The organism is Burkholderia sp. AU45251, from assembly GCF_030482905.1.
Taxonomy (GTDB): Bacteria; Pseudomonadota; Gammaproteobacteria; order Burkholderiales; family Burkholderiaceae; genus Burkholderia; species Burkholderia aenigmatica.
Genome location: NZ_JAUJQH010000039.1, coordinates 1 through 42,724 on the forward strand (window position 1 = coordinate 1; position 42,724 = coordinate 42,724).

The following is a 42,724-nucleotide window of genomic DNA, read 5'->3' on the forward strand; positions in this document are numbered from 1 at the left end:
GCCACACCAGAGCATTGACGAGCCATTCTGAAACGACAACGGGAGCTTCATCGCTCCCGTTTTACTTCGTCCCTCGAACATCATTTATGTTGCTCATTGCCCCATCGATTTACGTGCTCACGCTCACTCGGTCAGCACGGCGGCGGTGGGGATGTAGCTGTACCGCTCGGAACGGCTTTCATGGGGGGCATCCGCGAAGATGGACGGGGCCACGCGGCGGATCTGGTCATCGGACAGCGGGGAGTCGCTGCGCAATGCGGGGGAATGGGAAGCGAAGCGGGATGCGAGTTGCATGGTCTTTCTCCTGAACAAAAAGGCTGTTGAAGAAAACCGCACACCGGATTCCAAGATTCGAAGCCCAGCCTTTCGGCTGTTCGGTGCGGTCGGCGCGAGGAACCCGGTTGGCCCTGTTGCCACCGTCTTTCCTGAGTTCATCGCCCGCGACGAAAGGGAGCGCGCGGACGGGGGCCGTCAAGGAAACAAGCGCAGGGTGGGGCGGCCCGCAGGCGCAGCCGAGGACACGGCCCTGCGCGCCTTGACGGCACACGGCCGCGGGCTACAGTCGCGGACAAGGTGATGAAGTCAGGGAAGAGGACTGGACATGGCAACGGCCATCCCACAAGCCGACCGCACGGCAAGCGAAGCGCGCAGGCTCGAAGCTGGAAGCCGGGCCGGAGGCGTCAGCCGAACGGAGTGAGGGAACGATCGAAGCCCGAAGGGGGCGAGACGCCGCAGGCGGCTCGATGCGCTAGCACGAGAGCGCGACCGGCCATCTCCCAGGTGGCCGGGGACGCCCACATGACTTCAATGAAATCCCCGTGGACAGCTACCCACCCAGCCATCGGCAAAATGGCAATGGCATGGACATACGAGCCCTACAAGACGATGAACTGATGGCCCAGGCCCGAGACTGGCGGCAACGGGCACTGCGCGGCGAGAAGGACGCACGCGGCCTCGCGCACGAACTGGAATGCGAAGTGCGCCGGCGCTTCCCCAGGAACAATGCGCCCCATGCACTGCCGCCGATCCAATTGCTCGGCGCCGTGCCGCAAACACCCCAGCGGCGCTGGAAGCCCTGGTAAGCACCGGCTCAAAGGCAGCCCGCCCGCATGACTGCGCCACGGCCGATCGGCGCTGATCCCGAAATCCCCCCGAAATAGCGCGAATTTCGAGTGGCCCGGTCACGGGCCAATGCCTACCGTGGAATCTCCACCTTCTGGAGAACCACCATGAGCGATCCCATGCAACCCGGAACGCCTGCGCCTGGAGCAGAAGGGCCTGGCATCTTTCTGCCGACCCTCATCTGGACCACCGACCGCAAGACGGTAGGCAACGAGATGCAGCGCCTGCTGGGACGGCGCGCACAGCTCAACGTCCTGCTGTCCGCCTCCGAAGAAACGGACGACGGCACCACCTGGTACGCAATGGCCCAGGCCACGCTGAACCAGCTGGACTGCGATATCGAACGTCTCTTCGAGTGGCTGGGCGACTACGAACCCGACACACCCACGCCCGAAGTGCCATCGTAATGTCCGGCATGAAGGGAGCGATCCGGCACCAGCCGGTTCGCTGCGCGAGAGGGGCGCCAAGCCTGCGCGGCGGGGATAGCCCGCAGGGCTTTCCCCTGGAGGCAAGCGCAGCGCGTAGCGCCCCGCCAGGGGCGCGAAGGCATCAGGCCGGGTCGTCGGGGCGCAGGCTGGCTTCCGACACCGGCATCCACGGCGATGACGAGTCCAGCAGGTAGCGCGCACCGCGCGCGTACAGGCCCGAAAGTCCGCTGGGACGATAAAACCCGGTGACGCGGCACCGGAACTGTGCGCCAAACCCGTTGGTATAGATCACCGCGTCGCCGAGCGCAAAGCGCAAGGGCTGGCCGTTCTCCGGTGGGAACGGCTTGAACGCATCATGCTCTGCCGTGATTTCGAGGATGTAGTCGTGGTGGCTGCTCATGGCCTTGACCTCCTGAAATGATTGAGAACGCTCAGGAGCGCCTTGCGGCGCCCCAGAACCAGGTCAGACAACGACACGCCCCGCCAGCCGCGCATCGCGCGCATAGGCGCTCAGCCGCTTCTCGGCACGAAAGTGCAGATCCCGCTCTACCGGCAAGCCCAGCCGCCCGCGCACGGTCGCCAGTTCGGAAAGACTGACCCAGCCGATTTCCGGCATCCCTAGGCCCAGGTCGCAAAGACCGAAGGCGTGATCGTGGTCATCGGGATCAATCTCGGTCAGCAGCCAGGTCGCGCCGGCATCCGGCGTGAACAGCTTGACCACTGGGGCCGGATCGAAGTCCGGGTTCTCCAAGGATTCGCGGCCGTTGGCCAGCAGCACGATGCGCTGCTCGTCCGTGATGAATGCGTGGTTCATGGTGAACTCCTGTAAGGTTACCGGGCGGAATTGCCCAGCCCTTGCAGGGCACGGCGCAGCGCAAGCAGTCAAAGATCGAAGACGGCCGCCAGGCCGCAAGCGCCGAAGGTGCGCAGTCATTGACGGCGAGCACGCCGTGGCACGATGAAGGGAACAGCAAGCCGCCACACCTCACCACGCAGCCACCCCGGTATTGACAAGCGTAGCGCGCAGGTCCGAAGCGTCAGTCCAGATCAGAGCGTCCGGGCTTGAAGCCGGATGACTGCGATTCGGCACGAAGCTCGGGGCGCAGCCCATGAGCCCGACGAAGGAACGTCGGGATGCAGGCCAAGTTGTCAGCAGGCAGTTGAAAAGTGGTGCTGGCCTTCAGGCGCTGTCAATTTTCTTGATCTTCCGGATACGCCGCCTGGGGAATCGGCACCCAGCCATCGCGGGTGATGCCTGCCCCGATGCGTATGTTCTGGCTTTCAGTTGCCGCCCAGTGCCCACCCCGGTGCAATACGGCGCGAATCACCGACTTCCGCGGATGATCCTCATCCGCCTTGGCAGAACTGCATATGGCATTCCAATGGTGCTTGTCCGGCATACTGTTCAACCGTGGGCCGAGCAGTTGATCCAAGACTTCGGTCGAAACGTTGTGTCGCCCGCCGTGATGGGGCACTTGGAAATACCGAATACCTGGCAGCGCGAGTCCCACGAAAGGTGCGTAGTCGATCACCTCCTGCAGTGCTTCACGCCCGGCATCGCCAGTAAGCATGACGCGATGACCGTTCAAGACAGCCGACTGCACCACACTCATTTCATTCTCACGACTGGTCGGCTCAGGCGGGAAATATTCCTCGCCCCACAGGGACTTGATGTAGGCGGTCGCGGCCTTCACTGCCCGGAATATGCTGCTCAGCGCGCTATCAAAAGCACTTTCTTCGACAGCTTCCGGTGTCTTCGCGGAGTCCACGATCAGGTCCAAGTAGCGCCCCAGGGTAGGTGCCATGACCGCGAACGGACCGATGCTCTGCCCCTGAAGGGGGGCATGGATTGGAATTCCCTTCTCCACCGCAATATCCTCAAGAATTGCCGTGGCATCGTAGATTGAGCGCAACTTCCGTCGCAGGGCTTCAACCGATTCATAGGTCTCAAAGCGATCGATCAACTGGTCCGCGTATATCCACGGCCGGTTGATCCAAAGATTCCTGACCGTGCATTGCTCCAGGACTTTTCGTAGTCCGTTGGCGTGATCGCGATCTGGGTGCGTGAGGATCACATGGTCGATGACTGTTGTTCCATAGTACGTCTTCAGATGCTCGACTATCTGATCACCCGTATCCAGATACCCACCGTCAACAACGTGCACGCCCTCGGTGCCATTCACCGAGTAGCGCAGCGTGATCGCGTCCCCGCTTTTCGCTGTTTCGACGCCAAGAAAGTCGATCTCGAAGTAGTCAGCCATACATCCCTCTTGTTTTATGCCAACAAAGTGCCGGTGGCTTTGCACCTACCAGCGATCCACCGCACACGTGAGTCCTGTCGGAGTCCATACCAACGACACGGCCGGAAGGCCGCCAGCATCCTCGGCGATGCCGCGCAATGTATTTCGGTCGATACCCGAATGTGCGCCGCCTTTCGGGTGGCTGTGCCACGTTCCTATAAAGGCGAGATACCCCAAAGAGGCCGCGTTTGCGGCGCGCAAATTTTGAACAAGCCCGTTGGTTCCGAGGACGAAGCGGGCGGCCTCTCGAACACTGTCAGGCGGTGCCTCAACAAGGCCTGCAATGGTGATGGTTCGATTTTCAAACGAGATGCGGCCGATCAAGGCGCCGCCTGTTTCCAGAGCACCCCAGCGCAGCGCATCAGCATGGATTGCTTGCGCAACTGGGGACAGGACCCGAATGTTCCAGCCACCATCGTCTGCGACTTCAAGCGCAGTGGTCGGGCCAAGGCTGGCGCGGGTCCATGCCATTCCAAGGCCTTCGGCATCTGAGATTCCGGCGCAAAGCGTCGCTTCCTTCGGAAGCCCATCAACGAGCCATCGTTCCAGTTGCAGGCCGGCCAGTGACGTCGACCGCGAAACAACGGCGTCAGACATAGGCATCGTCAGCGAATGACAGTTGTCACCCACGAAAATCCGAGTCGGCTCAGACGTCTCGCCGGCAATCGACGCACGCAGTTCCGGTGCAAACCGGCAGCACTCGAACAAGAACGCCGTGAGGTCGTCAACTCGGCCGGCACGGCCAGCTCCTTCGAGCAATACCGCCACACAGCGCCCCTGACCATACATCGCGATCCGTGCCAATCGGGCTGGGGATTGATCCAACGCTGCCGATTGTGTTTCTGCAGCCAGCACCTGAAGTGACGCCGTCGCATCCACGATGAGGGCCGCATCCTGCGGAACGGTTGCCGCAAACTGTTCCGGATCGACCAAAAGAGTCACTGCGTCGGTGTCGAACGCTCGCGATTGAAGATGCGACAGCGATTCAAAGGCTGTCTTCATCAGCGCCGACTTCCGAGGCGGAACCAGAACTGATGCCCGCTCAATGAGTGCATGCCGCGCGGCGTTGTGAGGCGACATGGGTTCGTTGTCGACGAAAGTCATCGAACCAAAGCCCGCTCGCCCCAGTTGCATCGCGACTTTCGATCCCACGCTTCCGCAGCCGAGCACGACCAGCGGCTGTGATGTGGCTGCGTATGGAATGCCGGACGTCCTTGCCAGCAGTTCAGGAGACAACGCATGCGCGTGAAAGGCCGGGTGAACCGTGGCGTTACGCTCCAGGAGCGATTGAGCGTTGAGTTCATAGCGCACCACATAGGGCAATACCTCGACACTCCTCCCTGGCGAGCCCACAAGCGACGCTGGCCTTTGCACAGCCAGAATCACAATCGCGTACAAACCATGCACCCAGCCATGCGAGTCCTGTCGCATATCCAGGATTGAGCGTCCGAAATAACCGTCCACTTCCTGGGCCAAAGCGTCGCGATCAATACCAAGCTCCGCTGCTCGATCGAGCAGCGTCGCGAGATCGACAACTGTCTCTGGTTGATAGCGTCCGATCACATGCGGGAGGCCGTCGGTCATCGGAGCGCGCGCGATGAAGGCCGCGGCATGGCCGTTCCCCCATTTGCCCAGCTTGTCGTTGTGAACATCCTGATAAAACACAGGATCGACTTGTGCGGTCAGTTCGGCGTTGATGATGGCGTACAGACCGCCATCGATCGTCACGTAGCCTGCGGGAACCACCAGAATCGTGCCGTCAGCGGGAGCGGCGGCCGCGACCTTCTCGGCACTGAATACAACGGTCGAAGGACAGCTGTCTCGGCGCGTTGGTTCCCACCCCTGCTCCAGGTCCAGGAGTGTTCCGGCCGCGGCCTTGTGCAGCCAGTCGATCAACTGATCGACAACGGCGTCCAGGCCAAACCGATGCAGCAGCTCGTTCAACGACCCTTCGAATAGGCACGGCGAGACTAACTCGCCTTGGCGATGGGGGTTGATGTGCGGCAAGTTGAGCGGGAAGTCCGCACGTAAGAAGGGCTCGGGTGCAGACAGGGGCCAGTCACTACCGAATACCAGCACGCACGTCTCGACGGTGCGCACTCCGGTCTCAGAGATACCATTGCGCCGAGACCTGTTCGGCAGTTGGACCGCAACATCGACTTCAATCTCCGTCGATGCACCAGTTGTCCTTGGCTCGCCAACGCGGATAAGGCCTCGATGCCGCTGAAGTTGATGCAGTGCGTCTGCGATGGTGCCCGTCATGATGCTCCGTGCGGCATGGGGGTGCGCGCAGAGGTCACCACGGCAGCGGCCTTCGATCCGGACTCCTTCTTCGAGGGAGGTTGCACACCCTGAGCGGTTACGGTGAAAACGAGCGGTTCCACGGACTTTTCGCTGGGGTACTCGCCTGTGCAGTAGAACTCGCCTTTTGCTTCGTCCACGATCGTCACGTACTCACGCTTCGCACGGATGCAGGGCGGATCGCTGTCATCATCTGCAATCGGCTTGCAGCTGGCGACGATGACGGCGCCGTCACGGGTCTGCGAAAGCGCCTTGCGAGCATCAGCATCGAGCTTGGCTTTTTCACGGTAGTCGGACCAGCTGTCATAGGACAGCGAATGCCAGGAACAATGATGAGGCGCCTGCATGATGTCGTACTCAAGCACATCTGCTTCAGCCTTGTGGCGTTGCCACTGGCGGTTCCAGATGAACACCTCAGCATCGCCACCAGTAAGGAATTTCGCACCATCCGGCGTCTGCGCGTCAGCCGCCAACGTGATGTTCAGAATAACGCTGGACTGGTTCTTGACCAGGCACTCTTCCTCTTCCTCGTCATCCTGGGCGTCCAGTGGAGCCAAAAGAAACGCAGAAAAGAATGCGGAACTCTTGCCATTGATCGTTGAAAAGCGCGTGTCCACCTTCCGCACAATCGAAGTGAGATCATCGGTTTTTCCGTCGATGTCCTCGCCCATGATCTGAATGCGGTCACCGTTCCCGACGGCGAAATTCTTGTCACGGTTCAGTTGCACGCGCCGACGCGCCTCCGTGTTGAATGCCTTGGCGTCGTCGCTCAAGGTGTGCGTCTTGCTGGCGCGTCGAAACACGATCGGGGACGACCACATCTCGCGGATCACGATTTTCTTGTCCTTGTCGTCCTTCTTGTCGTCCGGGTACTTGTCGAGTGGCCCTAGGTAGAAGTGTCGCTTCAACCCTCGGCAATGGTCTTGATCCGGGTGGCTCAGCAGGAACGCATCGACATACGGCCTGCCGTTCTCATCCTTCTTCAGTCGTTCGCGCAAATCCTTGGCGACATCGCGCGCCTCCCCGTCAGGGTCGTCGGCGTCTTGCCTGATGTTTACGTCGATCAGCAGAGTCGTCGCGTCGAGATCGCCGAACTTGATGAGGGTCATGTCCCCGTTGTCGACGGGAAAAAACGTGATGGTTGTAGGCACTGGGGTCTCCGGGTAGACGACCGAAGGATGATCGCGTATAGTTAATGTACGACGATTTTTTATATCCGTCTACTTTTTAGGCGTGACTGATGCAAAAACCTTCCGTTCCTGCCGCCGAACCTGCTGAGCCTAAGGGGCTAAGTTGGGGGCTGGAGAGCAGACTTCAATTCATCGATTTCCGTCTGCGCTGGGAGCGGCGCATCAACCGGATGGATCTCACCGAGCACTTTGGTATTTCGGTCCCGCAGGCATCGCTGGACATTTCCAAGTACATGGAGTTGGCGCCGAGCAACCTGACTTACGACCGCAGCTCCAAGACCTACACGGCAGCGCAGAGTTTTCACCCGCTTTACCAACGAAGCTCGGCGCAACGCTATCTAGCAGAACTGCTAGCGACAAAGATGGGAATTGTCGAGCCGACGGCCAGCTTCATCGGCTCCGCGCCGGAGACAGATTGGGCCCCGTCCCCTTGGCGCACGATCAATGAGCAGACCGTCGAAGCAGTGGTGCGCGCAATCCGCCAGCAGGAATCCATTCTGGTGAGCTACCAGTCCATGACGTCGTTGGATGAATCGGTTCGCTTGCTGTCTCCCCACGCCCTTGGCAATGACGGTTTTCGCTGGCACATGCGCGCGTTTTGCCACAAGCGCCAGCGCTTCAGCGATTTCGTCCTTGCTCGAATCCTGCGCATCGATGGCTTCGAGGCGACCCAAGTGGACTCCAACCAAGATTCGCATTGGCAAACTGTATTGACGCTGGTACTTGCACCGCATCCCGATTTGCCTGCAGCCAAGAAACGAGTCTTAGAGTTGGACTACGGCATGGAAGATGGAGAGGTCAAACTTCCATGCCGCCAAGCGTTTCTGTACTACACGCTGAGACGTTTGGGTTTGCATACCAAGGAAGCACCAGACCCCCTCGCACAGCAGATCACGCTAAAAAACCGCGATGAAATCCAACCCTATATCGACGCCTTGGCGGCACAGGCCTGACTTCACATGACAACAATTTTTGAACTGGTCAAAGACCCCTACGAGCGCAAGGCACGTGTTATCCCTGGCCTTCTTGTGGCCTTACCCGTGCTGGTGCCGCTGTTGTGCGTCTACGGGGCTCGGCACCCTGTGCTTACAGGTGTGATCGGCCTGCTGGGCGGCTGCGGCGCTATCTATGCACTCGCGAGCGTAGCGCGCGGACGTGGTAAAAAACTTGAAGAGATGCTGGTCTCAAAATGGGGTGGCATGCCCACGACCATCGCACTACGCCACCGCGACAAGTTCCTTGATGGTGTCAGCAAGCAGCGTTATCACACGGCGATCACTGCCAAGTTGGGTATCGCCATGCCAACGGCAGAAGAAGAATCAGCAAACCCAGACAAGGCAGACGACATCTACATCGGTGCCACTAAGCGGCTTCGCGAACTCACGCGTTCCAACAAGCAGCTCTTGCTGAAAGAGAACATCGCCTATGGATTTCATCGCAACATGCTGGCGATGAAGCCTGTCGGTATCCTGTCGTGCCTCATGGGCGTCGTCTACGGATTGTTGATTGCAAAGATTTTGCAGGTAGCACCTCTCCAATTTGACTTGGTGCACCTTGCCGATCCAGGGCTTGCCGCAGGCTTGACATTGCTCATTTCGCTGGCGCTACTTGCCGCATGGCTACTGTATTTCGATCAGGACGCAGTAAGGCGGATGGGATTCGTCTATGCGGAACGTTTGTTTGAATGTTTGCCGTCGTTGCCTTCTTCCTCCTCACGGAAGAAAGCCGTAAAACCGACTACAGACTGAGGTTCTGCCCAATCTCCAAACAGGCGTATAGCTCCGCAGGTGTGTCTACCGCTTCCACGTCTTGGGACGAATCGTTCCGCGAGACTCCAGCAAGAGCCGCGTGCTTTCCAGTTCCTTTTGCAGCACATCGGTATCCGGCAGAACCATCCGGTAGTTCGCCGCCATGACCTTGGTGGGTAAGCCCTCCAGCGCATACCGCGCCAGGGCGAGCCCCTTGTCGGCACAAAGAATCAGCCCCACCGGCGGGTTCTCCTCGGGATAGGCCCAGTGTTCCTTGGCATAGTTGCAGTACATGTGCATCTGGCCCACGTCCGCATGCGTCAGACTCCCCAGCTTCAGGTCGATGATGACCAGGCAGCGTAACTTGCGATGGAACAGCAGCAAGTCCACCCGATACCAGGTCTGGTCGATGCGCAAGCGCCGCTGCCGTCCAATGAAGGTGAACCCTTCACCCAATTCGAGCAGGAAGTCTTCCAGCCGCCGGATCAAGGCGGCCTCCAGATCGGACTCCGAATACTCGTCCTTGAGGTCGAGGAACTCCAGCACATAGGGGTCTTTGATGGCATCGCCGGGCGCGACGGCATCTTCGGGCTTGGCCACCGCGCCCTTGGCCAGCATCGCCGCCTTGTTTTTCGACAGCGCCGTGCGCTCGTAGAACTGGCTGCCGATCTGCCGATCCAACTGGCGCACGCTCCAGCCGCCGCGCAAGGCCTCGGCTTCATAGAACTGGCGCGCATGCTCGTCCTTGACCGACAACAGCCGCACATAGGCCGACCACGGCAGCGTGAAGACCTGCGCCAGCTCGTCCAGCCGCCAAGGCCGCACTGGCTCCGGGGAAGATTCGCCAGACACTGTCTGGCGAATTGGCCGGGTCAGAAAAAACGACCGCATCTGCTGCAGGTTCTGACGGCTGAAGCCACGGCCGAACTGCTGGGTGAGGTCGCTTGCCAGCCGCTCGATCAACTGCTCGCCATAACCCGCGCGCCGCTTGCCCTGTTGCTCGGCCTCCACGATGCGGCGGCCAATCTCCCAGTAGCTGGCCGTCATCAGCGCATTGACGCTGCGCGCTGCCGTCTGGCGCGCGGCATCGAGCAGATCCACGATGCCGCCGTGGATGCCGGCGTAGCCGGCAGGCACGGCGGCGGGTGCGACTCCCGCCATCGCAGGCGCCTTCTTGGTCATGCAGCCACCTCCGCAGGCCGCTGCGCCTCGGTGATCGTCTTGCGCCGGTTCGCCACCAGCTCGGCCGCCTTGCGCACCGGATCGTCCTCGGTGTGGACGTAGCGCATGAACATCGCCACGGTCTTGTGCGCCGTCAGCGCCATGCCGACCTTGACCGGGATGCCCGAGTTGGCAATGTCGGTCGCGGAGCGGTGGCGGATGCCATGCGTGCCGACGTGCGTGGCGCCCGCCGCCTTGAGGGCGCGGCTCCAGCCGCCGTAATACTCGCCCGTGGTCAGGTGCTTGCCGGGATGGCTTGGAGACGGCAGCACATAGGGAGTGCCTTCCTGCCGTGGCGCCGTCGAGAGCAGTCGATAGGCTTCCTCGCTCATGGGCTTGGACATGCCGCCCGTCTTGCTGTCCGGCCAGACCACGCGGCGGTTGTCCAGGTCCACCCAATCCCATCGGAGCGTCACGATTTCGGAGCGGCGGCCGGCGAACTCGAATTGAAGGCGGATCGCCAGCGGGATGACGTAGTTCTCCAGACCCTCGGCTTCGATGTGCTCCAGTCGCCGAAACAGCTTGCCCATGTCCTCGTCGCTGATGAGGTGGGTGGCCTTGCCGTTGGGGTACATCGGGACGTGGCGGCAGGGGTTGGTGCCGTCAGGCCGGTGGCCCCACACCTCGGCCAGGTTGAACATCTTGCGCATCACGCTGAAAGCACGGTTGGCCTCGGCCGGCTTGTGCGCCATCTTCTTCATCGCCGTGGCCACGTCCGGGCGCTTCACGTCCTGGACCTTCAAACGGCCCAGCATCGGAACGATGCAGCGGTCGATGACGGCCTGATACCCGCGCTGGGTGCTGGGCTTGTTGCGCTGCTTGGAGTAATCCTCCATGAACTTGGTACACAGCTCCTTGACCGTGGGGGCTGAACGGGCGGCGGCCTTGGCCGCGCTGGGGTCGCCGCCCCGGCGCACCTCGGCCAGCCATTCCTGGGCCAGCGAGCGGGCCTGCTCGACGGTCAGTTCCCCGTACAGGCCCAGGGCGGGCTTGCGCCGCTCGCCAGCGTTCGTGCGGTACTGGAGCATGAACACCTTGCGGCCCGCTGGTGTAACCTTGCACAGGAAGCCGGGCACCAGCGTGTCCCGGAGTTCGACGGCCTGCGCCTGGGGTTGTGCCGCATCGACTGCGGACTTGGTGAGCTTGAGTTTTGCCACGATGACTCCTCGGAAAGACCCGATTCCCAAGAGCCATGTAGGGGCCATCAGAGGGGAAGCCGGGTCAGGTTTCGGAAAGCACCGGCATATGTTGGACTCGCCTAAGTTATTGATAAACCTGCTGTATCGGGCTTCGGCGTAGTCCAGCAAAGTTCGGTGCTGGAGTCATGGTGAAATGAAAAAGGGCCTGCGATGCAGGCCCTTTTCGTTCAGCGGGACGACCGGTGTGCGGCGTTCAGAACGACGCGACCATCGAGCCCTTGAACTGCTTCTTGATGAATTCCTTCACTTCCGGCGACTGGTACGCCTTGACCAGCTTCTTCACCCACGGCTGGTCCTTGTCCTTCGCGCGCACGGCGATCACGTTCGCGTACGGGCTCGTCAGCGATTCGAGCGCGATTGCGTCCTTGGTCGGCTGCAGGTTCGCGGCGAGCGCGTAGTTCGTGTTGACCACGGCCGCGTCGACGTCCGACAGCACGCGCGGCAGTTGCGCGGCGTCGAGTTCGGAGATCTTCAGCTTCTTCGGGTTGTCGGCGATGTCGAGCACCGTCGCGTTGTTACCGCCCGTACCGGCGCCCGCCTTCAGCTTGATCAGGCCCTGCGTCTGCAGCAGCAGCAGCGCACGGTTCTCGTTCGACGGATCGTTCGGCACCGCGATCTTCGCGCCTTGCGGCAGGTCCTTCAGCGCCTTGAACTTCTTCGAGTACACGCCCATCGGCGAGATGTAGGTCAGGCCCGCGGTGACCAGCTTGTAGCCGCGCTGCTTCACCTGGCTGTCGAGGTAGGGCTGGTGCTGGAAGCTGTTCGCGTCGAGGTCGCCCGCGTCGAGCGCCGCGTTCGGCTGCACATAGTCGTTGAACTCGACGACCTTCACGTTCAGGCCTTCCTTCTCCTTCGCAACCTTCTGCACGAGCTGCCACACTTCCGAATCCGGGCCGGCGACCGTGCCGACCTTGATCACCTTGTCTTCGGCGTGCGCGCCTGCCGACAGCGTCAGCGCTGCGCCGGTGGCCAGCACGGAAAATACCTTCAGGAGACTGCGACGCTTCATCTGTTTCTCGCTTTCTTGCTTGACTGAAATGGGGCGCGATACGGGTATGCCCCGACTCGCTGGAAGGGGCAAATGGTGTCACAGGATCGGCGGGAAGTGAAATACATCCCGCTCATATGGGTATGCACCGCAGCGGTGCTGGCGGAGGTTACGCGACTCGGCCGTTAGTTGCGTTCATGCGAATCGCGCGTCAGCCTGGGGGCGTCACACCACCGCCGCCTGACCGGCCACCTTCGTATCGAATGCAGGTTCGCCCACCTGCCCGCCAACCCGGAATGCGCCGACCGCGTCGCGCAGCCGCGCGGCCTGTTCCTGCAGCGACGCGGCGGCGGCGGCGGCCTCCTCGACGAGCGCCGCGTTCTGCTGCGTCACCTGGTCCATCTGCGTGACCGCGCGCCCGACCTGCGTGATGCCGCTCGCCTGCTCCTCGGACGCAGCCGCGATCTCGCCCATGATGTCGGTCACGCGCGCGACGGCCTGCAGGATCTCGCCCATCGTCGTGCCGGCCTGGCCGACCAGCGTCGACCCGTTGCGCACGCGCTCGACCGAGTCGACGATCAGCTCGCGGATCTCCTTCGACGCCGTCGCGCTGCGCTGCGCGAGCGAGCGCACTTCGCCCGCGACCACCGCGAAGCCGCGGCCCTGCTCGCCCGCGCGGGCGGCTTCAACTGCAGCGTTCAGCGCGAGGATGTTGGTCTGGAACGCGATGCCTTCGATCACGCCGATGATGTCGGCGATCTTGCGCGAGCTGTCGTCGATCTGGCCCATTGTGCCGATCACGCGGTTCACGACGTCGCTCCCCGTGCGCGCGATCTCCGATGCGCTGTTCGCCAGCCCGCTCGCCTGCCGCGCGTTGTCGGCGTTCTGCTTCACCGTCGCGGTCAGCTGCTCCATGCTCGCGGCGGTTTCTTCCAGCGACGCGGCCTGCTCCTCGGTGCGCTGCGACAGGTCGTCGTTGCCGGCCGAGATCTGGCGGCTCGCCGACGCGATCGATCCAGCCGACTGGCGAATCCCGCCGATCGTCGCCTGCAGCCGTGCCTGCATGTCGTGCATCGTGGCCATCATGCTCGTGCGGTCGCCCGCACGCACCGGCACCGGCTGCGTCAGGTCGCCCTGCGCGATGCGTGCCGCGAGCGCGGCCGCTTCGTCCGGCTCGCCGCCGAGGCTGCTGCGCACGTTGCGGATGATCACCAGCATCGCCGCGCTGATCACGAAGCCGATCACGAACACGACCGCGAGGTGGCCGAGCAGCGTCCGGTAGTAGATGGTGTCGATGTCCTTCAGGAAGACGCCGCTCGAGATGTTCCAGTCCCACGGCGCGAAGCGCGTGACGTAGCTGATCTTCGGCACGGCGGTCTCGCTGTGCGGCAGGCGCCCGCGGTACTCGGCGAAGCCACTGCCGGTTTCCTTCGCCGCGTTCAGGATCGTGACGAACAGCGGCTTGCCGTCCGGGTCGAGATAATCGCCGACCTGCGTGCCGACCAGCTTCGGCAGCGTCGGATGCATCAGCACGACCGGCTTCGAGTCCATCACGAACACGTAGCCCGAATCGCCGTAGCGCATCGCGGCGAGGCTCGCGAGCGCGTCGCGCTTCGCGTCGGCCTCAGGCAGCGTGCCGCTCTGCGCGAGTGCGTGATACGCCTTCACGATGCCGGCCGCCGAGTCGACGAGATTCGCGATGCCTGCCTTGCGTTCGGCCAGCATCGTCGCGCGCGTCTCGTACGCGCTCCATGCGCCGACGCCCAGGAGACCGATCCATACCAGCGCAAGCGCGAGCCACAGCTTGCGGTTCAAACTCATTCTGCTCATCTGCGTGCCTTTGTCGATGTCGATGCGCACGCTGCGCGCGAACGGCCTGCCGCGCGCAAACGCTTGCCCTTTTATTTACGGCATCGAGGCTTACAACTTGAATACGCGCAGGCGCCGCGAACCGACGATCGGCACGCCCCTACACCCCGACCGCCGGCGCGACAGCCCGCATCCGCTGTGCTAAAAAGACCGGCTAGCCGGCACACGAAGAGCCGGCACCATTCCGGGGGCCATCCATGTACGTCATCGATATTCACTACACCGCATCGCTCGAACGCATCGACGATGCGCTCGAACGCCATCGCGCCTTTCTGCAGCCGCAGTTCGACAAGGGCATCTTCATCGCGGCCGGGCCGAAGGTGCCGCGCGAAGGCGGCGTGATCCTCGCGGCCCGCATCGATCGCGACGAGCTGGACGCGATCCTGAACACGGATCCGTTCGTCACCGAAGGGATCGCCACGTATCGCGTGACGGAATTCCGGATCACGCGCGCCGCATCCGGCTTCAACGTGCCCGCGCTGCCGTAACGCGACGCCTGCGCGATGCGCGCGCAGGCCGACACGCCGCCTGACGGGCGGCGCATGCAAACAACGAGGAAAGAGGAAAAGCGTGACGGCGCGTGGCGGCCGTCACGTGATCGCCGGGCCGGGCGCCCGGCGGCTGCCGGTCAGTCGACCAGCAGCTTCAGGTCGTGGACCCACGGGCCGGGGCCCTGGCCGTCGCGCACGAACAGGCGCAGCTTGCCGTCGCGGTCGAACACGTAGCTCGCGGCGGTGTGATCCATCGTGTAGCTGCCGGGCGTCTTGCCGGGCACCTTCGCGTAGTACACGCGGAAATCCTTCGTGACCTTCTTCAGCGCCGCTTCGTCGGCCGGCCGCAGGCCGATGAACGACGGATCGAACGCGGGCACGTACTGGCCGAGCAGCGCCGGCGTGTCACGCTCCGGGTCGACGGTGACGAACAGCACCTGCACGCGCTTCGCGGCATCCGGCCCCAGCTGCTTCAACGCTTCGGACAGCTCGGCCATCGTCGTCGGACACACGTCCGGGCAGTGCGTGTAGCCGAAGAACATCACGACCGCCTTGCCCTTGAAGTCGGCAAGCGTACGCACCTTGCCGGCCGTATCGGGCAGCGAGAAGTCGCTGCCGAACTGCGTGTTGCCGGTGATGTCGAGATTCTGGAATTTCGGCGCGTTGTCGCATCCGGCGAGCAGCAGCGCTGCCGTGAATGCACACGCGAGCATCCAGCCTTGGCGCGCGCGGCGCCCGAACCGTGATTGGAGCATTGCGTTCAAACCGTGCGGTTACACGCCGAGCAGCGGGCGTGCATAGTGATCGACGAGCAGCGCGGCGAACAGCAGCGACAGGTAGACGATCGAGTAGCGGAAGGCCTTGCGGGCGAGTTCATCCGAATAATCGCGATGGATCTTCCACGCATACGCGAGGAACACCGCGCCGAGCAGCACCGCGCTCGTCAGGTAGACGGCCCCGCTCATCCCGGAGATGAACGGCATCAGCGTGACCGCGAACAGGATCACCGTGTACAGCAGGATGTGCAGCCGCGTGAACTTCTCGCCGTGCGTGACGGGCAGCATCGGCAGCCCCGCATTCTCGTAATCCTTGCGGCGATAGAGTGCGAGCACCCAGAAATGCGGCGGCGTCCACACGAAGATGATCAGCACGAGGATCCACGCGTCGCCCGGCACCGCGCCGGTGACCGCGGCCCAGCCGAGCGCCGGCGGCATCGCACCCGACGCGCCGCCGATCACGATGTTCTGCGGCGTCATCGGCTTGAGCAGCAGCGTGTAGATCACTGCGTAGCCGACGAAGGTGGCGATCGTCAGCCACATCGTCAGCGGGTTCGTGAACGTATAGAGCGTCCATGCGCCGACGCTGCCGAGCACGGCCGAGAAAATCAGGATCTGCGGCGTCGTGATCTCGCCGCGCGCGGACGGGCGCCACGCGGTACGACGCATCATCGCGTCGATCTTCTGTTCGACGAGGCAGTTGATTGCGAACGCGGCGCCGGCCAGCAGCCAGATGCCGACCGTGCCGCCGATCAGCACATGCCACGGCACCATGCCCGGCGTCGCGAGGAACATGCCGATCACCGCGCAGAACACCGCGAGCTGCGTGACACGCGGCTTCGTCAGCGCCATGTACTGCGAAAACCGGCTACCGGGCGATTGGGAAAGGGTGCTTTGCATGGGGGCGGTCACGCCGGGGCGGCGTCGCGCGCAGGCTGCGCGACACGGCCGGGGCGGCTTGAAAGGATGCGAAAGTTTAACATGACGACGAGCAGCAGCAGGATCGCGGCCCCGCCGTTGTGCGCGACGGCGACCGGCAGCGGCCACTGCAGCACGATGTTGGTCAGGCCCGTCACGAACTGCAGCAGGACGACCAGCAGCACGCCGTTCGCGGGCCGCCGCAGCGACTCGAAACGGCGCATCTTCAGCGCGAACGCGACCAGGTACGCGACCACGACGAACGCGAACGTGCGGTGCGTCCAGTGGATCGCGACCAGCGCGTCCTGCGTGATCGCCTCGCCGTCCTTCGTCATCCCGAGCGCGCGCCACAGGTGGAAGCCGTGCTGGAAGTCCATCGGCGGGATCCACTGGCCGTTGCAGGTCGGGAAGTCGGTGCACGCGAGCACCGCGTAGTTGGTGCTCACCCAGCCGCCGAGCGCGATCTGCACGACCAGCAGCACGAGCGCCGCGAGCGCGGCCGCGCGATAGCGGCCGGCTTCGGGGTCATACGACGGCAGCGGCGTCTGCCGCGCCGCGAGCCAGCCGAGCGTGCCGAGCAGCGTGAGGCCGAGCAGCAGGTGGATCGTGACGATCACCGGCTGCAGCTTCATCGTGACCGTCCACGCGCCGAACGCGCCCTGCACGAGGATCAGCAGCAGCAGGCTCGTCGGCCACCACGGCGACACGTGCAGCGGGCGGCGGCGCAGCCGCGCGGTCCACGCGATCACGACCTGCGCGATGATCAGCACGCCGATCGCCATCGCGAAATAGCGGTGGATCATCTCGATCCACGCCTTCGACATGCTGACGGGGCCCGTCGGCATCGCCTGGTGCGCGGCCGTGATCGCGGCGTGTGCGATGAACGGCGACGACGTGCCGTAGCAGCCGGGCCAGTCCGGGCAGCCGAGCCCCGAATCGGTCAGCCGCGTGAAGCCGCCGAACATCACCAGGTCGAGCGTCAGGAAGGTGGTGATCCACACCAGCTTGCGAAACTTGTTGTCGTCGGCCTTCACCCACACGTACGACAGCGGCAGCAGCGCGATGCAGAAGCCGATCAGGCCGAGTTGCAGTAGATACGACATCGGTTCATTGCCTCTCGTATTGCCTTAGCCGATGCTCGACCACTTCAGCAGCTTCGTCACGTCCGACTTGATCTTGCTGGGGTTCGGATCCTTCGGGAAGCGCATCATCAGGTTGCCGTTCGGGTCGACCATGTAGATGTGGTCGCTGTCCTTCGTGCCCGCGTCGGCCGGCAGCCACGCGGCTACCGCGGCCGGGTCGGCGATGAGCCGGCGCGTGTCCGGGTACGCATCCAGCACCTTCTGCGGCATTGCGCCCGCATCGCTGCGCAGCCACACCATCGTGAGCCGGTGCCGCTCGCCCGCCTGCGTGACGCGGATCTGGCGCATGAAATAGAGCTTCTCCGCGCATGCCTTGTCGCACGCACTGCTGTCGGTCATCACGAACAGCCACACGCCGCGCAGCGACGACAGCGGCACGGTCTTGCCGGTTTCGTCGGTCACCTGCAGATCGGCGGGGATCGGGCGCTGCGGCTCGATCAGCGTGCCGTAGTTGGTCGAGCCGCCCTTCGGCTTGATCACGTAATAGGTGAAGTACGACGCGATCATCGGTGCGGCGCACACGAGACCCAGCAGCACGAGCATCCAGCGGCCGCGCTTGCGGGCCGCCGGCGAGATCGGCGCAGCGGCCGGACCCTGACGGGAAGATTGCATGGACAAATCAGACCTCTCGAAACGAACCCGCGGCGTCCTCGCCGCGTCCGGGCATCGCATTCACGCGTCGGACGACTTCTTCGCCGCGCGTCGCGCCGCGTACAAGCCGAAACCGAGCGCGGCCGCCGCCATGCCCCACCACTGAAACATGTAACCGTAATTGCGCTCGACGCCGGTCGTCGCCGCCGGCCAGTCGCGCACGAGCTTGTCGCCGTCGTCGCTCGTCTGCTGGATCACGAACGGCTGCAGCGGCAGCCCCGTTTCCTTCGCATACGCGGCGACGTCCAGGTTCTGCCGGATCTTCTGGTGCGCCGCCGACCCGCCTTCGCCGAGCTCGAACGCACGCGACGCGTCGGCGCGCGCGATGCCCACGACCTCGACGTCGCCCGCGGGCGTCGCGAACGGCTCGATCGCCGTGCGATCGGAGATATTGCGCGGCAGCCAGCCGCGGTTCACGAGCACGACGCCGCCGCCCGTGAGTTTAAACGGCATCACGACGTAAAAACCCGGCTGGTCGTTATACGGCCGATTGTCGAGGAACACGGCCTGCTCGGGCAGGAAACGGCCCGTCGCCCGCACGCGATGGAACTCGATCGACGCGAGCGGCATCGGCTGCGCGCCGACTTCGACGGGCGCCGCCTGCTCGTAGCGCTCGATGCTCGCCTGCAGCGCTTCCTTCTGGTGCGCGCGGTCGCGCTGCCAGAAACCGAGACGGATCGTGATCGCGACGACGACGAGAATCAGCAGCGCAGGCAGCCAGCGGATCTTCATCATGCGGCCCGCCCGGCACCTGCCCGAAAGCGAAGTGCGATAATTATCCTCTTCCTTTCGAATTGCCGTCGTCCGGTTCGTGTCATGCACATACTCGTTCCCATCGCCTTCGTCCTCATCATTGCCAGCATGGGCTCGGCGCTCTACTTCATGATGCACGACCGCGGCCACACGAAACGCATGGTCTGGTCGCTCGCCACCCGCGTCGGGCTGTCGGTGTCGCTGTTCCTGCTCATCCTGATCGCGAACGGGATGGGCTGGATCCATTCGACCGGCCTGCCGATCGGGCGTTGATCCGTTTGCCGCTGCGGCCGCTGTGACATTTCGCCGCACGGTCGCGCCACCAAGCAAAAGCGCCGCCTGACTGAGTCGCGGCGGCGCCAGGGTGGTGAAGGCCGGCAGCCGGGCTGCCCGGCCGACCCCAATGAAAACGGCCCGCGCATTGCTGCGCGGGCCGTTGTTCCATTTACAGCCAGTAGACGACGACGTACAGGCCGAGCCAGACGACGTCGACGAAGTGCCAGTACCACGCGGCGCCTTCGAATGCGAAGTGGTGATCGGGCTTGAAGTGGCCGCGGATCATCCGCACCAGCACCACCGCGAGCATCGTGCCGCCGAGGAACACGTGGAAACCGTGGAAGCCCGTCAGCAGGAAGAACGTCGAACCGTACACACCCGAGTTCAGCGTCAGGTTCAGTTCGTTGTACGCGTGGTAGTACTCGAAGCCCTGCAGGAACAGGAAGCAGATACCGAACGCGAGCGTCGCGGCCAGCCAGGCGATCGCCTTCTTGCGATGATCGTCACGCAGCGCGTGGTGCGAGATCGTCAGCGTCACGCCCGACGACAGCAGGAATGCCGTGTTCAGCGTCGGGATCGGCCACGGGCCCATCGTCTTGAAGTGACCGGCGAGCGCGGCGGGGCCTTCGTTCGGCCACACGGCGGAGAAATCCGGCCAGATCAGCTTGTAGTCGAGGCTGCCGAGCTGGTGCAGCGCGATTTCACGTGCATAGAACAGCGCGCCGAAGAACGCGCCGAAGAACATGACTTCCGAGAAGATGAACCAGCTCATGCTCCAGCGGTACGACTTGTCGACGTTCTTGCCGTAGTGACCGCCTTCGGATTCGGCGATCGCGTCGCCGAACCAGTGATACAGCGTAAAGAGCAACCAAAGCAGGCCGAGCAGCGCCGTAAACGGCGCCCAGTCGTGACCGTTGATCCACAGCGCTGTCGATCCGAGCATGACCAGCAGGCCGATGGCCGCGCTGATCGGATGCTGCGACGGATGCGGCACGAAATAGTACGGGGTCTGGTTTTGACCGCTCATGCTTGATTCTCCACTTCAGTCCAATTTGTGTACCGGAAACCGCTCCGGCTTTATTTCTTGCGCGGCGTGACCACCACCGCTCCTTCCTGCACGCGGCGCCGTGGCGCCGCGCACTGCATTCTTTCGTGGCCGCGGGCTTCAGCCCACGACGGCACGCACGATCAGGATCAGCACGCCGATGAACACACCGGCTGCCAACAACGCGACGATCAGCACGTGCAGCGGATTCAGCTGCGTCGCGTCGGCCTCCAGGTCGCGCCGCTTGCGCACCCCGAAGAACGACCACAGCACCGCTTTCAGCGCCTGACCGAACGACCCACCCCGCTTGACCTCCGTCATCGCCCCGCCTCCGTCGTCATGCGTCCGGCTTCGCCGCGCCCTGCGCCGCGGTCTTGCCCGGCGCCGGCGCCGGCGTGGCCGGCGTATTCAGCTCGAAGAACGTGTACGACAGCGTGATCGTCTTCACATCCTTCGGCAGTTTCGGATCGATCACGAACACCACCGGCATCTTGCGCGACTCGTTCGCGGCCAGCGTCTGCTGCGTAAAGCAAAAGCACTCGATCTTCTTGAAGAACTCCGTCGCCTGTTTCGGCGCGTAGCTCGGAATCGCCTGGGCAACGACCGGCCTGCCCTGCCCGTTCGTCACGTCGTACACGATCGTCGTCAGTTCGCCCGGATGCACGTCGAGACTGTTGTGCTCCGGCTTGAATCCGAGCGGGCCGCGCGCGTTCGCATCGAACTCGACCGACACCGTGCGGCTGTAATCGACCTGCGAGTTCTTCACCTCGCGCTCGCTGACATCGCGCTGCACCAGGTTGTTGATGCCGGTGATCTGGCAGATCGCCCGGTACATCGGGATCAGCGCGAAGCCGAAACCGAACATCAGCCCGGCCACGACGAAGAGCTTCACCAGCATCGAACGATTGAACGCGCGATCGACGGCGCCCTCTTCCGGCTTCGACATACGACAACTTCCTCGCTACTGCGTCCGTTACTGCATCAGTGTGTGGACAGCCACCACTGCTTGATCACGACACCCATAAAAAAGACGGCGGCGATGACGAGCAGGATGAGGCCGAGCCGCTTGTTGCCCGCGCGAATCTGCTCGGGCGTTCGTCTTTCTTGTGGATTCCGGTTCATCTGACACTTCGGTTCGGCGCCCGCCGCGCCTGCCTGCAACGGCAGGCAGCGGCGGAGCGCACGGTGAAACTTATTCGACGTGCGGCGGTTGCTCGAACGTGTGGAAGGGAGCCGGGCTCGGCACCGTCCACTCGAGGCCCGTCGCGCCATCCCACGGCTTGTCCGACGCCTTTTCCAGCTCGCCGCCGCCACGGTAGGCCGGCAGCGCGACTGCGAACAGGAAGTACACCTGTGCGAGGCCGAAGCCGAATGCACCGATCGTCGCCACCTGGTTGAAGTCCGTGAACTGCGCCGGGTAGTCCGCATAGCGACGCGGCATGCCTGCGAGACCGACGAAGTGCATCGGGAAGAACGTCAGGTTGAAGAAGATCATCGACGCCCAGAAGTGGATCTTGCCGCGCGTCTCGTTGTACATCCAGCCCGTCCACTTCGGCGCCCAGTAGTACCAGCCCGAGAACAGCGCGAACAATGAGCCGGCCACCAGCACGTAGTGGAAGTGCGCCACCACGAAGTAGGTACCGTGATACTGGATGTCGAGCGGCGCCATCGCGAGCATCAGGCCCGTCAGACCGCCGAACGTGAACACGAACAGGAAGCCGATCGCGAACAGCATCGGGGTTTCGAACGTCATCGAGCCGCGCCACATCGTCGCGAGCCAGTTGAACACCTTCACGCCCGTCGGCACCGCGATCAGCATCGTCGCGTACATGAAGAACAGCTGGCCGGTGACCGGCATGCCCGTTGCGAACATGTGGTGCGCCCAGACCATGAACGACAGGATCGCGATCGAAGCCGTCGCGTACACCATCGAGCTATAGCCGAACAGCGTCTTGCGTGCGAACGCCGGGATCACCTGCGACACGATCCCGAACGCCGGCAGAATCATGATGTACACCTCGGGGTGGCCGAAGAACCAGAAGATGTGCTGGTACATCACCGGATCGCCGCCGCCTGCCGCGTTGAAGAACGACGTGCCGAAGTGGCGGTCGAACAGCACCATCGTGATCGCGCCTGCCAGAACCGGCATCACCGCGATCAGCAGGTAGGCCGTGATCAGCCACGTCCATGCGAACATCGGCATCTTCATCAGCGTCATGCCCGGTGCGCGCATGTTCAGGATCGTCACGACGATGTTGATCCCGCCCATGATCGACGACGCGCCCATGATGTGCACCGCGAAGATCGCGAAGTCCATGCCCGGGCCCATCTGCGTCGACAGCGGCGCGTAGAGCGTCCAGCCGGCAGCCGTCGCGCCACCCGGCGCGAAGAACGAACCGACCAGCAGCACGGCCGCGACCGGCAGCAGCCAGAAGCTGAAGTTGTTCATCCGCGCGAACGCCATGTCGGACGCGCCGATCTGCAGCGGAATCATCCAGTTCGCGAAGCCGACGAACGCCGGCATGATCGCGCCGAACACCATGATCAGGCCGTGCATCGTCGTGAGTTCGTTGAAGAACTCCGGACGCATGATCTGGAGGCCCGGCTCGAACAGCTCGGCCCGGATGGCGAGCGCCATCACGCCGCCCGACAGGAACATGATGAACGAGAACAACAGGTACAGCGTACCGATGTCCTTGTGGTTGGTGGCGAACAGCCAGCGCCGCCAGCCGTGCGGCATTTCGTGCGCGTGGTCGTCGTGCGCGTGGTCCGCGGCTACGTCGTGCCCGATGCTAGACATGAGAATCTCCTAATGCGAATACGTCGACTAACTCAGCGACACGTCAAGCCGCCGGGCCGATCTCGACACGCCGGGCTTCCTTCGCGTCCGCCCCGCCCGTGATCGTTTCCGGCTTTTTGAGAATAATGTGGTCTTCCGCCACGCCTGCTGCCTTCAGCGCGTCGCGCACGGCTTGTGCGCGATGCTTCGCCAGTTCGGCGTTCGCGTCGGCCGAGCCCGACTTGTCGGTAAAGCCCGACAGCGCGAGCTTCGCGTCCGGATGTGCCTTCGCATAGTCGGCCGCGGTGGCGATCGCCGCTTTCGCGTCGGCCGGCAGCACGCTCTTGCCCGTCTCGAAGTAGATCGTCGACAGGGCGGCCGAAGCCGCTGCGGCCGGCTGCTCTGCGCCCGACGCGGCTTGCGCCGGCGCCGAAGCTGCTTCGGCCGGTGCGGCTGCCGCTGCGCCCGCCGCGTCTTCCGGCATCTTGCCGTTACGCGCGTCGGCCACTTGCTTCGGCTGCAGCAGGTCGTTCTTGTGGTTGCCCCACGAATTGCGTTCGTACGTGATGACCGATGCAATGTCGAGATCCGACAGCGACGCCCACGACGGCATCGCGCCCTTGCCGTGCAGCACGCGCTCGACGTGGCCGGCGATCGGGCCGTTCACGATCGCGCTGCCGTCCATCGCCGGGAATGCGCCGAGACCCTTGCCGTTCACCTGGTGGCAGGCTGCGCAGTTCGCCTTGTAGACGTCCTCGCCGTGCGCGACGAGTTCAGCCATCGTGTAGACCTTGTTCGGATCGACTGCGGCGCTGGCCAGCTTGGCCTTCTGCGCGGTGACCCACTTCGCGTAGTCGTCTTCCGACAGGACTTCGACGACGACCGGCATGTACGCGTGTTCCTTGCCGCACAGCTCGGTACAGAAACCGCGGAACGTACCGACCTTGTCGGCCTTGAACCACGTGTCGCGCACGAAGCCGGGGATCGCATCCTGCTTCACGCCGAACGCGGGCACGTACCACGAGTGGACGACGTCGTTCGCGGTCGTGATGATGCGGATCTTCTTGTTGACCGGCACGACGAGCGGGTTGTCGACTTCCTGCAGGTAGGTGTCGGTGATCGGCTTCTTGCCCATCACTTCGTCACGCGGGGTGCTGAGCGTCGACAGGAAGCCGATGCCCTCGCCCGGGCCCTTCACGTAGTCGTAGCCCCACTTCCACTGGTAGCCGGTGACCTTGATCGTGAGATCGGCGTTCGTCGTGTCCTTCATTGCGACGACGGCCTTCGTCGCCGGCAGCGCCATCAGCACGACGATGACGAACGGCACGATCGTCCAGATGATCTCGACGGTCGTGCTTTCATGGAAATTGGCGGCCTTGTGGCCCTTGGATTTGCGGTGCGCGAAGATCGAATAGAACATCACGCCGAACACGCCGACGAAGATCACCGTACACAGGATCAGCATCATCGTGTGGAGATCGTAGAGCTCCTCGGCGATCTTCGTGACAGGCGGCTGAAAGTTGATCTCGTTGACGCGGGGGCCGCCCGGGCTATCACCGACCGCCAGGGCGGCACCGGCAAAGAGCAATCCGCTGCATGCCAGCACGCCCGTGAGGGCTCGCTTGATTGTTTTCATAGCATCCTTACCCAAAATTTCCATTCAAACCCTCCCCCGTCGCAAGCCGCCGGCCATATCCGCCGGTGCCCGCGCCTCGTCAGCCGCAGCGCCTGAGCGACACGCGCAGTTCGTCGGCGAACTGCGCGCGCTTGTACTGCGCGAGATGCTGCCCGATTACGACGGTCTGCCCGCGCGATACCAGCCGAATCGGATCGCGTGGCGTCGCACCCGGCTCGACCCGCACCCAGCGCGGGTTGAATTCGATCTGCGTGAGCCGCTCCGCATCCATCCGCTCGATCACGAGCCGGTGCGGATACAGCCTGATGCGTTCGTAATCGACCGCATGGCGAGCATAAATCGCAAATGCGACACCCACAGCCAGCAACTCGATTCCGGTGAAGGGCATGACGAGCCAAGCCCCCCGCCACATCAGCAATGTCGCGATCACCAGCGAGAAGCCCGCGAGCGACGCGTAAAACAGCACGAACTGGCGCGGCGACGCCGAACAATTGCGTTTCATGAGCCAGTCTTCGAGGACCGGCTCGCCGTTCGTCGTCTCCGCCAAAACCCTCGCTGCTTCCATCGCCGCCTCACGCGAATGGCATGCGATGCATGCCTGCATCGGACTCGTCGCCCCGTATTGCGGGGACCCCGGGACGACAAGCTGACGCATTATAGGCGGGTTCAATGGCATCCACAAGCAAGCGACTATCGGCCCGCGAGCCAAGCGCGACAAGCTTTTCGGCCATTTTAGGCGCCAATTCGACCCCGCTTTGCGCTGCTAATTTCAGACATAACAAAACCCCTCTTTACCGCTTTACCGATTCTTCGGACGCCCCTTTCCGATGTCTTCGATGCGCACGATCCCGTGCCCTTCGGCGGTCGTGCGCGGCACGGCCTTCCAGGCGTGGCCGTAGATCACTTCGAACGTCAGCGGAATCGTGCCGTCCGCGCGCCGGCGGGCCTCCAGCGCGTCGCCGAGCGCCGCGCGAAAGCGCCGCGTCGCGCGCTGCGGCGCCTCGCGGTCGAACGGATAGGCGCCCCAGCCGCGCACGTCGGCCAGCAGGGAATCGGAGGTTTTGTAGGTGACGGTCAGCACTTCCTGATCCATCACGGGAATCTCGAAGCCGCTCTCGACGAGCATGTCGCCGAGGTCGTGCATGTCGACGAAATCGATCACACGCGCGGCGGGCGGCGCCATGCCGAGCGCCGCTTCGGCGTCCGCGCAGGCCGCGCGCAGTTCGCGCAGGGTATCGGGGCCGAGCGTGCTGAACATCAGCAGCCCGTTGACGCGCAGCACGCGCTGCCATTCGGGCAGCACTGCGTCCGGGCGCGAATGCCAGTGGAGGGCGAGATTCGACCAGATCAGGTCGAACGCGCCGCCAGGGAACGGCAGCGCGGCGAAATCGGCCTGCGCGACGCGCGGGCCGCGCTGGCCCAGTGCTCGGCCGAGCGAGGCCGGCAGCCAGCGGCGCCAGCTCGTCTGCTCGACCTCGCGCTGCCCCGCTCGCGCGAGCATCGCGCCCGACAGGTCGACGCCGAATACGGGCGCCTCCGGAAAGCGCGCGCGCAGCGCCGGCAGGTCGTCGCCCGGGCCGCAGCCCGCGTCCAGCACGGCTGCGGGGCTCACCTTGATGTATTCGAGACGCTCGTTCATGCGCTGCGCGATCTCGCGCGGCAGGAACGCGACCGCATCGAACGTGGCGGCACGGCGGTCGAAAATCCGCCGCAGGCGCCTTGCGTCATTGGCCGGACGGCCGGTTGAAGTCGAAGCTGGGGACATGTCGGGCACACTGGCGAAGAGCCCGAAGTATACTCGCTCGCCCCGCAGGCTTCATTGAGGCGGGGTGTCAGGAGTGTTGCGATGATCCGCAGTTCCGCCCGACGTACGATGCGCGTCGCTTTGTCGCAGGTTTGCACGCTGGCAGCGCGCGTCGCCGCGGTCGCGCTACCCAATCGCTGCGCACTGTGCGGCAATTTGTCACACGCCGTGATTTGCGGCGCTTGCGACGCCGCGTACTGGAATGAAGCGCGGCTGCGCTGCGACGTCTGCGCGCTGCCGCTGGGCATCGGGCACGCTCGTTCGCCCCCGCCCCGCGGCGCTCGCGCCGCCGGCCGTGCAGCCGCGTACCGTTGCGACGCGTGCCGTGCGGCACCGCCGCCGTTCGATGCAACGCTCGCACTGGCGGATTACCGCGCGCCGCTCGACGGGCTCGCGCGCGGCCTGAAGTTTCACCGGCAACTCGCGCTCGGCGCCGAATTCGCGGCGCGGCTCGCCCGGTTGACCGACGATACGCCCGGCGCCGGCGGCTTCGACCTGGTGGCGCCGGTGCCGCTGTCGCACCGGCGGCTCGTCGCGCGCGGCTACAACCAGGCGTGGGCGATCGCGCGTCCGCTCGCGCGGCGGCTCGGCGTGCGCGCGGATGCGGCGCTGCTCGCGCGCGTCGCCGACACCGCGCCGCAGTCGCGGCTCGACCGGCACGCACGGCGCGACAACGTGATGGCGGCATTCGCGGTGGCGGGTGGCGTCGCCGGCCGCCACGTCGCGCTCGTCGACGACGTGATGACCTCCGGCGCGACGCTCGCGGCCGCCGCGCAGGCGCTCAAGGCGGCGGGCGCCGCACGCGTGACGAATCTGGTTGCGCTGCGCACCGCCAGGGACTAATTAGATAGAGAGGCCAGCCGCCCGGATACGGCGGCGGCCGTCATGAACCGGCCGGCCGGGAACGCGCACGCGTCGCGCTGCCCCGGCCGGCCCAGCCAAACCGATACATGTTCAACGTCGTCCTCGTCGCTCCCGAAATTCCGCCGAACACCGGCAACGTGATCCGCCTGTGCGCCAACACGGGCGCGCGCCTGCACCTGATCGAGCCGCTCGGCTTCCCGCTCGACGACGCGCGCATGCGCCGCGCGGGCCTCGACTATCACGAGTACGCGCAGATGCGCGTGCACCGCGACTGGGACGCGTTCGTCACGGCAGAAACGCCCGACCCCACGCGAATGTTCGCGTTCACGACGCGCGGCTCGGGCCGTTTCCACGATCATGCATTCCTGCCCGGCGACTGGTTCGTGTTCGGCTCGGAAACACGCGGCCTGCCCGCGGAGCTGCTCGAGCGCTTCCCGAACGAACAGCGCGTGCGCCTGCCGATGCGGCCGGACAACCGCAGCCTGAACCTGTCGAACACGGTCGCGGTGGTCGTGTTCGAGGCGTGGCGCCAGGCCGGCTTCGAAGGCGGCGCATGACGCCGGCGCGGCGCATCCCGCCCCGCGGGACGCGTCACGTCCGCGCGAGCCGCGCGCGATACAGGTCATAAATGTCGGGGGAAAAGCACGCGAACACCACGCGTGCGAGGTTTGGCGCCTGCGGCAGCATTTCGGCGACGGTGCCCACCGCGATCTCGACGGCTTCTTCAGCCGGATAGCGATAGATGCCGCAGCTGATCGCCGGGAACGCGATCGACGTTGCCGCGACCTCCTCGGCCAGCTCGATCGCGCGCCGGTAGCACGACGCGAGCAGCTCGGCCTCGCCACGCCCGCCGCCATGCCACACGGGCCCGACCGCGTGGATCACATAGCGCGCCGGCAGCCCGTGGCCGCGCGTGAGCTTGGCATCGCCCGTCTCGCAGCCGCCGAGCGTGCGGCATTCGGCGAGCAGGCCGGGGCCGGCCGCGCGGTGGATCGCGCCGTCGACGCCGCCTCCGCCGAGCAGCGAGCCGTTCGCGGCGTTGACGATCGCGTCGACATCGAGTGTCGTGATGTCGACGACCTGCGCATCGAGCGTGGTGGAATGGATCTGCAGCATGACAACCTCCCGGAACGCCGGAGACTGTTCAAGCGTAGCGCGCTTTGACGCCGCGCGCCCGACGCAAACACGGCGCCAGACGGCGCCGTGCCACGTTACTCGGCGCGCGCGTCGCGCCGCAGCAGGCCGCTGACGGCGTCGCGCGGCGCGATGCCGTCGAACAGCACGCCGCACACGGCTTCGGTGATCGGCATTTCGATCGATTGCGCGCGCGCGATGGCCAGCACGGCCTGCGCGCAGCGCACGCCTTCGGCCACGTGGCCAAGCGCGCCGAGGATATCGTTCAGCGTGCGGCCGGCCGCCAGTTGCAGGCCGACCGTGCGGTTGCGCGACAGGTCGCCCGTGGCGGTGAGGATCAGGTCGCCGAGGCCCGTGAGGCCCGTGAAGGTCTCCGCGCGGCCGCCGAGCGCGACGCCGAGCCGCGACATTTCGGCAAGCCCGCGCGTAATCAGCGCGGCGCGTGCGTTCAGCCCGAGACCGAGGCCGTCGGCGATGCCGGTCGCGATCGCGAGCACGTTCTTCACCGCGCCGCCAACCTCGACGCCGACCACGTCGTCGCCCGTATAGATCCGCATCGCGCCGTGATGGAACGCAGCGAGCGTGCGCTCGCGGCATTCGGCGGACGTGCTTGCCACCGTCAGCGCGACGGGCAGCGACTGCCCGACCTCGCGCGCGAAGCTCGGCCCCGACAGCACGCCGTTGCTGTGCTGTTCGGGCAGCTCGGCCGCTATCACCTGATGCGGCAGCAGATGCGTGTCGGCCTCGAAGCCCTTGCAAACCCAGACGACGTGCGCGGGCACGCAGCCTGCGTCGCGCATCGCGTGACACAGCGTGCGCAGCCCGGCCACGGGCGCGGCGATCACGCACAGTGCGTCGTCCGCGGCGCCATGCGCGAGCGCGGCGCCGAGATCGGCGTCGTAGCGCAATGCGTCAGGCAGCGCGATGCCGTCCAGATAGCGGGAATTTTCGTGCCGGGCCTGCAGCCCGGCGATGAGCGCGGCGTCGCGCGCCCACAGAAGCGTATCGTGCCGCGCGGCCAGATGGCCCGCGAGCGCGGTGCCCCAGGCACCGGCGCCGAGAACGGCTACTTTCATACCCAGCACCGGTCCTCCGAATGAAACGTCAGTTCAGCGTCGTGCCGTTCGGTGCACCTGCTGCGGCACCGGCCTGCTGCTGAAGCTGCGCGAGGCGTTGTTCGTACAGCGCCTGGAAGTTGATTTCCGCCAGGTGGATCGGCGGGAAGCCCGCGCGCGTGATCGCGTCGGCGATGTTGGAACGCAGGTACGGGAACAGGATCGTCGGGCATGCGATGCCGACGAGCGGGTCGAGCTGTTCGTCCGGAATGTTGCGGATGTCGAAAATGCCGGCCTGCTTCGCTTCGATCAGGAACGCGACCTTGTCCTTCACCTTCGCGGTGACGGTGCCCGACACGACGACTTCGAACACGCTTTCCGCGAGGCGGTCGGCCTTGACGTCGACTTCGACTTCAACCGACGGCATGTCCTGCTCGAGGAAGATCGCCGGCGAATTCGGCTGCTCGAGCGACATATCCTTCAGGTAGACGCGCTGGATGTTGAAGAACGGTTGGTTTTCGACGTCGGACATGGTGTTTCCCTAAAAGTGGTGACGGGGCGGCCCGGCTTCTCGCCGGCCGCCTCGGATAATCCTGCGCGCTCAAGCCGCAGCGCGGCCGGCGGCCATTCTGCCCTAATCAGGCCGCTTGCAGAAGCGGGACGAGCCCGCCTTCGCGGTCGAGCTTTGACAGATCGTCGTAACCGCCGACGTGCGTGTCGCCGATATAGATCTGCGGCACCGTGCGGCGCCCCGTGCGCGTCATCATTTCGTCGCGGCGGGCCGGATCGCGGTCGATCAGGACCTTCTCGATCTGCTCGACACCGCGCAGCTTCAGCAGGCGCTCGGCCTGGATGCAATACGGACACACCTGCGTGCTGTACATCAAAACCTTGTTCACTTCGCCACTCCTTGTTTGACGACCGGCATCCCGGCCTGCTGCCAGGCGGCCACGCCGCCCTCGAGCACGTGCACCTCGGCGTAGCCCGCCGCCTCGACCTCGCGCGCCGCCTTCTGCGACTGCTGGCCGTTCTGGCAGACGAGCAGCACCGGCGTGCTCTTGTTCTTCGCGACCTGCGCGATCTTCGTGCCGATCTCGCCCGCCGCGACCTGACGTGCCGACGGCAGGTGGCCGGCAGCGAAATCGGACGCGGCGCGCACGTCGATCACGACCGCGTTGCGGCGGTTGATGAGTTGCGTCGCCTCTGCGGCCGACAGGCCGCCACGGCCGCGGCGCAGCACGGGCCAGGCCAGCAGGCCGCCGGATACCACCAGGATCGCGATAAGGGCCAGGTTGGTGTAATCGGTAAAGAACGTCACGGAATTCCGCCGGAAAAAGAGAAATCGGATGAGGACAATCCCGCCATTATAAAATAACCGTCTTGCGCGATGGCGGGCCCGGGTCGGGTCCTGCTCGATGCGCCACAGCTTCCTTCACTACCGACCGCAAGATCCATGTACAAACTCGTTCTCATCCGCCACGGCGAATCGACGTGGAACAAGGAAAACCGCTTCACCGGCTGGGTCGACGTCGACCTGACCGAACAGGGTCGCAACGAGGCCTACCAGGCCGGCGAATTGCTCAAGGAGGCCGGCTACACGTTCGACATCGCGTACACGTCCGTCCTCAAGCGCGCGATCCGCACGCTGTGGCACGTGCAGGACAAGATGGACCTCATGTACCTGCCGGTCGTCCACTCGTGGCGCCTGAACGAGCGCCACTACGGCGCGCTGTCGGGCCTGAACAAGGCGGAAACGGCCGCGAAGTTCGGCGACGACCAGGTGCTCGTGTGGCGCCGCAGCTACGACACGCCGCCGCCCGCGCTCGAGCCGACCGACGAACGCGCGCCGTTCAACGACCCGCGCTATGCGAAGGTGCCGCGCGAGCAACTGCCGCTCACCGAATGCCTGAAGGATACGGTCGCGCGCGTGCTGCCGCTGTGGAACGAGTCGATCGCGCCGGCAGTCCGCGCCGGCAAGCAGGTGCTGATCGCCGCGCACGGCAACTCGCTGCGCGCGCTGATCAAGTACCTCGACGGCATCTCGGACAGCGACATCGTCGGCCTGAACATCCCGAACGGCGTGCCGCTCGTGTATGAACTCGACGAAAACCTGAAGCCGATCAAGCACTATTACCTCGGCGACCAGGACGCGATCGCGCAGGCGCAAGCCGCCGTCGCGAAGCAGGGCAAGGCGGGCTAACGCCCGTCGGCCGGGTGAGCCGCGTCCGGCGCGGCATGCCCGGCCTCCGCCCCTGCCCGGCGCACTGCGCGAACCTTCGCGGCTCCGGCGCTGTCGAAACCGCTTTCGAACCCGCAACGCATGCGGCGGCGCCCCGCCGGGCTGGCTCCCGGCCCTTTTCGACGCTTTTCGCGCCGTTCCACTGAGTTATCGGACGAACAGTTATACTTGTCCGCTACATCATCCCCGCTACCGCCACGCGCTTCCCGACCGCACCAGATCTCTATGCGAATGAAATTGAAGAACATCGGCCTGATTGCCGCGGGCCTCGCCACGGGCGTGTTCGCCACGCTGCAGGTTTCCGCATCGGCCGAGCAGACCGCCACGGCGCCGCTTCCCCTCGACCAGCTCCGCCTGTTCGCGGAAGTCTTCGGACAGATCAAGCGCGAGTACGTCGAACCGGTCGACGACAAGAAGCTGCTGACGGCCGCGATCAAGGGCATGGTGTCGAGCCTCGACCCGCACTCGTCGTTCCTCGACAAGACCGACTATGACGAGCTGCAGGAGCAGACGAAGGGCCGCTTCGCGGGTCTCGGCATCGAGATCTCGCAGGAAGACGGCCTCGTCAAGGTGATCTCGCCGATCGAAGATACGCCCGCGTTCCGCGCCGGCATCCGTCCGGGCGACCTGATCACGCGCATCAACGACAAGCCGGTGCGCGGCATGACGCTCGACAAGGCCGTGAAGCAGATGCGCGGCGAGCCGGGCACCAAGGTCACGCTGACGATCTTCCGCAAGAGCGACGACCGCACGTTCCCGGTCACGGTCACGCGCGCGATCATCAAGGTCCAGAGCGTGAAGATGAAGATCCTCGATCCGGGCTACGCCTATGTCCGCATCACGAGCTTCCAGGAGCGCACGACGCCCGATCTCGCCCAGAAGCTGCAGGACATCGCACGCCAGCAGCCGAACCTGAAGGGCCTCGTCCTCGACCTGCGCAACAACGGCGGCGGCCTGCTGCAGAGCGCGGTCGGCGTGGCCGGCGCGTTCCTGCCGCCCGACTCCGTCGTCGTGTCGACCAACGGCCAGATCGCCGATTCGAAGCAGGTCTACCGCGATACGTACGACAACTATCGCCTGCCGTCCTTCGATGGCGATCCGCTGAAGAACCTGCCGCCGGTCTTCAAGACCGTGCCGATGATCGTGCTGACGAACGCCTATTCGGCGTCCGCGTCGGAAATCGTCGCCGGTGCGCTGCAGGACTCGAAGCGCGCGCAGATCATGGGCAAGACGACGTTCGGCAAGGGTTCGGTGCAGACGGTCCGCCCGATGACGGCCGACACCGCGCTGCGCCTGACCACCGCGTACTACTACACGCCGAGCGGCCGTTCGATCCAGAACAAGGGCATCACGCCGGACGTGCCGGTCGATCAGTACGCGGACGGCGATCCGGACGACGTGCTCGTGACGCGTGAGGTCGACTACTCGAACCACCTCGCGAACACGCAGGATCCGAACGAGAAGAAGGAACAGGAAGACCGCGAGCAGCGCCGGATGGATCAGCTGCGGATCCTCGAAGAGCAGAACGACAAGAAGACGCCGGAGCAGCGCCAGAAGGATCGCGATCGCAAGCCGATCGAGTTCGGCAGCGCCGACGACTTCATGATGCAGCAGGCGCTCAACAAGCTCGAAGGCAAGCCGGTCCAGGAATCGAAGTCGCTGCTCGCCGAGAGCACGACGAAGAGCCCGGCCGGCAAGGCTGCGGCGGGCTCGAAGGCATCGAGCGCAAGCGCGAAGCCGGCAGCCGCACCCAAGCCCGCGTCGGCGCCGCAGTAAGCGCCGGCCGGCATCCGACGGGCCATCGCGGGAAGACCGCGATGGCCCGTTTTTCATGCGCGCCTAAAATAACGACACGTCCGCCGCCTCGCTCACGACTCCCCATGAACGACGATCAACTCCTTCGCTACTCCCGTCACATCCTCGTCGACGAAATCGGCATCGAGGCGCAGCAGCGCTTTCTCGATGCGCACGCGATCGTCGTCGGCGCGGGTGGTCTCGGCTCGCCCGCCGCGATGTATCTCGCGGCATCGGGCGTCGGCACGATCACGCTCGTCGACGCCGATACGGTCGACCTGACGAACCTGCAGCGGCAGATCCTGCACGTGACGGCATCGGTCGGCCGCAGCAAGGTCGCATCGGGGCGCGACGCGCTGGCGCAACTGAACCCCGAGGTGAAGGTGCACGCGGTCGCCGAGCGCGTCGACGACGCGTGGCTCGACGCGCACGTACCGCGCGCGACCGTCGTGCTCGACTGCACCGACAACTTCGCGACGCGACACGCGATCAACCGCGCGTGCGTCGCGCACGGTGTGCCGCTCGTGTCGGGCGCCGCGCTGCGCTTCGACGGCCAGATCAGCACGTTCGATTTCCGCGACCCGGCCGCGCCCTGCTATGCGTGCGTGTTTCCGGAAGACCAGCCGTTCGAGGAAGTCGCGTGCGCGACGATGGGCGTGTTCGCGCCGACGGTCGGGATCATCGGCGCGATGCAGGCCGCCGAGGCGCTGCGCGTGATCGGCGGCATCGGCAAGACGCTCAACGGGCGGCTGATGATGCTCGATTCGCTGCGGATGGAATGGACGACGATGAAAATCGCGCGCCAGGCCGACTGCCCCGTGTGCGGGGGCCGGCACTGACGCACGACGGGCATGCGCCGTTCGGCGCATGCGTTGTGACACTTCCTACAGTTTGAGCGGCGCCGTGAGCGCCTACGCAGCCGCGTCGGCGCGCGGTTCGGCAACCGACAGGCGCTGCAACGCGGCCTGCACTTCTTCCGGCTCGAACGCGGCGAGCACGTCGGCCGTCGGCTTTTCGAGCGCCTTCAGGTGCGCACGCAGGATCTCCTGCTTCACGACCAGCAACTGGCTCGGGTGCATCGAGAACTCGGTGAGCCCCATCCCGAGCAACAGGCGCGTGAGCGCCGGATCGCCGGCCATCTCCCCGCAGACCGACACCGACACGCCCGCGCGCTTCGCTTCGCGCAACGTATAGGCGATCAGGTGCAGCACGGCCGGATGCAGCGGGTCGTACAGATGCGCGACCGCGTTGTCGGCGCGGTCGATCGCGAGCGTGTACTGGATCAGGTCGTTCGTGCCGATCGACAGGAAATCGAACCGCTTCAGGAACAGCGGCAGCGCGATCGCCGCGGCCGGAATCTCGATCATCGCGCCGATCCGCACGTTCGGATCGTATGCGAGCCCCGCGTCGTCGAGCTGGCGCTTCGCCTCGCGGATCAGGTCGAGCGTCTGGTCGATCTCCTGCGCGTGCGCGAGCATCGGGATCAGGATCTTCACCTGGCCGAACGCGGACGCGCGCAGGATCGCACGCAACTGCGTGAGGAACATCTGCGGCTCGGACAGGCTCCAGCGGATCGCGCGCAGACCGAGCGCCGGGTTCGGCGCCGTCTCGTAGCCTTCGTCGAGCGCCTCGAGCGGCTTGTCCGCGCCGACGTCGATCGTGCGGATCGTCACCGGCATGCCCTTCATCCACTCGACGGCCCGCTTGTACGCGGCGAACTGCTCCTCCTCCTCCGGCATCTCCTTCTGATGCATGAACAGGAACTCGGAACGGAACAGCCCGACACCGACCGCACCGGCCTCGACGGCCGCCTTCGCGTCGTCGGGCAGCTCGATGTTCGCGTACAGCTCGATCTTGGTGCCGCATAACGTTTGCGTCGGCGAGAACTTCAGACGCTGCAGCTTGCGTTGCTCCAGCAACTTTTCGGACTGCCGGTACGAATATTCCTCGAGGACGATCGGCGCCGGATCGACGATCACGATGCCCTGGTCGCCGTCGACGATGATCAGGTCGTCCTGGCGGATCAGCGCGCTCGCGTGCTGCACGCCGACCGCGGCCGGAATGCCGAGGCTGCGCGCGACGATCGCCGTGTGCGACGTGCGCCCGCCGAGGTCGGTGACGAACGCCTGGAACGACTGCGACTTGAACTGCATCATGTCGGCCGGCGCGATGTCGTGCGCGACGACGATCATCTCGTTCGTGCCGTTCTTGGCCGCGCGGTCCAATGCCTGCGACGCGGACGGTGCACCGGCGAGCGCCTTCAGCACGCGCTCGACCACCTGCTCGATGTCGGCCTTGCGCTCGCGCAGGTATTCGTCCTCGATGTCGTCGAAGTGGCGCGTGAGCAGCTCGAGCTGCTCGGTCAGCGCCCACTCGACGTTGTAGCGGCGCGTGCGGATCAGGTCGATGGTTTCCTGCACGAGCATCTCGTCGCTCAGGATCATCGCGTGCACGTCGATGAATGCGCCGACTTCGCTCGGGGTGTCGTCGGTCAGATCGGCGCGCAGCGCTTCGAGTTCGTGATGCACGACCTCGAGCGCCGTGCGGAAGCGCTCGACCTCCGCATCGATCTGGTTTGCCTCGACCAGGTAATGGGCGACGTCGAGCGCCGCCGGCGCGATCAGATACGCTCGCCCGATCGCGATACCACGTGAGACGGGAATGCCATGCAGCGTGAAGGACACGCGCACCTCCTCTGTACAAGTAAAGCCGCGGCACACTGCTGCGATGCGCTTATGACCCCGGTTAGCGATTATAAATTCCGCGACTCCCCGCTGACTGCATGCACCGCAGCATTGCGCATTCCGCATCAATGCTTCCGACGAAAAAAATGCCGCGGAATCCGCGGCATTCTGGCTGGAAACAGCAACGATCCCGCGTGAGGATCACTGGCCTTCGCCGAACTTGTCGGCGATCAGCTTCAGCAGTGCGTCCATCGCTTCCTGCTCGTCGGACCCTTCGGTCTCGATCGTCACGGTGCTGCCGATGCCCGCCGCCAGCATCATCACGCCCATGATGCTCTTCGCATTGATCTTGCGCCCGTTGCGTGTCATCCAGACTTCCGACTGGAAGTTGCCGGCCAGTTGCGTGAGCTTGGCCGATGCGCGCGCATGGAGCCCCAATTTATTGACGATGGTGGTTTCTTGTTGAAGCATGATTCTCGGTCGGGTCGGTCGGGGCCGCCGGCGGCGCGCGTCGGCGGTGCTGTCTAAAACGGAAAACGGGAAATCAGTGCGACTCGGTGCGCGGCTGCGGTTCGGGCGGAATCGGCGCGCACTGGCCGCAGCCGGTTTCCGTCGGCGGCGGCGGCGTACCGGCCGACACCTCGTGGACGCCCTTCGCGCCGCCGGACAGCGCCTTGTCGACCAGCTTGTCGAGCGGCACGGTGCGGTAGCAGACGACCCGCACCAGCATCGGCAGGTTCACGCCCGCGAGCACGCGCACGTTGTCGAGCTTCGCGAGCTGGCCCGCGATGTTCGCCGGCGTCGCGCCGTACATGTCGGTCAGCACGACCACGCCATTCTCTTCCCTGAGCCGCGCGAGTTCCGCGTGCGCGAACGCCATCACCTGGGTCGGATCGCTGTCCGCCATTACGTCGATACAGCCGATGCGTGCGGGCACGCCGCCGTAGATGTGCGCGATGCAGTCCCGCAACGCGGTAGCGAGCGGGGCGTGCGCGATGATCAGAATCCCGGCCATGTCAGATCGCTCCCGGCCGCCCCTGGCGGGCCGACACCCCGCGGCGGGGCAATGAGCGTAGCGAGTGTGGGAAACGTTTCATGATCAGCCTTGCAACAGTGTCGGCCCGACCGCCGGGCCTTCGGTGCGCGATCGCGGCACCGGGCAAGCGGGCATTGTAGCAGGCCGGTCGAACTGCTCCGGCGACGGGGGACCTGCGCGGCCGCCGCCGGGGTTGCGCGGGAGACGGCCTACGCGGCCGCACGCTCCAGCGCGTCGATGAACATCGCGGCGACGTCGAAGCCGGTTTGCTCCATGATCTCGCGGAAACACGTCGGACTCGTGACGTTCACCTCGGTCAGCCAGTCGCCGATCGCATCGAGGCCGACCAGCAGCAGCCCGCGTGCCGCGAGCACCGGGCCGAGCGTGTCGGCGATCTCGCGATCGCGCGCGGTCAGCGGCTGCGCGACACCGAGCCCGCCCGCCGCGAGATTGCCGCGCACCTCGCTGCCCTGCGGAATCCGGGCGAGCGAATACGGCACCGGCTCGCCGCCAATCAGCAGGATGCGCTTGTCGCCGGCCTTGATCTCGGGGATGAATTTCTGCGCCATCACCGAGCGCGTGCCGTCGTGGCTCAGCATCTCGATGATCGAACCGAGGTTCATGCCGTCCGGCTTCACGCGGAACACGCCCATCCCGCCCATCCCGTCGAGCGGCTTCAGGATCACGTCGCCGTGCTCGGCATGGAACGCGCGCAGCCGTTTCGCATCGCGCGTGACGAGCGTCGGCGCGACGAACTGCGGAAACTCGCCGATCGCGAGCTTCTCCGAATGGTCGCGGATCGACTGCGCCTTGTTGAACACGCGTGCGCCCGCGCGCTCGGCCAGCTCCAGCAGCCAGGTAGACGTCACGTATTCCATGTCGAACGGCGGATCCTTGCGCATCAGCACCGCGCCGAACGATTCGAGGCGGCGCGCATCGACGGGCCCTTCTTCGTACCAGGTGTCGCGATGCAGGTCGTCCAGCTCGCCGACGAACGTGACGCGCCGTACGTCCGCCTCGACGGCGGAACCCGTCCACGCGAGGTGGCGCGGCTCGCACGCGTAGATCGCATGCCCGCGCCGCGCGGCCTCCGCCATCATCGCGTAGGTCGAATCCTTGTAGATCTTGAAGCGCTCGAGCGGGTCGGCGATAAAGAGAATGTCCATGAGGTCCTGTACTTGGCGAAGGTCCGTTACACCTGGATGGCTTCGGGATCGGTCTTTTCCAGTTCGATCGACGACGCGATCAGCGACAGCCGCGCGACGACGCCGTACATGTAGAAACGGTTCGGCGGTGCGGCACCCGGCTTCGCGCCGGCATCCGGCAGCGCGGTGTGCTCGAAGCCGAGCGGCACGTAGTGCATGCCGGGCGCGTTCAGGTTCTGGTCGCGCTCGCGGCCGGCGTGCGTGCGGTAGAAGCCGCCGACCACGTAGCGGTCGATCATGTACACGACGGGCTCCGCGACTTCGTCGCCGACGCGCTCGAACGTATACACGCCTTCCTGCACGATCACGTCGCGCACCGCGAGGCCGGCCTTCGACTCGGCCATCTGCGCGCGCTCGGCTTTCGACATGCGGCCGATCTCGGCCGCGTCGTGCACGGTCATCACGCCGCGCCCCGCCGTGCCCGCGTCGGCCTTCACGACGACGTACGGCTTCTCGCTGATCCCGTATTCGCGGTACTTGCGCGCGATCTTCTTCAGCACGCCGTCGATCGCGTCGGCGAGCGCCTGCTCGCCTTCATGCGCCTGCCAGTCGACGCCTTCCACGTGCGCGAAATACGGATTCACCATCCACGGATCGACACCGACCATCTTCGCGAACTTCTTCGCGACGTCGTCGTAGCACGAGAAGTGCGTCGACTTGCGGCGCACGGCCCAGCCCGCGTGCAGCGGCGGCAGCAGGTACTGCTCGTGCAGGTTTTCCAGCACGCCCGGAATGCCGGCCGACAGGTCGTTGTTCAGCAGGATCGAGCACGGATCGAAATTCTTCAGGCCGAGGCGGCGCTGCGAACGCTCGAGCGGTTCGAGCACGATCTTCTGGCCGTCGGCCAGCGTGATCGGCGTCATGTCGGTGATGCTCGGGTCGAGCGACCCGAAGCGCACGTTCAGGCCGGCCTGGCGCATGATCGTCGCGAGGCGCGCGACGTTTTCGAGATAGAACGCGTTGCGGGTCGGCAGCTCGGGAATCACGAGCAGGTTCTTCGCGTCCGGGCAGATCTTCTCGATCGCGGCCATCGCGGCCTGTACGGCGAGCGGCAGCACTTCGGACGGCAGATTGTTGAATGCGCCGGGAAACAGGTTCGCGTCGACGGGCGCCAGCTTGAAGCCGGCGTTGCGCAGGTCCACCGAACAATAGAACGGCGGCGTATGTTCCTGCCATTCGAGCCTGAACCAGCGTTCGATCGCAGGCGTCGCGTCGAGGATCTTCTGCTCGAGTTCGAGCAGCGGACCGTTCAACGCGGTAACGAGGTGGGGAACCATGAATCACTCGCGAGCGGGAGAATGAAGATTGTAGAGCAATTGCTTTGCCCATTTGGGGATTGTTCCCGGCTTCGCAAGGGTTTGGAGGAAGTTTTCGGCTATTGACCCGATAGCGCGAAGGGTTATGCGCTACGGCAGCGCGCAGCAGGAGAAAAAAAGCCCGCCGGGTGGGGCGGGCCGAAGTCGCTGCGCTCATTCGTGGCGGGCGCCGTCGTCGCGGCGGCCCGCCGGTCATTCTTATGACTTATTCGACGTGCTCGCCGTGCAGCACCACGTCGAGGCCTTCGCGCTCTTCCTCTTCCGACACGCGCAGGCCGATCGTCAGGTCGATCAGCTTCAGCAGCACGAAGCTCAGCACGCCGCTGTAGACCAGCGTGATCGCCACGCCCTTGGCCTGCAGCAGCAGGCTGCCGTCGGCGCCGCCGATATCCTTGACCGCAAACACGCCCGTCAGCAGCGCGCCGAGAATCCCGCCCACGCCGTGCACGCCGAACGCATCGAGCGAATCGTCGTAGCCGAGCTTCGACTTGAGCCACGTCGCTGACCAGAAGCACACGACGCCGGCCGCGATGCCGATCGCGAGCGCACCCGGCACGCCGACGAAGCCGGCCGCCGGCGTGATCGCGACGAGACCCGCGACCGCACCCGACACGATGCCGAGCACCGACGGCTTGCCGTGCGAGATCCACTCGGCGAACATCCAGCCGAGCGCCGCGCAGGCCGTCGCGACTTGCGTCGTCAGCATCGCGAAGCCGGCACGGCCGTCAGCCGCAACCGCCGAACCCGCGTTGAAGCCGAACCAGCCGACCCACAGCATCGAGCCGCCGATCATCGTCAGCACGAGGTTGTGCGGCGCCATCGATTCGCGGCCGAAGCCGACGCGCTTGCCGAGCATCAGGCACGACACGAGGCCCGCGATACCGGCGTTGATGTGCACCACGGTGCCGCCCGCGAAGTCGAGCACGCCGTCGGACGACAGCCAGCCGGTCGGCTCCCACACCATGTGCGCGATCGGCACGTAGACGATCAGCGACCAGAGCGTCATGAACACGAGCATCGCCGAGAACTTCATGCGATCGGCGAATGCGCCGCAGATCAGCGCCGGCGTGATGATCGCGAACGTCATCTGGTAGACGAAGTAGACCGATTCCGGAATCGTCGGCGCGAGGTGGCTGACGGTCAGCGTCGTCGCCTTGTCGCCGTGGATGTAGTTCATCCCGTGCAGGAACGTGCGCGACAAGCCGCCGATGAAGCCGTTGCCCGGCGTGAACGCGAGGCTGTAGCCAATCACCGTCCACAGCACCGTGATCACCGCGGTGATCGCGAAGCTTTGCATCACCGTTGCCAGCACGTTCTTCTTGCGGACCATGCCCGCGTAGAACAGCGCGAGGCCCGGGATCGTCATGAACAGCACGAGCGCGGTGGAGGTCAGCATCCACGCGGTGTCGCCCGCGCTGATCTTCGACGAATCGACGGAGAACGGTGCGGTCGGCGCGGCGGGTGCGGCCGGTGCCGATGCGGCAGCGGCGGCCGACGCGTCGGTGGCGCCCGAGGCCGGTGCGGCGGCGGCGGCCGTGGCGGATGCGTCGGTTGCGGCCGGCGCCGAAGCGACCGGCGCGGCGGCAGCCGAGGCGTCGGAAGCCGTTGCGGCGGGCGCGGACGCAGCCGCGGCGGATGCCGCGTCGTCGGCGAGCGCGGAGCCGACACCGGCCGCGATCAGCGAGCCGGCCATCAGCAGGGACATCAGAAGTTTGCGCATCTTGGGTTTCCTCTTGTCGCTTGTCTTGTCTGTTCTGTTACAGCGCGTCTGCGCCGGTCTCCCCGGTGCGAATCCGGATCACCTGTTCGATCGCCGTGACGAAGATCTTGCCGTCGCCGATCTTGCCGGTGCGCGCGGCCCGCTCGATCGCCTCGACCGCCTGGTCGACGAGATCGTCGGACACGGCGGCCTCGATCTTCATCTTCGGCAGGAAATCGACCACGTATTCGGCGCCGCGGTACAGCTCGGTATGCCCCTTCTGGCGCCCGAACCCTTTCACCTCCGTCACCGTGATGCCTGAGACGCCGAGGGCCGACAGCGCCTCGCGCGTCTCATCGAGCTTGAACGGCTTGATGATTGCGGTAATGAGTTTCATGAAGTCCTCTCGCTGGGTTGTCCCGTCGAATTGGTTGGAATGTTGTAACGGACTCTTCTCAGCAACTCGCATGCCATGTTGGCCCGAGCACCGTTTCAAAGGGCTTCATCAAGGGGTCGCATCCCGTGATGTAAGGTGCGGAAGCCCGGCCGAATGGTCAACATGGCCCGGTTTGCTGGCGCGGCGAAAGGATCGTTGCTAGAGTGCACGCACGTCCCGGATCACCGGGGCATTCACCCATGCGGGCGCCATGCCCGGAATTCGCGCTCCGGGCGCACCATTTCCGGTCATGCGTGCATCATGGGCACGTACGCAACTGAAGATGCACATTTTTTGTGCAAGGAAGGGGAATCACATGAAGCAACCCAGCGACGTTTTCAACGATCTGCAGTCGCGCGTCAGCGATCTGCTGAAAAATTCGCCGGCCAAGGACGTCGAGCGCAACGTGAAGGCCATGCTGTCGCAAGGCTTCTCGAAACTCGATCTCGTCACGCGCGAGGAATTCGACACGCAGGCCCAGGTGCTCGCCCGCACCCGCGTGCGCCTCGAGGAACTCGAGAAACGCGTCGCGGAACTCGAGCAAAAACTCGCCGCGCCGCAAGCCTGACGCCCCACCCGGCCGCAAGGTCCGGGCGCGGGCCCCCACCAGCGGCCCCCCCCCCCC

At 64.9% G+C, this 42,724-nt stretch carries 48 protein-coding genes; 13 read left to right on the top strand and 35 right to left on the bottom strand.

All coding sequences use genetic code 11. The features are described 5' to 3' along the window. Window positions 1–123 precede the first annotated feature (123 nt). Complete coding sequence (locus QZM67_RS37190) at window positions 124–294, bottom strand: hypothetical protein (RefSeq protein WP_301811055.1); 171 nt, start codon at window positions 292–294, stop codon at window positions 124–126. Window positions 295–818: 524 nt separating this feature from the next. On the opposite strand from QZM67_RS37190, the gene QZM67_RS37195 reads away from it, so the two are divergent. Together QZM67_RS37195 and QZM67_RS37200 are read left to right on the top strand one after the other, a co-directional pair. Next, window positions 819–1,082 (top strand): hypothetical protein, encoded by a 264-nt coding sequence (locus tag QZM67_RS37195; protein WP_012204589.1) that lies wholly within the window; start codon window positions 819–821, stop codon window positions 1,080–1,082. Window positions 1,083–1,229: 147 nt separating this feature from the next. Next, window positions 1,230–1,529 carry a hypothetical protein gene (locus QZM67_RS37200; protein WP_003056213.1) on the top strand — a complete coding sequence of 100 codons (300 nt, stop codon included), beginning with the start codon at window positions 1,230–1,232 and terminating at the stop codon, window positions 1,527–1,529. A gap of 142 nt (window positions 1,530–1,671) precedes the next feature. Here the strand turns inward: QZM67_RS37200 and QZM67_RS37205 are convergent, their stop codons facing one another. From QZM67_RS37205 to QZM67_RS37225, 5 genes are all read right to left on the bottom strand, one after another. Further along, complete coding sequence (locus QZM67_RS37205) at window positions 1,672–1,950, bottom strand: hypothetical protein (protein WP_021027902.1); 279 nt, start codon at window positions 1,948–1,950, stop codon at window positions 1,672–1,674. Window positions 1,951–2,013: 63 nt separating this feature from the next. Next, window positions 2,014–2,364, bottom strand: a complete 351-nt coding sequence (locus QZM67_RS37210; protein WP_003056217.1) for a DUF2958 domain-containing protein — start codon at window positions 2,362–2,364, stop codon at window positions 2,014–2,016. A gap of 376 nt (window positions 2,365–2,740) precedes the next feature. Then, entirely contained in the window at window positions 2,741–3,811 is a 1,071-nt protein-coding gene (locus QZM67_RS37215; protein WP_003056219.1) for a hypothetical protein, read from the bottom strand. A 45-nt stretch (window positions 3,812–3,856) separates the two neighbouring features. After that, window positions 3,857–6,112, bottom strand: coding sequence for a ThiF family adenylyltransferase (locus QZM67_RS37220; RefSeq protein WP_011517546.1), 2,256 nt, complete (start codon window positions 6,110–6,112; stop codon window positions 3,857–3,859). Beyond that, window positions 6,109–7,302 carry a hypothetical protein gene (locus QZM67_RS37225; RefSeq protein WP_003056221.1) on the bottom strand — a complete coding sequence of 398 codons (1,194 nt, stop codon included), beginning with the start codon at window positions 7,300–7,302 and terminating at the stop codon, window positions 6,109–6,111. The genes QZM67_RS37220 and QZM67_RS37225 overlap by 4 nt, the downstream gene beginning before the upstream one ends. Before the next feature lie 89 nt (window positions 7,303–7,391). Between QZM67_RS37225 and QZM67_RS37230 the strand changes: the two genes are divergently transcribed. Further along, the gene (locus QZM67_RS37230; RefSeq protein WP_003056222.1) at window positions 7,392–8,294 is read left to right on the top strand and encodes a WYL domain-containing protein; all 903 of its coding nucleotides are present in this window, start codon (window positions 7,392–7,394) and stop codon (window positions 8,292–8,294) included. A gap of 6 nt (window positions 8,295–8,300) precedes the next feature. Beyond that, window positions 8,301–9,089, top strand: coding sequence for a hypothetical protein (locus tag QZM67_RS37235; RefSeq protein WP_003056223.1), 789 nt, complete (start codon window positions 8,301–8,303; stop codon window positions 9,087–9,089). Between the two features lie 45 nt (window positions 9,090–9,134). Here the strand turns inward: QZM67_RS37235 and QZM67_RS37240 are convergent, their stop codons facing one another. The 4 genes from QZM67_RS37240 to QZM67_RS37255 form a co-directional block, all read right to left on the bottom strand. After that, window positions 9,135–10,271: a YhcG family protein gene (locus QZM67_RS37240; RefSeq protein WP_003056224.1), complete on the bottom strand. Its 1,137-nt coding sequence runs from the start codon at window positions 10,269–10,271 to the stop codon at window positions 9,135–9,137. Continuing rightward, on the bottom strand, window positions 10,268–11,467 hold the full coding sequence (locus QZM67_RS37245; RefSeq protein ID WP_003056225.1) for a site-specific integrase: 1,200 nt from the start codon (window positions 11,465–11,467) through the stop codon (window positions 10,268–10,270). The genes QZM67_RS37240 and QZM67_RS37245 overlap by 4 nt, the downstream gene beginning before the upstream one ends. Window positions 11,468–11,702: 235 nt before the next feature. Next, window positions 11,703–12,518 (bottom strand): MetQ/NlpA family ABC transporter substrate-binding protein, encoded by an 816-nt coding sequence (locus QZM67_RS37250; protein ID WP_175026190.1) that lies wholly within the window; start codon window positions 12,516–12,518, stop codon window positions 11,703–11,705. A 204-nt stretch (window positions 12,519–12,722) separates the two neighbouring features. Next, complete coding sequence (locus tag QZM67_RS37255) at window positions 12,723–14,327, bottom strand: methyl-accepting chemotaxis protein (protein WP_301811030.1); 1,605 nt, start codon at window positions 14,325–14,327, stop codon at window positions 12,723–12,725. Between QZM67_RS37255 and QZM67_RS37260 the strand changes: the two genes are divergently transcribed. Together QZM67_RS37260 and QZM67_RS37265 are read left to right on the top strand one after the other, a co-directional pair. Beyond that, on the top strand, window positions 14,302–14,511 hold the full coding sequence (locus QZM67_RS37260; protein WP_301811031.1) for a hypothetical protein: 210 nt from the start codon (window positions 14,302–14,304) through the stop codon (window positions 14,509–14,511). The genes QZM67_RS37255 and QZM67_RS37260 overlap by 26 nt on opposite strands. Window positions 14,512–14,563: 52 nt before the next feature. Beyond that, complete coding sequence (locus QZM67_RS37265; protein WP_301811034.1) at window positions 14,564–14,854, top strand: YciI family protein; 291 nt, start codon at window positions 14,564–14,566, stop codon at window positions 14,852–14,854. A 140-nt stretch (window positions 14,855–14,994) separates the two neighbouring features. Here QZM67_RS37265 and QZM67_RS37270 read toward each other — a convergent pair whose 3' ends face one another. The 5 genes from QZM67_RS37270 to QZM67_RS37290 are packed head-to-tail and all read right to left on the bottom strand — an operon-like array spanning window position 14,995 to window position 19,076. Beyond that, complete coding sequence (locus QZM67_RS37270) at window positions 14,995–15,612, bottom strand: SCO family protein (protein WP_043187233.1); 618 nt, start codon at window positions 15,610–15,612, stop codon at window positions 14,995–14,997. Between the two features lie 18 nt (window positions 15,613–15,630). Beyond that, window positions 15,631–16,533, bottom strand: coding sequence for a heme o synthase (gene cyoE, locus QZM67_RS37275; RefSeq protein ID WP_011353269.1), 903 nt, complete (start codon window positions 16,531–16,533; stop codon window positions 15,631–15,633). 8 nt (window positions 16,534–16,541) lie between these two features. Then, the gene (locus QZM67_RS37280) at window positions 16,542–17,654 is read right to left on the bottom strand and encodes a heme A synthase (protein WP_175015871.1); all 1,113 of its coding nucleotides are present in this window, start codon (window positions 17,652–17,654) and stop codon (window positions 16,542–16,544) included. Between the two features lie 24 nt (window positions 17,655–17,678). After that, window positions 17,679–18,305 (bottom strand): cytochrome C oxidase subunit I, encoded by a 627-nt coding sequence (locus QZM67_RS37285; protein WP_175026187.1) that lies wholly within the window; start codon window positions 18,303–18,305, stop codon window positions 17,679–17,681. 60 nt (window positions 18,306–18,365) lie between these two features. After that, complete coding sequence (locus QZM67_RS37290) at window positions 18,366–19,076, bottom strand: SURF1 family protein (protein WP_235996292.1); 711 nt, start codon at window positions 19,074–19,076, stop codon at window positions 18,366–18,368. 84 nt (window positions 19,077–19,160) lie between these two features. Here QZM67_RS37290 and QZM67_RS37295 point away from each other — a divergent pair, with 84 nt between their 5' ends. Then, window positions 19,161–19,370, top strand: a complete 210-nt coding sequence (locus tag QZM67_RS37295; protein WP_043187227.1) for a twin transmembrane helix small protein — start codon at window positions 19,161–19,163, stop codon at window positions 19,368–19,370. 172 nt (window positions 19,371–19,542) lie between these two features. Here the strand turns inward: QZM67_RS37295 and QZM67_RS37300 are convergent, their stop codons facing one another. From QZM67_RS37300 to QZM67_RS37335, 8 genes are all read right to left on the bottom strand, one after another. Further along, window positions 19,543–20,400 (bottom strand): cytochrome c oxidase subunit 3, encoded by an 858-nt coding sequence (locus QZM67_RS37300; protein WP_011353274.1) that lies wholly within the window; start codon window positions 20,398–20,400, stop codon window positions 19,543–19,545. Between the two features lie 138 nt (window positions 20,401–20,538). Next, on the bottom strand, window positions 20,539–20,739 hold the full coding sequence (locus QZM67_RS37305; protein ID WP_021163748.1) for a DUF2970 domain-containing protein: 201 nt from the start codon (window positions 20,737–20,739) through the stop codon (window positions 20,539–20,541). 16 nt (window positions 20,740–20,755) lie between these two features. Next, window positions 20,756–21,364 carry a cytochrome c oxidase assembly protein gene (locus tag QZM67_RS37310; RefSeq protein WP_043187224.1) on the bottom strand — a complete coding sequence of 203 codons (609 nt, stop codon included), beginning with the start codon at window positions 21,362–21,364 and terminating at the stop codon, window positions 20,756–20,758. Between the two features lie 35 nt (window positions 21,365–21,399). After that, a complete protein-coding gene (locus QZM67_RS37315) occupies window positions 21,400–21,540 on the bottom strand; it encodes a cytochrome oxidase small assembly protein (protein ID WP_043187223.1) in 141 nt (46 codons plus the stop codon). A gap of 70 nt (window positions 21,541–21,610) precedes the next feature. After that, window positions 21,611–23,218 (bottom strand): cytochrome c oxidase subunit I, encoded by a 1,608-nt coding sequence (gene ctaD, locus QZM67_RS37320; RefSeq protein WP_031401318.1) that lies wholly within the window; start codon window positions 23,216–23,218, stop codon window positions 21,611–21,613. A gap of 43 nt (window positions 23,219–23,261) precedes the next feature. Then, window positions 23,262–24,857 (bottom strand): cytochrome c oxidase subunit II, encoded by a 1,596-nt coding sequence (gene coxB / locus QZM67_RS37325; RefSeq protein ID WP_043187220.1) that lies wholly within the window; start codon window positions 24,855–24,857, stop codon window positions 23,262–23,264. Window positions 24,858–24,912: 55 nt separating this feature from the next. Then, window positions 24,913–25,437: a DUF2244 domain-containing protein gene (locus QZM67_RS37330; RefSeq protein ID WP_046544359.1), complete on the bottom strand. Its 525-nt coding sequence runs from the start codon at window positions 25,435–25,437 to the stop codon at window positions 24,913–24,915. 195 nt (window positions 25,438–25,632) lie between these two features. Then, window positions 25,633–26,598 (bottom strand): methyltransferase domain-containing protein, encoded by a 966-nt coding sequence (locus QZM67_RS37335; protein ID WP_175026184.1) that lies wholly within the window; start codon window positions 26,596–26,598, stop codon window positions 25,633–25,635. Window positions 26,599–26,679: 81 nt separating this feature from the next. Here QZM67_RS37335 and QZM67_RS37340 point away from each other — a divergent pair, with 81 nt between their 5' ends. After that, window positions 26,680–27,480 carry a ComF family protein gene (locus QZM67_RS37340; RefSeq protein ID WP_301811042.1) on the top strand — a complete coding sequence of 267 codons (801 nt, stop codon included), beginning with the start codon at window positions 26,680–26,682 and terminating at the stop codon, window positions 27,478–27,480. A gap of 107 nt (window positions 27,481–27,587) precedes the next feature. Continuing rightward, window positions 27,588–28,058, top strand: a complete 471-nt coding sequence (gene trmL / locus QZM67_RS37345) for a tRNA (uridine(34)/cytosine(34)/5-carboxymethylaminomethyluridine(34)-2'-O)-methyltransferase TrmL (protein ID WP_175026595.1) — start codon at window positions 27,588–27,590, stop codon at window positions 28,056–28,058. 34 nt (window positions 28,059–28,092) lie between these two features. Here trmL and QZM67_RS37350 read toward each other — a convergent pair whose 3' ends face one another. The 5 genes from QZM67_RS37350 to QZM67_RS37370 all read right to left on the bottom strand — a co-directional run bounded on the left by QZM67_RS37350 (window position 28,093) and on the right by QZM67_RS37370 (window position 31,008). Next, complete coding sequence (locus QZM67_RS37350; protein ID WP_043187212.1) at window positions 28,093–28,617, bottom strand: O-acetyl-ADP-ribose deacetylase; 525 nt, start codon at window positions 28,615–28,617, stop codon at window positions 28,093–28,095. Window positions 28,618–28,712: 95 nt separating this feature from the next. After that, a complete protein-coding gene (locus QZM67_RS37355) occupies window positions 28,713–29,711 on the bottom strand; it encodes an NAD(P)H-dependent glycerol-3-phosphate dehydrogenase (RefSeq protein ID WP_011353284.1) in 999 nt (332 codons plus the stop codon). Between the two features lie 28 nt (window positions 29,712–29,739). Continuing rightward, window positions 29,740–30,222 (bottom strand): protein-export chaperone SecB, encoded by a 483-nt coding sequence (secB, locus tag QZM67_RS37360; RefSeq protein ID WP_011353285.1) that lies wholly within the window; start codon window positions 30,220–30,222, stop codon window positions 29,740–29,742. A 106-nt stretch (window positions 30,223–30,328) separates the two neighbouring features. Beyond that, window positions 30,329–30,589 (bottom strand): glutaredoxin 3, encoded by a 261-nt coding sequence (gene grxC / locus QZM67_RS37365; RefSeq protein ID WP_039346228.1) that lies wholly within the window; start codon window positions 30,587–30,589, stop codon window positions 30,329–30,331. Continuing rightward, window positions 30,586–31,008 carry a rhodanese-like domain-containing protein gene (locus QZM67_RS37370; protein WP_089451322.1) on the bottom strand — a complete coding sequence of 141 codons (423 nt, stop codon included), beginning with the start codon at window positions 31,006–31,008 and terminating at the stop codon, window positions 30,586–30,588. Before QZM67_RS37370 ends, grxC begins: the two co-directional genes overlap by 4 nt. 135 nt (window positions 31,009–31,143) lie before the next feature. On the opposite strand from QZM67_RS37370, the gene gpmA reads away from it, so the two are divergent. From gpmA to QZM67_RS37385, 3 genes are all read left to right on the top strand, one after another. Then, a complete protein-coding gene (gene gpmA / locus QZM67_RS37375) occupies window positions 31,144–31,890 on the top strand; it encodes a 2,3-diphosphoglycerate-dependent phosphoglycerate mutase (RefSeq protein ID WP_027789056.1) in 747 nt (248 codons plus the stop codon). A gap of 264 nt (window positions 31,891–32,154) precedes the next feature. Beyond that, window positions 32,155–33,705: a S41 family peptidase gene (locus tag QZM67_RS37380; protein ID WP_301811047.1), complete on the top strand. Its 1,551-nt coding sequence runs from the start codon at window positions 32,155–32,157 to the stop codon at window positions 33,703–33,705. 104 nt (window positions 33,706–33,809) lie between these two features. Next, a complete protein-coding gene (locus QZM67_RS37385) occupies window positions 33,810–34,562 on the top strand; it encodes a HesA/MoeB/ThiF family protein (RefSeq protein ID WP_301811049.1) in 753 nt (250 codons plus the stop codon). A 72-nt stretch (window positions 34,563–34,634) separates the two neighbouring features. Here QZM67_RS37385 and ptsP read toward each other — a convergent pair whose 3' ends face one another. The 7 genes from ptsP to QZM67_RS37420 all read right to left on the bottom strand — a co-directional run bounded on the left by ptsP (window position 34,635) and on the right by QZM67_RS37420 (window position 42,060). Beyond that, complete coding sequence (gene ptsP, locus QZM67_RS37390; RefSeq protein ID WP_043187426.1) at window positions 34,635–36,407, bottom strand: phosphoenolpyruvate--protein phosphotransferase; 1,773 nt, start codon at window positions 36,405–36,407, stop codon at window positions 34,635–34,637. Between the two features lie 201 nt (window positions 36,408–36,608). Continuing rightward, window positions 36,609–36,878, bottom strand: a complete 270-nt coding sequence (locus QZM67_RS37395) for an HPr family phosphocarrier protein (RefSeq protein WP_011353292.1) — start codon at window positions 36,876–36,878, stop codon at window positions 36,609–36,611. 73 nt (window positions 36,879–36,951) lie between these two features. Continuing rightward, window positions 36,952–37,422: a PTS sugar transporter subunit IIA gene (locus QZM67_RS37400; protein WP_043187196.1), complete on the bottom strand. Its 471-nt coding sequence runs from the start codon at window positions 37,420–37,422 to the stop codon at window positions 36,952–36,954. Window positions 37,423–37,652: 230 nt separating this feature from the next. Continuing rightward, entirely contained in the window at window positions 37,653–38,609 is a 957-nt protein-coding gene (gene gshB / locus QZM67_RS37405) for a glutathione synthase (RefSeq protein ID WP_175026591.1), read from the bottom strand. Window positions 38,610–38,635: 26 nt separating this feature from the next. Continuing rightward, window positions 38,636–39,925: a glutamate--cysteine ligase gene (gene gshA / locus QZM67_RS37410; RefSeq protein ID WP_043187192.1), complete on the bottom strand. Its 1,290-nt coding sequence runs from the start codon at window positions 39,923–39,925 to the stop codon at window positions 38,636–38,638. 244 nt (window positions 39,926–40,169) lie between these two features. After that, window positions 40,170–41,684 (bottom strand): ammonium transporter, encoded by a 1,515-nt coding sequence (locus QZM67_RS37415; RefSeq protein WP_301811053.1) that lies wholly within the window; start codon window positions 41,682–41,684, stop codon window positions 40,170–40,172. Window positions 41,685–41,721: 37 nt separating this feature from the next. Next, on the bottom strand, window positions 41,722–42,060 hold the full coding sequence (locus tag QZM67_RS37420) for a P-II family nitrogen regulator (RefSeq protein ID WP_027789049.1): 339 nt from the start codon (window positions 42,058–42,060) through the stop codon (window positions 41,722–41,724). A gap of 355 nt (window positions 42,061–42,415) precedes the next feature. Between QZM67_RS37420 and QZM67_RS37425 the strand changes: the two genes are divergently transcribed. After that, window positions 42,416–42,667, top strand: a complete 252-nt coding sequence (locus tag QZM67_RS37425; RefSeq protein WP_006489451.1) for an accessory factor UbiK family protein — start codon at window positions 42,416–42,418, stop codon at window positions 42,665–42,667. Window positions 42,668–42,724 lie beyond the last annotated feature (57 nt).

Coding starts and splice junctions, on each gene's coding strand:
- QZM67_RS37255 (WP_301811030.1), bottom strand. CDS start 14,327: ATGAGCAGAATGAGTTTGAACCGCAAGCTGTGGCTCGCGCTTGCGCTG.
- QZM67_RS37210 (WP_003056217.1), bottom strand. CDS start 2,364: ATGAACCACGCATTCATCACGGACGAGCAGCGCATCGTGCTGCTGGCC.
- QZM67_RS37330 (WP_046544359.1), bottom strand. CDS start 25,437: ATGCAGGCATGCATCGCATGCCATTCGCGTGAGGCGGCGATGGAAGCA.
- QZM67_RS37385 (WP_301811049.1), top strand. CDS start 33,810: ATGAACGACGATCAACTCCTTCGCTACTCCCGTCACATCCTCGTCGAC.
- QZM67_RS37240 (WP_003056224.1), bottom strand. CDS start 10,271: ATGACCAAGAAGGCGCCTGCGATGGCGGGAGTCGCACCCGCCGCCGTG.
- ctaD (WP_031401318.1), bottom strand. CDS start 23,218: ATGTCTAGCATCGGGCACGACGTAGCCGCGGACCACGCGCACGACGAC.
- QZM67_RS37280 (WP_175015871.1), bottom strand. CDS start 17,654: ATGTCGTATCTACTGCAACTCGGCCTGATCGGCTTCTGCATCGCGCTG.
- QZM67_RS37290 (WP_235996292.1), bottom strand. CDS start 19,076: ATGAAGATCCGCTGGCTGCCTGCGCTGCTGATTCTCGTCGTCGTCGCG.
- QZM67_RS37220 (WP_011517546.1), bottom strand. CDS start 6,112: ATGACGGGCACCATCGCAGACGCACTGCATCAACTTCAGCGGCATCGA.
- QZM67_RS37420 (WP_027789049.1), bottom strand. CDS start 42,060: ATGAAACTCATTACCGCAATCATCAAGCCGTTCAAGCTCGATGAGACG.
- QZM67_RS37235 (WP_003056223.1), top strand. CDS start 8,301: ATGACAACAATTTTTGAACTGGTCAAAGACCCCTACGAGCGCAAGGCA.
- QZM67_RS37310 (WP_043187224.1), bottom strand. CDS start 21,364: ATGTCGAAGCCGGAAGAGGGCGCCGTCGATCGCGCGTTCAATCGTTCG.
- QZM67_RS37300 (WP_011353274.1), bottom strand. CDS start 20,400: ATGAGCGGTCAAAACCAGACCCCGTACTATTTCGTGCCGCATCCGTCG.
- gshA (WP_043187192.1), bottom strand. CDS start 39,925: ATGGTTCCCCACCTCGTTACCGCGTTGAACGGTCCGCTGCTCGAACTC.
- gpmA (WP_027789056.1), top strand. CDS start 31,144: ATGTACAAACTCGTTCTCATCCGCCACGGCGAATCGACGTGGAACAAG.
- QZM67_RS37200 (WP_003056213.1), top strand. CDS start 1,230: ATGAGCGATCCCATGCAACCCGGAACGCCTGCGCCTGGAGCAGAAGGG.
- QZM67_RS37350 (WP_043187212.1), bottom strand. CDS start 28,617: ATGCTGCAGATCCATTCCACCACGCTCGATGCGCAGGTCGTCGACATC.
- cyoE (WP_011353269.1), bottom strand. CDS start 16,533: ATGCAAAGCACCCTTTCCCAATCGCCCGGTAGCCGGTTTTCGCAGTAC.
- QZM67_RS37425 (WP_006489451.1), top strand. CDS start 42,416: ATGAAGCAACCCAGCGACGTTTTCAACGATCTGCAGTCGCGCGTCAGC.
- QZM67_RS37265 (WP_301811034.1), top strand. CDS start 14,564: ATGTACGTCATCGATATTCACTACACCGCATCGCTCGAACGCATCGAC.
- QZM67_RS37315 (WP_043187223.1), bottom strand. CDS start 21,540: ATGAACCGGAATCCACAAGAAAGACGAACGCCCGAGCAGATTCGCGCG.
- QZM67_RS37190 (WP_301811055.1), bottom strand. CDS start 294: ATGCAACTCGCATCCCGCTTCGCTTCCCATTCCCCCGCATTGCGCAGC.
- QZM67_RS37400 (WP_043187196.1), bottom strand. CDS start 37,422: ATGGCCGGGATTCTGATCATCGCGCACGCCCCGCTCGCTACCGCGTTG.
- QZM67_RS37395 (WP_011353292.1), bottom strand. CDS start 36,878: ATGCTTCAACAAGAAACCACCATCGTCAATAAATTGGGGCTCCATGCG.
- trmL (WP_175026595.1), top strand. CDS start 27,588: ATGTTCAACGTCGTCCTCGTCGCTCCCGAAATTCCGCCGAACACCGGC.
- coxB (WP_043187220.1), bottom strand. CDS start 24,857: ATGGAAATTTTGGGTAAGGATGCTATGAAAACAATCAAGCGAGCCCTC.
- QZM67_RS37340 (WP_301811042.1), top strand. CDS start 26,680: ATGATCCGCAGTTCCGCCCGACGTACGATGCGCGTCGCTTTGTCGCAG.
- QZM67_RS37380 (WP_301811047.1), top strand. CDS start 32,155: ATGCGAATGAAATTGAAGAACATCGGCCTGATTGCCGCGGGCCTCGCC.
- QZM67_RS37415 (WP_301811053.1), bottom strand. CDS start 41,684: ATGCGCAAACTTCTGATGTCCCTGCTGATGGCCGGCTCGCTGATCGCG.
- QZM67_RS37335 (WP_175026184.1), bottom strand. CDS start 26,598: ATGTCCCCAGCTTCGACTTCAACCGGCCGTCCGGCCAATGACGCAAGG.
- QZM67_RS37355 (WP_011353284.1), bottom strand. CDS start 29,711: ATGAAAGTAGCCGTTCTCGGCGCCGGTGCCTGGGGCACCGCGCTCGCG.
- secB (WP_011353285.1), bottom strand. CDS start 30,222: ATGTCCGACGTCGAAAACCAACCGTTCTTCAACATCCAGCGCGTCTAC.
- QZM67_RS37250 (WP_175026190.1), bottom strand. CDS start 12,518: ATGAAGCGTCGCAGTCTCCTGAAGGTATTTTCCGTGCTGGCCACCGGC.
- QZM67_RS37305 (WP_021163748.1), bottom strand. CDS start 20,739: ATGACGGAGGTCAAGCGGGGTGGGTCGTTCGGTCAGGCGCTGAAAGCG.
- QZM67_RS37230 (WP_003056222.1), top strand. CDS start 7,392: ATGCAAAAACCTTCCGTTCCTGCCGCCGAACCTGCTGAGCCTAAGGGG.
- QZM67_RS37270 (WP_043187233.1), bottom strand. CDS start 15,612: ATGCTCCAATCACGGTTCGGGCGCCGCGCGCGCCAAGGCTGGATGCTC.
- gshB (WP_175026591.1), bottom strand. CDS start 38,609: ATGGACATTCTCTTTATCGCCGACCCGCTCGAGCGCTTCAAGATCTAC.
- QZM67_RS37205 (WP_021027902.1), bottom strand. CDS start 1,950: ATGAGCAGCCACCACGACTACATCCTCGAAATCACGGCAGAGCATGAT.
- QZM67_RS37285 (WP_175026187.1), bottom strand. CDS start 18,305: ATGCAATCTTCCCGTCAGGGTCCGGCCGCTGCGCCGATCTCGCCGGCG.
- QZM67_RS37295 (WP_043187227.1), top strand. CDS start 19,161: ATGCACATACTCGTTCCCATCGCCTTCGTCCTCATCATTGCCAGCATG.
- QZM67_RS37215 (WP_003056219.1), bottom strand. CDS start 3,811: ATGGCTGACTACTTCGAGATCGACTTTCTTGGCGTCGAAACAGCGAAA.